Below are 55,101 nucleotides of genomic sequence, written 5' to 3' on the forward strand. Positions count from 1 at the left end.
GGGAAAGCCCAGCACCACCAGCCCCCGGTCCTTGTAGGACTGCCACAACGCCTCGAGCCCTTTGTATTGCGGGGTGAAGCCGCACTGGCTGGCGGTATTGACCACCAGCACAGCCTTGCCGGCGAAATCGGCGAGAGTCTTTTGCTCGCCCTTGATGGTGGTGCACGGGATGCTCAGCAGATTGTCGGTCATGGGGGGCGGCTCCTGAAGAAGTTAGGACGCCGAAGATAGCCAGCAATTAAATTGTGTGCAATTTAATTATCGGGACACACCGACGTGCCGAGAGGCTTTTGTGGCGAGGGAGCTTGCTCCCGCTCGACGGCGCAGCCGTCGTAACCCCCGGCGGACGCGGTCTGTCTGGGCAAACTCCGGCAAATCGGTTTTGGGGCGGCTGCGCCGCCCAGCGGGAGCAAGCTCCCTCGCCACAAAGGACCGCGCAGAATTTTACTCGCGTGGCACGAGATCCAGGCACACCGAGTTGATGCAGTAACGCAGCCCGGTCGGCGGCGGGCCGTCCGGGAAGACATGCCCCAGGTGCGCATCGCATTTGGCGCAGACCACCTCGGTGCGGATCATGCCATGGCTCACATCCCGCACTTCCACCACCGCGCTGCCTTCGATCGGCGCGTAGAAACTCGGCCAGCCACAGCCCGAATCGAATTTGGTCGTCGAATCGAACAGCGGTTCGTTGCAGCAGATGCAGTGGTACACACCGTCGGTCTTGGTCGCGTTGTATTTCCCGGAGAACGGTCGCTCGGTGCCTTTGAGCCGGCAGACGTTGTATTGCTCCGGGTCGAGCATGTCACGCCATTCTTCAAGGGTTTTCTGCAACTTTTCCATCGTCCTACCTCGGCAATTGAAAAAGCCCGATCCGACGCTTTTCCGCGGATCGGGCGGCACGTATGATTGCGCCTCGTCAGGCGCCAGTCTGGCAGTCACGTCATGCGCATTCAAATGGATTGTGGCGCATCTACCGCGTCCGGCCCGGGCACAGACGCAGGATCCCCAGTACGGTAGTTCATATGCCGCCTGGATCGTTCATTTTCGGGAACACATCGCCATGCAGGTCAGCAAATCGAACAAGCTCGCCAACGTCTGCTACGACATTCGCGGCCCGGTGCTCAAGCACGCCAAACGCCTGGAAGAGGAAGGCCACCGTATCCTCAAGCTGAACATCGGCAACCCGGCACCCTTTGGTTTCGAAGCGCCCGATGAAATCCTCCAGGACGTCATCCGCAACCTGCCGACCGCCCAAGGCTACAGCGACTCCAAAGGCCTGTTCAGCGCGCGCAAGGCCGTGATGCAGTACTACCAGCAAAAGCAGGTAGAAGGCATCGGTATCGAAGATATCTACCTGGGCAACGGTGTGTCCGAGCTGATCGTCATGTCCATGCAGGCCTTGCTCAACAACGGCGACGAAGTCCTGGTGCCGGCACCGGACTATCCGCTGTGGACCGCCGCCGTGAGCCTGTCCGGTGGCAACCCGGTGCATTACCTGTGCGACGAACAGGCGAACTGGTTCCCTGACTTGGCGGACATCAAGGCCAAGATCACCCCGAACACCAAGGCCCTGGTGATCATCAACCCGAACAACCCGACCGGCGCCGTCTATTCCCGGGAAGTGCTGCTGGGCATGCTGGAATTGGCCCGCCAGCACAACCTGGTGGTATTTTCCGACGAGATCTACGACAAGATCCTCTACGACGACGCCGTTCACGTCTGCACCGCCTCCCTGGCGCCGGACTTGCTGTGCCTGACCTTCAATGGCTTGTCCAAATCCTACCGGGTGGCGGGCTTCCGCTCCGGCTGGATCGCCATCTCCGGGCCCAAGCATCATGCCCAAAGCTACATCGAAGGCATCGACATGCTGGCCAACATGCGCCTGTGCGCCAACGTGCCGAGCCAGCATGCAATCCAGACCGCACTGGGCGGCTACCAGAGCATCAACGACCTGGTCCTGCCCCAGGGGCGGCTGCTGGAACAACGCAATCGCACCTGGGAACTGCTCAACGACATTCCTGGCGTCAGTTGTGTCAAACCAATGGGCGCCTTGTATGCCTTCCCCCGGATCGACCCGAAAGTCTGCCCTATCCACAACGACGAAAAATTCGTCCTGGACCTGCTGCTCTCGGAAAAACTGCTGGTCGTCCAGGGCACGGCGTTCAACTGGCCATGGCCGGACCATTTCCGTGTCGTGACCTTGCCGCGGGTCGATGACCTGGACCAGGCCATCGGCCGCATCGGCAATTTCCTCAAGTCCTACCGCCAATGATCCAGCCAGCGTGCGAGGCCCCTCACCTCGCACGCTGTCTGATTCAGCAACACATCCGTTCTGTGAGCGCCACCAGGCCTTCTACACTGGGATTCGAGAGCGGATGGTCGACGCAACGCAACGTTCGCGGGGCGCGGATGCCGGATCTCATTTCCAGAGTCACTTTCAGAAAAGTCTTTCAAACATTTAGGACGGCTGTAGGACACAGTTTGAAATAGTAGGCGAGTTGAATAGCCCGCGGCAGCACCTTATATACCCCGCATAACGCTACATCTTTAGCATGAGGAGATTGCTACCACCATGATGCGCATCCTGCTGTTTTTGGCCACTAACCTGGCGGTCGTGCTGATTGCCAGCATCACCCTGAGCCTTTTTGGCTTCAACGGGTTCATGGCGGCCAACGGGGTTGATCTCAACCTCAATCAGCTGCTGATCTTCTGTGCGGTGTTCGGTTTCGCCGGTTCGCTGTTCTCGCTGTTCATCTCCAAGTGGATGGCGAAGATGAGCACCAGCACCCAGATCATCAGCCAGCCGCGCACTCGCCACGAACAATGGCTGCTGCAGACCGTCGAGCAGTTGTCTCGCGAAGCCGGGATCAAAATGCCCGAAGTCGGGATCTTCCCTGCCTACGAGGCGAACGCCTTCGCCACCGGCTGGAACAAGAACGACGCACTGGTCGCCGTCAGCCAGGGCCTGCTCGAACGCTTCTCGCCGGATGAAGTCAAGGCCGTGCTGGCCCACGAGATTGGCCACGTCGCCAACGGCGACATGGTTACGCTGGCGCTGATCCAGGGCGTGGTGAACACCTTCGTGATGTTCTTTGCCCGCATCATCGGCAACTTCGTCGACAAGGTGATCTTCAAGAACGAAGAAGGCCAGGGCATCGCCTACTACGTGGCGACCATTTTCGCCGAACTGGTCTTGGGCATCCTCGCCAGCGCCATCGTCATGTGGTTCTCGCGCAAACGCGAGTTCCGCGCAGACGACGCCGGTGCACGCCTGGCGGGCACCAGCGCGATGATCGGCGCCCTGCAGCGCCTGCGCGCAGAACAAGGCCTGCCGGTGCACATGCCCGACACCTTGAACGCCTTTGGTATCAACGGTGGCATCAAGCAGGGCCTGGCGCGCATGTTCATGAGCCACCCGCCACTGGAAGAGCGAATTGACGCGCTGCGTCGCCGTGGTTGATCGCTAGAGTCGCAAAAGGAAAGCCCGTAGCAATGCGGGCTTTTTTTCGGTTGCCAATTCATCTGCAACCTCGCCTGGCACAAACGCGACACATCAACGCCTGGAAATCAGATACACCCGTTCATCCAACCGCTTCACCCCCGCCTGCAAGAATTTCCAGCTCTCCCCAAGCACATCCTGCTCCTGCAAAATCTCCAGACGCCAAGCGCCACCCAGCAACCGCTGCACTTCTTCATGCCCAACGGAAAACGGCGGCCCAGGCATTTCGTCCTGGTTGTAATCGAGGGTAATCAACAGCCCGACGCAGTCTGGCAATATTTTCAGCAAATGCGCCACGTACCGCTCGCGCATCGGCGCAGGCAATGCGATCAATGCAGCGCGGTCATACAACGTCGCGCAATCGGCCACGTCCAAAGGCGTCAGCGCAAAGAAATCACCGCAGCGGATTTCGATGGCACCGGCACGAAATATCTTGAAGGCGCCCTCCTCGCTCACGTTCGGCTCAAGCTGATGCTCCTGGAAAAAATCAGTGACGGCTTTCTCTGACAGCTCAATTCCGAGCACGGAAAAACCTTGTTGCGCCAACCACATCAGATCCAGCGTCTTGCCGCACAGGGGCACCAACACTCGAGTCTCTTCGGGCAATCCCAATTGGGGCCAGAAACGCTGCAGATAAGGGTTCACCTCCGGCAGATGAAAGCCGATCTGGTTGGTTGACCAACGCTTGTGCCAAAACTCGGGGTCCATGGGGTTCGCTCCATAAATTCGATCAAAACAGGTTAAAACTTATATTAGATTTTGATCATTGACCTGACAGAAGATGACACATCTTAACGCTCAGGAGCCCGTCCATGCTGCCCAGCCTGTTTATTTCCCATGGCTCACCGATGCTCGCCCTGGAGCCCGGCGAAAGCGGCCCGGCGTTGGTTCGCCTGGCCGCGCAACTGCCCAGGCCAAAGGCGATCGTCATTGTCTCGGCTCATTGGGAGAGCGACGAACTGCTGGTCAGCGCCAACCCGCGACCGCGCACCTGGCATGACTTCGGCGGGTTTCCACCGGCACTGTATGAAGTGCAATACCCGGCGCCTGGCGACCCTCGACTGGCGGAACAGGTGGCAGACATGCTCAACGCCGCGCATCTGCCGGCACGCCTCGACTCTAAGCGGCCATCCGACCATGGCGTCTGGGTGCCGCTGTCGTTGATGTATCCCGAGGCCGATATTCCCGTGGTGCAGGTCTCCTTGCCCAGCCATCAAGGCCCGACGCTGCAAACGCAAGTCGGCCGCGCATTGGCGAGCCTGCGGGAACAAGGGGTGCTGGTGATCGGTTCCGGAAGCATTACGCATAACCTGCGGGACCTGGATTGGAACGCCGGCCCTGAAACCGTCGAACCCTGGGCCAAGGCGTTTCGCGATTGGATAGTCGCCAAACTGGCGTCGAACGATGAGGTGGCGCTGCACGACTATCGCCGCCAGGCGCCCAATGCCGTGCGCAGCCATCCCAGCGATGAGCATTTGTTGCCGCTGTATTTTGCCCGAGGGGCTGGGGGGACATTCAGCGTTGCCCATGCGGGGTTCACGATGGGGACGCTGGGGATGGACATCTATCGGTTCGACTGATCGCAAACCGAGTCGCGCCAATCGCGAGCAAGCTCGCTCCCACATTGGGTCTTCGGCGCTCACAAATCCCCTGTGGGAGCGAGCTTGCTCGCGATGGGTCTCCCCGCCGCTCGCACTGAAAAAACACCACACGACAGGCAAAAAAAATCCCCGAACCAGTCGGGGATTTTTCATGCTCGGTCAATCAACCCGCAGGTCGATCAATCCTCGCGGTAGCGACGCAGCTTGAGCTGCTTGCCGGCCACGCGGGTGTCCTTGAGCTTGGTCAGCAACTTCTCCAGACCATCTTCCGGCAATTCCACCAGGCTGAAGCTGTCACGCACCTGGATGCGACCGATAGCTTCGCGGGCCAGGCCGCCTTCGTTGAGGATCGCGCCGAGCAGGTTCTTGGCGGCAATGCCGTCACGAGCGCCCAACGCGGTACGGCAACGGGCACGGCCTTCGGCCAACGGGATCGGTGCACGACGCTCGCGATCACCACGGTCCGGACGATCGCCACTGCGCTCAGGACGGTCGCCACGCGGTGCGTTGTTCGGCACCAGCGGACGTTCCTTCTCGATCGCAGCCAGGTTCAGCGCTTGGCCGTTGGTGGCCTTGCGCAGAAGGGCAGCGGCCAGGGCACGCGGGGTGCAACCGATGTCGGCGGTCAGGCGATCGAGCAGATCACCGTGGGTCGATTCGGCGTCAGCCACCAGCGGCGACAGGCTGTTGGTCAGTTTCTTGATGCGCGCATCGAGAACAGCCTGGGCGTCCGGCAGGCGAACTTCAGCCACCTTCTGGCCAGTCACGCGCTCGATCACTTGCAGCATGCGGCGCTCACGCGGGGTAACCAGCAACAGCGCGCGACCTTCGCGACCGGCGCGGCCAGTACGGCCGATACGGTGCACGTAGGATTCCGGATCGTACGGCATGTCCACGTTGAACACGTGGGTGATGCGCGGAACGTCCAGGCCACGGGCAGCAACGTCGGTCGCCACAACGATGTCCAGGCGGCCATCCTTGAGGGAGTCGATGACGCGCTCACGCTGGTTCTGGGCAATGTCACCGTTCAGCGCAGCGGCTTTGTAGCCTTTGGCTTCCAGGGCGCTGGCCAGGTCCAGGGTCGCTTGCTTGGTACGCACGAACATGATCAGGGCGTCGAAGTCTTCGACTTCCAGCAGGCTCAGGACAGCGGAGGTCTTCTGGTCGGCGTGAACCAGCAGGTGAGCCTGCTCGATCGCGGTGACGGTCTGGGTCTTGCTCTGGATCTTCACGTGCTTCGGATCGCGCAGGTGGCGTTCGGCGATGGCACGGATCGATTGTGGCAAGGTGGCCGAGAACAGGACAGTCTGGCGGGTCTCAGGCATGGCCTTGAAGATGACTTCCAGGTCGTCCATGAAGCCCAGCTTGAGCATTTCGTCCGCTTCGTCGAGAACCAGGTGGTTCACGGTGGCGAGGACTTTTTCGTCGCGACGCAGGTGGTCGCACAGACGGCCCGGGGTGGCGACAACGATCTGTGCGCCATTACGGATTGCTTTCAGTTGTGGGCCCATCGGCGCGCCGCCGTAGACAGCCACAACAGTCACGCCTGGCATTTGCTTGGCGTAGGTTTCGAAAGCGGTTGCAACTTGTAGCGCCAACTCACGAGTTGGGGCCAGGATCAGAGCTTGCGGCTCGCGCTTGGACGGATCAATGCGGTGCAGGATCGGCAGTGCGAACGCGGCGGTCTTACCCGTACCGGTTTGCGCCTGACCAATCATATCGTGACCGGCGAGAATGATCGGGATCGACTGCTGCTGAATGGCCGAAGGCTCTTCATAGCCGGTAGCGACTACTGCAGCGACAATATTGGGATGAAGTTCAAGAGCGGCGAAGCCGCCGATTTCCTGGGTCATGGGTCTGCCTCTAAGTGCATCCGCAAAGACCCATGCTCCAAAGCTGCGCATGCCGTGTTGAGACTCAAGAGTCGCCCTGGCAGCTTTGTCGGCGGGGATTTGCGAAAACGAATGAATGAAAAAGAACGTCGCGGAAGCATCCGTTGTGCGGACATGCAACCGAAGCTGGCTTCGGGGAATTGCGCTACCTTGACGCGGCCCGGCTAAAGGCCGGCGCGCACTATACCGGAATTCGCCCAAAAAGGGAGATTTTTTTATCGACGGAAGGTGTGGCGGAGCTCTGTGCAATAGCCGTTGGGGGCGTCAGCTAAAACGATTCATCTTCGGATGGGATGAACTCTATTGTGGCGAGGGGATTTATCCCCGCTGGGCTGCGAAGCGGCCCCAAAATACCTGAGCTACCGATGCGTGAGCGAGCTTTAGGGGTCGCTTCGCGACCCAGCGGGGATAAATCCCCTCGCCACAGGAATTTCGTTGTGCCCTGGGTTCGTGTCACGTCGCCGGGCGGATGGCCTTGATCAACGACTGCAACGAATAACCCAACCGCGGCGCCAGTCCTTCGGCCCGGGCAACCAGCCCGTCCATATCCAGCTCCTGGTCGAGGTCCGCCGGCACGATCAGGATCACGTTGCCCTCCTTCACCGGCAGCTCCCAATAATGCCGATGATAAAGACCACGCAACAGCGCGGCGCCCAAGGGCTTGCCATCATCGGTCGCCCATTGGTTGATCACCAGCCAGCCGCCGGGGTTGAGGCGCTTCTGGCAGTTTTCCAGGAACCCCCAGGCCAGATGGCCTACGCCGGGACCGACGTCGGTATAGAGGTCGACAAAAATCAGGTCCGCCGGCTCTGCCGTTTCAAGCAATTCCAAGGCATCGCCGACGCGAATGTACAAACGCGGATCGTCATCCAGCCCAAGATATTCGATGGCCAGGCGCGGCACGTCGGGGCGCAGCTCGATCGCCTCGACATCTTCCAACGGCAGGAACTTGAGACAGGCCTGGGTCAGCGTCCCAGCGCCCAACCCCAGGAACAACGCGCTTTCCGGCTGCTCATGACACAACGCACCGATGAGCATGGCGCGGGTGTAGTCATATTCGAGCCAGCTCGGGTCGGCGGTGAACACGCAGCTCTGCTCGATGGCATCGCCGAATTCGAGAAACCGGTAATCGGCCACTTCGAACACGCGGATCATGCCGAACTCGTCGTGCACCTCGGCGAGCAAATGCTCGACGCGCTCCTCTGTCATTTCATCTCCTGATGTTGCCGGGCGGGCATGGGCCTGCGTATACGGGGCAAAGGCGCGATTGTCCGCGAAGCAAGCGGAACAGGTCACGCACTAATTTGCTGATAACATGAGCGCCCGAGCGTAAACCACCTAGAGATCATGATGAGCCAACCCTGGAGCCCTGACAGCTGGCGCGCCCTGCCGATCCAGCAACAACCCCGCTACCCCGACGCCGCGCACCTGTCGCAGGTGGAGCAGACCCTGGCCAGTTATCCGCCATTGGTGTTTGCCGGTGAAGCCCGGGAGTTGCGCCGTCAGTTCGCCGAGGTGACCCAGGGCCGGGCGTTCCTGTTGCAAGGCGGCGACTGTGCCGAGAGCTTTGCCGAGTTCTCGGCCGCCAAGATCCGCGACACCTTCAAGGTGCTCTTGCAGATGGCGATCGTCATGACGTTTGCCGCCGGTTGCCCGGTGGTCAAGGTCGGGCGCATGGCCGGGCAATTCGCCAAGCCACGCTCGGCCAACGATGAAACCATTGACGGGGTAACGTTGCCGGCCTATCGCGGCGACATCGTCAACGGCATCGGTTTCGACGAAAAAAGCCGCGTGCCGGACCCGGAGCGGTTGTTGCAGTCCTATCACCAGTCCACCGCCACCTTGAACCTGCTGCGCGCCTTCGCCCAGGGCGGCTTTGCCGATCTGCACCAGGTGCACAAGTGGAACCTGGATTTCATCGCCAACTCGGCCCTGGCGGAAAAATACAGCCACCTGGCCGACCGCATCGACGAAACCCTGGCGTTCATGCGCGCCTGCGGCATGGACAGCTCGCCGCAACTGCGCGAAACCAGCTTCTTCACCGCCCACGAGGCGCTGCTGCTCAATTACGAAGAAGCCTTCGTGCGTCGCGACAGCCTGACCAATGATTATTACGACTGTTCGGCCCACATGCTGTGGATCGGCGACCGCACCCGTCAGTTGGACGGCGCGCATGTCGAGTTCCTGCGCGGGGTGAACAACCCGATCGGGGTCAAGGTCGGCCCGAGCATGAACCCTGACGACCTGATCCGCCTGATCGACGTGCTCAACCCGGACAACGACCCGGGCCGGCTGAACCTGATCGCCCGGATGGGCGCCAACAAGGTCGGCGATCACCTGCCGCAACTGCTGCGCGCGGTGCAGCGCGAGGGCAAGCAGGTGCTGTGGAGCTCCGATCCGATGCACGGCAACACCATCAAGGCCAGCAGCGGCTACAAGACCCGGGATTTTGCGCAGATCCTGGGCGAAGTGAAGCAGTTCTTCCAGGTCCATGAAGCCGAAGGCACCTATGCCGGCGGTATCCACATCGAGATGACCGGGCAGAACGTCACCGAATGCATCGGTGGCGCGCGACCGATCACCGAAGACGGCCTATCGGATCGCTACCACACCCACTGCGACCCGCGGATGAATGCCGATCAGTCGCTGGAGCTGGCGTTCTTGATTGCCGAGACGTTGAAGCAGGTGAGGCGATGAGCCAGACAGTTTTGTAGTGCCTGGCCTATCGCTTTCGCGAGCAAGCTCGCTCCCACATTGGATCTGCTGTGGACACAAAATCTGTGGTCACGAGGCCCCTGTGGGAGCGAGCTTGCTCGCGATGAGGCCAGCTCAATCAGCCTCGATCTGCGCAAGCGCCACCGCCAGCCGAACCCCACTCGCTTTCCCACAATTGAGCTGAACCCGCTCCAACCCCAACCAGTTGGCCATGCGCCGCAGATTCGTCGCCAACGCCAGCATCCCCTCCTCGTCCAGCCCCGCCTCTTCCTCGTGCACTGCATGCACCGCCAATTGCCCCACCGCCCGCTCAGCCCGCAAGTCCACCCGCGCCGCAATCCGCTCGTTGTGCAGAAACGGCAAGACGTAATAGCCATACACCCGCTTGTGCACCGGCGTGTAGATCTCCAGCCGATAGCGAAAATCGAACAGCCGCTCGGTACGACTGCGCTCCCAGACCAACGAATCGAACGGCGACAGCAGCGCACTGGCGGCGACCTTGCGGGGAATTTTCACGCTGGGTCGGCACCAGGCTGGCTGCTTCCAGTCCTCAACCTGGCAACGTAGCAGTTCGCCCGCCTCCTCCAGTTCGGCAAGCCGTTCACGGCTGTCCGCCGGACTCAAGCGAAAGTAGTCGCGCAGGTCCTTTTCGGTAGCGACACCCAAGGCTTCGGCAGCATGGATGAGTAACGCGCGCTGGGCCTGGGCTTCGTCCGGCAGAGGTTGTCGCAGCACGGAATCCGGCAGGACCCGTTCCGGCAAATCGTAAAGCCGCTCGAAGCCCCGCCGTCCCGCCACCGTCACTTCACCCGCCGCGAACAGCCATTCCAGCGCATGTTTTTCCGCGCTCCAGTCCCACCACGGGCCGGCCTTTTCCTGACGCGTGGACAAACTGCCCGCGCCAATTGCTCCCTGGTCCCAGACCGCTTGCAGGACGCGGTGAATCACGTCTTGCTGCTCCTGGCCGAAACGCGCCAGTTGCTGATAGATACCTTCGCCGCGCGCAGCACGGGCCATGCGCCAGCGCATCAACGGGTACATCGCCACCGGCAGCAGCGAGGCTTCATGCCCCCAATATTCAAATAGCGTGCGACGGCGGCCCTGGCTCCAGGCGGCTTGATCGAGCAAATCGCGATTGTAATGACCGAGGCGGGAAAACAGCGGGAGGTAATGCGAGCGCACCAGTGCGTTGACGGAGTCGATCTGCAGGACGCCGAGGCGTTCGATCAAGCGGTTGAGACGCGAGGGTTGCACCGAAGCTGGCGAAAGCCGCCCATCGAATCCTTGGGCGGCCAACGCCAGGCGCCGGGCCTGTTTGAGGGTAAAGGATACAGTCGCGGGCATGGAGATCTCCTTGTCTGCTCGCAACCTACCTCACCATTGAACGGTTTGTGTAGGGAAGGATGGCTCATTTGTGCATTGGGTCGTCCCAGAATGGCCGAACCACTTCCTGCTCCACGTCGGCCCGACTTACGCCGATGTCCTTGAGCGCCTCGTCGCTCATGCCGGCCAGCAATTCACGCTCGTGGTGCAATTCGTACCATCGACTAACCTTATGCAGCAGAGCGCTGACCGAGAAGCCATGGGAGAGTTTTTCTATCAGTAGATATCCTTTTTGACCTTTCATCGTGATGTCCTCCGTTTGGGATGGCTCAAGTCTCGCGCTAACGCTAAGATCAATCCAACGAATGTTTCTTATGCAATACATCTCGGAGATTGATCCATTGTCGAGTTACCCGAGCATCGATACGGAAGTGCTGCGTACCTTCGTTGCCATCGCCGACCAAGGGGGGTTCACCCGCGCCGGGGAACTGGTCAACCGCACGCAATCCGCCGTCAGCATGCAGATGAAGCGCCTGGAAGAGGACGTGTTGCAGCGGCGGCTGTTCGAGCGCGACGGGCGCCAGGTCAAGCTCACCGCCGAGGGCCAGGTGTTGCTGGGTTATGCCCGGCGGATCCTCAAGCTGCACAGCGAAGTGTTCAATACGCTGCGTGAACCGCACATGGTCGGCACGGTACGCATCGGCACGCCGGATGATTACGTGATGCGGTTCCTGCCCGGGATCCTGCAACGCTTCGCCCAGTTCTATCCCCTGATCGAAATCGAAGTGCACTGCGAATCGTCCAAGCAGTTGCTGCTGCGCCAGGACCTGGACTTGTCCATCGTCACCCGCAAGCCGGGGGATGAGATCGGCCAGTTGCTGCGCAAGGAGCGCTTTGTCTGGGCCGAAGCCGCCTGCTTCAACGTCCATGAACAAACACCGCTGCCGCTGGCGATGTTCAACAGTGATTGTTTCTGTCGGCAATGGGCGTGCAACGCATTGGATGCAATGGGCCGCGATTATCGCGTGGCGTACAACAGCTCGAGCCTGTCGGCGCTGATGGCCGTGGTGGGCGCGGGCCTGGCGATCACCGCGCAATTGGAAAGCCTGCTGACCCCGGACATGCGGGTGCTCGGTGAGGCGGAGAACCTGCCGGAGCTGCCCGAGGCCAGCATCATGTTGATCCGCAACTTGCACAACCCTTCGCCGATCACCGAGTGCCTGGCCGAGCACATTGTCGAAGGCTTCAAGCTTTAAAGATAAGCAACACCGCACACAGCACCAGGAAACCGCAGAACAGCCCGCGCAGCAGTCGCTCCGGCAAGGCGTGGGCGACTTTCACGCCCCAGCTGATGCTCATCAGCCCACCGATGGCCAGCGGCAGGCCGATCCACCAATCCACCTCATGGTGAAACGCATAGGTGGCGAGGGTCACCCCGGTGCTGGGCAAGGCCAGCGACAGCGACAATCCCTGGGCCACGACCTGAGTGGTGCCGAACACACTGGTGAGGATCGGCGTGGCGACAACCGCCCCGCCGACGCCAAACAGACCGCCCATCGTCCCTGACGCCGCCCCCAACACGCCAAGCCATGGCCAGCCGTGGCGCATCTGCGCCGAAGCGGGTGCCGTCGCGGCGAACATTCGGATGAGGTTGTAGGCCGCCAGCACGACCAGGAACACCACGAAACCGATTCGCATGCTTTGCGCGTCAATGCCCACGGCCCAGATGGAGCCGAGCCACGCGAAGCAGAATCCCATGGAGGCCAACGGCAGGACATGACGCATCTCGATGCGATTGCGTTGATGATAACGCCACAGCGCCAACATCACGTTGGGCACCACCATCACCAGCGCCGTGCCTTGGGCGATCTGCTGGTCCAGACCGAACCATACGCCCAACACCGGTATCGCGATCAATCCGCCGCCAATGCCAAACAATCCCCCCAAGGTGCCCAATGCGGCGCCCAACAGCAAATACAGCACGACCTCGACCACAGACGATTCTCCCTTTATAAGGGCGCCTATCCTACGCAGTTGGCGATAACCAGGAAATGCATAGCTGATCAGGTCGTCAGAATTATCTGGTGCATTAAAGGTTCGTCCGCTAGATTCACCTGGACTACTGATTGAAAGGTTTCGCCATGAGCACTCAACACGACAGCCCCGACCCTTGCGACGCCCTGTTATTGGATAACCAGGTCTGCTTCGCCCTCCATTCCACGTCGCTGCTGATGACCAAGGTCTACAAGCCGCTGCTCCAGGCATTGGGCCTGACCTATCCGCAGTACTTGGCGATGATGGTGCTGTGGGAAAAAGACGGTTTAACCGTCGGTGAAATCAGCAACCGGCTGCTAACCGACCCAGGTTCGCTGACGCCACTGCTCAAGCGCCTGGAGGCCGAAGGTTTGCTGAGCCGCACCCGCAGTCGGGAAGACGAACGCGTGGTGATCGTCGAGCTCACTGAGCAGGGCCGCGCCCTGCAGAAAAAAGCCCTCGACATCCCGCAATGCATCCTTGCCGCCAGCGGCCAGACCCTGGAGCAATTGAAGAAGCTGCAACTTGACCTGCAAGAGCTGCGCGGGCATTTGCAAGACAGCCTCTAAATCACCGAAACACCGCTAATCCCTGTGTGCGAGCTTGCTCGCGAAAGCGGTGGATCAGCTTGCAGTGATGTTGGATATGCCGACGTCTTCGCGAGCAAGCTCGCTCCCACAATAGTCCTGCGCTGAATGCAAAGCTCATGGAAACCCAAGATCCCTGTGGGAGCGAGCTTGCTCCGGGCGGCGTTCCGACGAAAGCGGCGGCAAATCCGACATCCTCTGTTCAGATCCACCGCTATCGCGAGCAAGCTCGCTTTCACATTGGATTTCTGATGTAAGCAAGGTCTCGTCATCCAGCAACCTCTGTGGAACGAGCCTGCTCGCGATAGCGGCAGCCCTGTCTACCCTCCCCCTCGAAAAATTTCTACTCTCAAAAATCGCTCTAGCTAAAGGCTTTCAGGCCTTTTCAGTTTGCCGACTCCATCTTGCCCCGAAAATTTATCTTGCGCGCAAATTATTAGTGCATTACATTCTCTTCACACCTACTTAGCGCGCAAACATTTAGCGCGAAACACTCAACCAGAAATGAGGCATCCACCATGAAAACTCTCTACACCGCAATCGCAACCTCCACCGGCGGCCGTGACGGTCGTGCCATCTCCAGCGACAACATTCTCGACGTCAAGCTCGCCACGCCCAAGGAACTCGGCGGTGCAGGCGGTGCGGCGACCAACCCAGAACAACTGTTTGCCGCTGGCTACTCGGCCTGCTTTATCGGCGCGCTGAAATTCGTCGCCAGCCAGACCAAACGCAAAATCCCGGATGACGCCTCGATCACCGCCCATGTCGGCATCGGCCAGATTCCTGGTGGTTTCGGCCTCGACATCGACTTGCACATCACCTTGCCGGGCCTGGATCAAGCCGAAGCCCAGAGCCTCGTTGATGCAGCGCACCAGGTTTGCCCGTACTCCAACGCTACCCGCGGCAACGTTGACGTGCGCCTGCACGTAGCCGTTTAACCCTCTTCCCCGACCGAATTTCAAGGAGATAGACATGAACATCAGCAAAACCCTGACCGGCGCCCTTCTCGCCCTGAGCATCAGCAATGCCTTTGCCGGCGATATTGTCGAACACAACACCCAGGCATTTCTCGACGCACTGAATGCCGGCACCGGCAAGCCGCTGGAGCAGTTGTCACCCAAGGATGCCCGCGCGGTACTGGTCGGCGCCCAGGCAGGTGTGAAATTGACACTGCCCAAGGCCGATGTCAGCGAGAAGACCATCAAGGTCGACGGCCAATCGATCAGCCTGACCATCGTTCGTCCGGCCGGGGTCAAGGGTGAGCTGCCAGTGTTCATGTTCTTCCACGGCGGCGGTTGGGTGCTGGGGGATTTCCCGACCCACGAACGACTGGTTCGGGATCTGGTAGCGGGTTCGGGCGCCGTCGCGGTGTTCGTCAACTACACGCCGTCACCCGAAGCGCATTACCCGGTGGCGATCAACCAGGCTTACGCCGCGACGAAATGGGTGGCCGAGCACGGCAAGGAAATCAATGTCGATGGCAAGCGCTTGGCCGTGGCGGGTAACAGCGTGGGTGGCAACATGGCGGCGGTCGTGGCGCTGATGGCCAAGGACAAGGGTACCCCGGCAATCCGCTTCCAGGCCTTGTTGTGGCCGGTGACCGATGCCAGTTTCGAGACGGCGTCCTACAACCAGTTTGCCGAAGGACATTTCCTCAGCAAGAACATGATGAAGTGGTTCTGGGACAACTACACCACCGATGCCGGGCAACGTAACGAGATCTATGCCTCGCCACTGCGGGCAACCACCGCGCAACTCAAGGGCCTGCCGCCCGCGCTGGTGCAGACTGCCGAGGCCGACGTGCTGCGCGACGAGGGCGAAGCGTACGCTCGCAAGCTGGACGCGGCCGGCGTCCCCGTCACGGCGGTGCGTTACAACGGCATGATCCACGACTATGGTTTGCTCAACGTCGTGAGCCAGGTGCCCGCGGTGCGTTCGGCGATGTTGCAAGCGTCGCAAGAGCTCAAGGAACACCTGAAGTGAAGGTAATCCCTTGCTTTTGTGGCGAGGGAGCTTGCTCCCTCGCCACAAGGGCCGGGTCGAAATATAGATATAAAAAAGCCCGACTCAATGGTCGGGCTTTTTCATACAGAAGACTTCGCTTATTTAGCGCGGCCTTTGTAGGAACCGCCTTCGCGGGTATCGATCTCGATCATGTCGCCGATTTCGATGAAGTCAGCAACCGACAGCTCGGTACCGTTCTTCAGTTTGGCAGGCTTCATCACCTTGCCGGAAGTATCACCGCGAGCGGAGCCTTCGGTGTAGTCGACCTGACGCACGATAGTGGTCGGCAGTTCTACGGAAACCAGGCGCTCTTCAAAGAATACGGCTTCGCAAACGTCGGTCATGCCTTCTTCAACGAATGGCAGAACGCTTTCGATGTCTTCGGCGTTCAGCTCGTACATGGTGTAGTCAGTGGTGTCCATGAACGTGTAGGTGTCGCCGCTGATGAACGACAGGGTCGCTTCTTTGCGGTCCAGGATCACGTCATCCAGTTTGTCGTCCGCACCGTAGACGGTTTCGGTCTTGTAGCCGGTCAGCAGGTTTTTCAGCTTGGTCTTCATGATCGCGCTGTTGCGACCCGACTTGGTGAATTCAGCTTTCTGAACCAGCCAAGGATCGTTGTCGATACGAATCACGGTACCGGGTTTGAGTTCTTTACCAGTTTTCATTGCGAATATCCGAATTTGGATGGGATTTACAAAAATCTAGGCCGCGTATCATATCCAATTTCGGTAAAACTTCACCAGCGCCGTGGCAAGATCGGCTCGTGACGCCTGTTCCAGGCACCACGACCGGGCATGTTCGGCCAACTCCCGATCCTTCTCGCAGGCGGCTTTCCAGTGTTCGGCCATGTCTTGACCGGCATTCCAGGTGCGCCAAAGACCGCTGATCGCTTTTTCCGCTGGCTCGGAAAGTCCTTCGGTGTACAGCTTGAGAAATGCCTCGAGTTTCTCCAGGTGGACATCTTCTTCCTGTTGATAAATGTGCCAGAGCAGCGGCCGACCCGCCCATTGTGCCCGCACGAAGGAGTCCTCGCCGCGTACGGCGTTGAAATCACAGCACCATAACAAGTGGTCGTATTCATCCTGACGGACGAAAGGCAATACCTGCACCCTCAGGGCGCCACGGCGATACGAGGCTCCCGCCCCAAGGCCGTCAATGCCCGCCCAACGCTCGACATCCCCCAGGATGCGTCCTTCCGGAACCAGGACATGCCACGGACGGGTATCCGTCGCCATCGTGTCAAACCAGCTCGCCAACCCGGCATTTTCGTAGGCGAACAACGAAATCAGACGTGCCCCAGGCTCCCGCTCGACGCCCAGCCCCCGCAGGAAAACCTGTTGTGCAGCGCCATCCTGCTGGAATTGTCGACGACGCTCCAACAGCCCCGCTTCGCGCAGCAAGCCACCGGTGCCTTCCTGGAAGCCTGGAAAGAAGAAATACTTCTGCACGTGCTTGTATTTCACCGACGGCAGACCGTGACAACCGATCACCCAGTCCTCGGCGCTCAGGTAATCGAGGTTCATCCACAACGGCGTTACCTGGCGCTCGGCCATCGCATCCATGTAGGCGCTGGGCAACTGGCAGGCAAACGCGGCGATCACCACATCGGCCGCCTCGACAGGCAGCCAATCCTTGGGCCAGTGACGCACTTGAACGCCCTGCTGCCACTGTTCGGACAGCGCGGGGTCTATTTCCGGACACAGCCGTTCAAACGCACGCAGGTCATCGACCCAAAGCCGAACCGCGACCCCATGCTCGGCCACCAATTGCCGCGCCAGGCGCCAAGTGACGCCGATGTCGCCGAAGTTATCCACGACGGTGCAAAAAATATCCCAACGCACGGTCATTCCCGACTCCCTGTGGCAAAGCCTGATTGTCCCGTATTAAACCCATGATGCAGAAGGGCCGACGGCGATTAATCTTCATGCGACAATCAGCGCCTAACCGTGCCCCTGCCAGGAAGCAGTCATGCCTGATTACCCATCGCCGCCGCGCCTTTCAGCCTTGAAATTGACCGTCAGTATCGCCTTGGGCCTGTGGCTGGGATTCGTCGCCATCGTCCTGACAGGTTGGTTGCTGTCCAGGTTCCTCTTCGCTGAACAACTGGCCCCGGTGGCCGCTGCGGTTCATCAACTGGCGCAACCGCCAGCGGTGCAACCGGCGCCCGAGCCGCCCACGCCGATGTTCGAGCAATTCCAGCAGAACCTACAGAAGAACGAGCAGCGCCAGGCGCTGGAACAGGTGCGCAGCAACCCGCGCAACCTGTCGAACCCCAAATGCCAGTTCTGGCTGCAACAGGACCAGAACGCGCCGAGCGAGAAAAGCCGCGCCAACGTCCTGCAATTCTGCGAGTGATCATGAACAAACAGACTGTCCACCAGTTGATCCTCGACAAACTCAAGATTGACCTCGACATTGCCGAACGCGCCGCGCAGACCGCCTACGAAACCGCGACCCACGAAGAAAATATCGCGGAGAACAAATACGACACCCTCGGCCTGGAAGCTTCATACCTTGCCGCCGGACAAGCCCGACGCGTCGAAGAGATCCGCCAGGCGCTCGCTCTCTGCCAGAACCTGACACTGAGGCCTTACGACGAAGAGCGCGGTATCCAGGTCGGCACATTGATCGGGCTGGAAGATGAGGATGGCCGCCAACAGTGGCTATTCCTTGGGCCGGACGCAGCGGGGCTGAAGGTCTCGCTGGTGGGGCAGCCGATCACCGTCATCACCCCTCGCTCGCCGCTGGGCCGGAGCCTGCTGGGCAAGTTCGAAGGGGATGAAGTGGAAATCGTCGTGGCGGGTGCCCGGCAACAGTTCGCAGTCACCGAGGCTATCTAGCTATCGGTCAGTGCACCGGCAATTCGACGCCGTCGAACAGCTCTTCGAGTTCCTGCTTGTTGTGGCACTGGATGGCCTTGGCCATGACTTCGCGCGTCAGGTGCGGTGCGAACTTCTCGATGAAGTCGCACATGAAGCCACGCAGAAAGGTGCCACGACGGAAGCCGATCTTGGTCACGCTGGACTCGAACAACTCGCTGGCGTCCAACACCACCAGATCACTGTCGAGCTTGGTATCGACGGCCATTTTCGCCACGATGCCCACGCCCAGGCCCAGGCGAACGTAGGTCTTGATCACGTCGGCGTCGGCGGCAGTGAACACCACTTTCGGGGTCAAGCCACGATGACTGAAGGCTTCGTCGAGTTTCGAACGACCGGTGAAACCGAACACGTAGGTCACGATCGGGTACTCGGCCAACGCTTCGAGGGTCAGCTTCGGCAATTTGGTCAGCGGGTGGCCCTGGGGCACCACCACGCAGCGGTTCCAGCGATAGCACGGCATCATCACCAGATCGCCGAACAGCTCCAGGGCTTCGGTGGCAATGGCGAAGTCCACGGTGCCGTCGGCGGCCATCTCGGCGATCTGCATCGGCGAGCCCTGGTGCATGTGCAGCGCGACATCCGGGTATTGCTTGATGAAATTGCTGATCACCGGCGGCAGCGCATAACGGGCCTGGGTGTGAGTGGTCGCGATGGACAGCGTGCCTTTTTTCTCGTTGGAAAATTCCTGGGCAATCTGCTTGATGCTCTCGACCTTGCGCAGGATCTCGCCAGCCGTGGTGATGATGCGTTCACCGGCCGGGGTCACGCGGGTCAGGTGCTTGCCGCTGCGGGCGAAGACTTCGACGCCCAGTTCGTCTTCCAACAGGCGGATCTGCTTGCTGATGCCAGGTTGCGACGTGTAGAGGCTTTGTGCGGTAGCGGAAACGTTGAGGTCGTGGTGCGCCACTTCCCAGATGTAGCGCAATTGTTGAAGCTTCATATGTATCCCTCAAAGCAGTTGGATGCGACGGGCATCAGCGACGGCATATAACTATATGAATGGTTGTATTAATAAATCTAGAACTTTTTATAAAAAAGCCATCATTTAGCCTTAGGCCTCTCCCTGCCGCCGGCGCTGGACCAGCGGCACCAGGTAGACCGGCACCCGGGATAACTGCAATACCCGTGCGGCGGTCCTGCCCAAAGGAGTTTCTCCATTCGCCCCCTGGCAGTGACTGCCTACGATCAACAAATCGACGGAGAGTTTCGCAGCCTGCTCGAGAATGACCTGGGACGGGTCACCCTGGAATACCCTCACCGACTTGATCAGTTGCAAGTCCTGCTGCCCCTCCCCCAACTCCTCGCGAAAGCTGTCCAGTACTCGCTGCTCGATATTGGCCATCACCGTATTCAGACCCTGGCGATGAAATTCGTTCAGCGCCTGCTCGTCCAGATAGCTTTGCAACACCGACTCGGCGAACAGCCCCATCGGTTCCACCGCATGCACTACATACAACTCGGCTTCAAACGTCCGTGCCAACGCCAAGGCATGCTGCATCACATAAGGGGCATAAAGCCCCAGGTCTGTGGCGTACAGCATCGAACGAATCATGTGACCTCCTCGAATGCCAGAATGGCGGAGATTGATTCAGCTTAGCAGCGCGCCAACGAGCGTGACGTGTGGCGTAACGCCTCAAAGTACGGGCGGTCAGAGCTTCACTTCGTTGCTGATGCCATGGGGCACATGCCCGGTGGCAACCACCTCGCGGGCAAGCTCGCAATGGCCGGTCTGGTCATCGAAAAACACGTCGGCGGCAAAGGCTTCGAGGAATGCCGACTTGGTCAGGCCGCCCAGGAACAGCGACTCGTCCAGACGAATATCCCATTCTCGCAGCGTACGGATGACCCGTTCATGGGCCGGCGCCGACCGAGCCGTGACCAATGCCGTGCGGATCGGGCAGGCATCCTCCGGGAATTCGCGCTGCAGGGCATTGAGCGCCGCCAGGAACCCCTTGAACGGCCCGCCTCGCAGTGGCTCGCGCGCGGCTTGGCGTTCACTGGCCTGGAAGGCTTCGAGGCCACCGCTCTGATAGATGCGTTCAGACTCATCGGAAAACAGCACCGCATCACCGTCAAACGCGATGCGCAGCTCCTCGCTGGCGGCACGGCTGGCCCCGCCTGACAGGATCGTTGCCGCCGCAAATCCGGCGTCCAATGCGCTGCGCACATCTTCGGCATGGGTGGAGAGGAACAGGTCGCAGCCGAACGCCTTGAGGTATGGATAAGGACTTCGACCGCCAACGAACGCGGCGCGGGAGATCGCCAGGCCGTAATGATGAATCGAGTTGAACACCCGCAGGCCAGTGTCGGCGCTGTTGCGCGACACCAGGATCACCTCGACACGGGCTCGCCCCAGGTGCTCGTTGAGATTGAGCAATTTCTGTACGAGGGCGAAGGCGTCCCCAGGCTCAAGGACCTCGTCTTCATGCTCGATCTGGTATTGCCGATAGGCCTCGACACCACTGGAAAGATAGACCTTGTGGCTTTCCCTCAGGTCGAACAAGGCTCGCGATGAAATCGCCAGCACCAGTTTGTCGTCGATGTTATTCGCCATGCTGTCCCCCTTCATCCATCAACGATTGCGGCGGTCCAGGAACGCCAGCGCCTGATACAAGGCTTCGATCTTCGGCAAATCGCAGCCCGCCGCCTTCGCCGCTGCCAGTGGCCGGCCGTAGATCGCATCCAGCTCCAACGGCCGTTCATGGGAATAATCGTGATACATGCTCGGCCAATAGTCGGGCATCTTTTCGGTCATCGTAAAGAGATAGTCGGCATACCCTGGTGCGATTTGATGCCCGCAGGCTTGCGCACCGCGTACCACCTCCGCCATCAAGGCCTGGACCAGACCGCGACTGTGGTCATTGGCCATCAACGGCGTGGTGCTGGCGCCCAGCAGCACCGAGAGGCCGTTGTACGGTACGTTCCATACCAGCTTCTGCCAGCGAGCCTGTTGCAGGTCGGGCATGGACTGGGAGTCGATACCCGCGGCACGAAACAACCCAGCCCCCTCCTCGACAATCGCCATGCGTTCGTCCTGGCCCTGGCAAGGACCGCTGTGATAACCGATATTCACCGCGCCAAGGGCCTGATGGGCAACGATGCCCGGCCCGACGCGGTGAACGCAGACCAGGCACAGGCCGCCCAATAAATGCAGTGAGTCGGGCAGTAGCGGTCGCAGATCGTCCTCGACATCGAGACCGTTCTGCAGCAACAGGATTTTTGCACCATCGGCGGCAGCCTGGATGATGGCCGGGGCCAGGTCGGCATTGCTGGTGGTCTTGGCGCCCACCAGCAGCCAGTCGCAAGGCGGCATTTCGTTTGCCGAACGGTACGCCTGGACCGGGTTGAGGGCCAGCGTGCCATGGACTGCGCTGTCGACTCGCAGGCCGCCTTCGGCCACGGCGGCAAATTCACTGCGCAACAAGAAATGCACATCAAAGCCGGCACGTGCCAGCATCACGCCGTAGAAGCCGCCAATCGCCCCGGTGCCGATCATTCCTATTCGCGCTTTTACGCCTGCTTGCATTACCGTAGCCCTCTTTGAAAACAATCCGTGCACACTATCAACGGGGGCCAGACGGCATGCAATCCAGATTGTAAGCAGCCGTGAAATTAATCCCCGGCCTGCCTTCGTAATTAAGGTCATCCAAACACCTGTGGCGAGGGAGCTTGCTCCCGCTGGGACGGTCCGACGCCTCGGGCGGAGCGGCCCCAAGACTTTGCGGTCGCTGCGCAACCGAGCGGGAGCAAGCTCCCTCGCCACGGGTCCATCGCTTTTCTCATGAGAACCTCATTACAGCCAGCCTTCGGGCTCGATGGCCAGACAAATAGGGATTAAACCCGCGCCTGCCCATTGTCGAGCCACCTCCTAACGCGCTAAGGTTCGGCTCCCCGACGCGCTTAAATCCGCTGTGCACCGCCGCGCGGGGATCGCTGGCGGCCGGCACCCGTGACCTGACGAGTAACACGATGGCTGATTTACCGATCAACGACCTTAACGTCGCCTCCAACGAAACCCTCATCACGCCTGACCAGCTCAAGCGCGACATTCCCTTGAGCGACGCTGCCCTGCGCACCGTGACCAAGGGTCGGGAAGTCATCCGCAACATCCTCGACGGCACCGACCATCGCCTGTTCGTGGTCATCGGGCCTTGCTCGATCCATGACATCAAGGCTGCCCACGAATATGCCGAGCGCTTGAAGGTGCTTGCGGCGGAAGTCTCCGACACCTTGTACCTGGTGATGCGGGTGTATTTCGAGAAACCTCGGACGACCGTTGGTTGGAAGGGCCTGATCAACGACCCGTACCTGGACGACTCCTTCAAGATCCAGGACGGCCTGCACATCGGCCGCCAGTTGCTGCTGGACCTGGCCGAAATGGGCCTGCCCACCGCCACCGAAGCCCTGGACCCGATCTCCCCGCAATATTTGCAGGACCTGATCAGCTGGTCGGCCATCGGCGCGCGCACCACCGAATCCCAGACGCACCGCGAAATGGCCTCCGGCCTGTCGTCGGCCGTCGGCTTCAAGAATGGCACTGACGGCGGCCTCACCGTCGCCATCAACGCCTTGCAGTCGGTTTCCAGCCCCCACCGTTTCCTGGGCATCAACCAGGAAGGCGGCGTGTCGATCGTGACCACCAAGGGCAACGCCTACGGCCACGTCGTGCTGCGCGGTGGCAACGGCAAGCCGAACTATGACTCGGTCAGCGTCGCGCTGTGCGAACAGGCGCTGAACAAAGCGAAGATCAAGCCGAACATCATGGTCGATTGCAGCCACGCCAACTCCAACAAGGACCCGGCACTGCAACCGCTGGTGATGGAAAACGTCGCCAACCAGATCCTGGAAGGCAACCAGTCGATCATCGGCCTGATGGTGGAAAGTCATCTGAATTGGGGCTGCCAGGCGATTCCGAAAGACCTCGCCGATTTGCAGTACGGCGTCTCCATCACCGATGCCTGCATCGACTGGAGCGCGACCGAGAAGACCTTGCGCGGCATGCATGCCAAGCTCAAGGATGTGCTGCCTAAGCGTCAGCGCGGCTAAAAGATCGCAGCCTCGTTGCACTCGGCAACTCCTACCCTACATAGCTCCTACACTTTGGAGCGGGGATGTAGGAGCTGGCGAAGCCTGCGACCTTTGCTTCCTTCAGACATAAAAAAACGCCGGGCTTTGCAGCCCGGCGTTTTTTTATGGTGAATTCTTGGTCTATCAAAGCTTCGCCGCGTGGCGCTGGTGGCGCTCCATGTAGCGCTCTACATAGGAGCAGGACGGGATCACCGTGTAGCCCATTTCTTCAGCGAACCGCAGCGCCTCTTCGGTCAACTTCGCGGCGATCCCCCTGCCACGCAATGCGTTGGGCACGAAGGTGCGATAGATGTCCAAGGTCTGCTTGCCCAGGTCCATATAGGTCAGATAGGCACGATGACCGTCCACAATGGTCTCGAACTGATGACCAGCCTGGTCATGGTGGATGGAAACCGCCTCGCTCATCACTACTCCTCGCGGGTCTGAATGCCGACCCCTACCTTACCGATGTTTTTCCGGCGAAGGAACCTCTACGCCACCCCGTGCCAATCCGGTCACCGAGGGCAAAAAACCAGCCGCCCAAACCTGAGCACGTCGTGAATAGTAGGCACCAATGACGCAAATGCTCAAGACACGCCTGTCACTGAAGTGGTGAACCTCGACGGGTTTATCGGTTGAGCCTCACTTTCAAGCGCTAGTCGGTCCAGACGCTATAGCTGAACATCGCCAGTTGTTGAGTCTTGAGACGAGCGCCCGCTGTTAAAGTCACCGCCATTAGCAATAAAAGATCCCTGGCGGACTGCACAAAAAATGAACAAAAGTCCAGGAGAATCAATAAACAACGACTTTTAGCGCCTTCGGTTGAGTTGACCGGTCTGCGGAACTTTTTTTCAGCGGCACGCTCCATTCCCACGGTTGAGGCTGTGTATTTTTTAAACAACCAACAGAAAAGTTGCCTGAAAAAGAATCACCGCCTACAATTTTTTTGCTTCTTGCGCTACGTCAGTTTACTTACTACAAGTAATGAGTAGTATGTACGCCGGCTAACTCCTCACTCTGGGGAGACAGTCACTAAATAGAAAGTCCTTGAAGGGGAACACGATGAACAACGTTCTGAAATTCTCTGCTCTGGCCCTGGCCGCAGTTCTGGCTACCGGTTGCAGCAGCGCATCGAAAGAAACCGAAGCACGTCTGACTGCTACCGAAGACGCAGCAGCTCGCGCCCAAGCTCGTGCAGACGAAGCCTACCGTAAAGCTGATGAAGCTCTGGCTGCTGCTCAAAAAGCACAACAGACTGCTGACGAAGCTAACGAGCGTGCTCTGCGCATGCTGGAAAAAGCTAGCCGCAAGTAATAGTCCTTCGGGATTGTTATCGAGCCGACCCACTAGTGGGTCGGCTTTTTTATTGCCCGGTATTCTCCTGGCGATAAAAAACCCGCCGACATCCTGGAATGTGGGCGGGTTGTCGTAGAGTCGCTTATTGGGTCAGATCGACCGGCGCGCTCGATACCATCGGTGCCGAAGTATTCGGAACGGCAACCTCTACCGGCAGGCCGTCTTCGGCAGCCACCACGTCACGCACCACGTCCCAGTTCATGCGCAAGTTGCTGGTGATGTCTTCCCGCTTGAGCATCGCGTTGATGACCGCGGTGTGCTTGTCCACCACGGACGGGTTGCCCTTGTCGTCCAGCGGCGTATGGGCTTCCAGGTAAACCTTGCCGCCGCTTACGCCCAACTTGTACGGGTCGTTGATGATTCGCACCGAAGTCCCCACCGGCACCATGCTCGCCATTTCCAATACGTTGTTGTTGAACATCCGGAAGCAACCGTGGCTGGTACGCATGCCAATACCGAACTTCTTGTTCGAACCATGGATCAGGTAGCCCGGGGTGCCCAGGGTGAACTTGAACGGGCCCAGCGGGTTGTCAGGGCCGGCCGGTACGACGTTCGGCAGCGGATCGCCATCGGCGGCGTGTTCAGCCTTGATCGAAGCTGGAGGCGTCCAGGTCGGGTTCGGTGTCTTGGCGATGATGCTGGTGTGGGCGATAGGCGAGCCCCAGCCTTCACGGCCGATCCCCAGCGGGAAGGTGTAGACCACGTTCCGCCCCTTGGGGAAATAGTAGAGACGGTATTCGGCGAGGTTGATCACGATCCCTTCGCGCGGGCCTGGCGGCAGGATGAAGCGGGTCGGCAGGACGATTTCGGTGCCCGCGCCCGGCAGCCACGGATCGACCCCAGGGTTGGCCGCGACCATCTCGCTGTAGCCCAGGTCATAGGTGGTGCCCAGGTCGGCGAAGGTGTCTTCGTATTTGGCCTTGATGACCTGCACCTGGCCGACGATGTCTTCACCCGGCGGTGGCAGAGGCAGCTCCAGGGCAGCAACGGGACCAGCCATACACAGGGCGGCAAGAGACAGGCAGCGGGCGACGGCAGGCAAGCGCGGCAACATCCGGGAAATCCTTCGCAGATCGAACAGAGGGTGTGGAAGCGGCGATTGTACACTGCCACCCGTTATTTCGGGGAGAGCGGCGCTGAAGCGCCCGATGCGCAGCATGCCGGGGGATTGAACTGAAACCCTGTGGGAGCGAGCTTGCTCGCGATTGGCGGTGAGCCTGCCTGCACTGTATGGGGCTGTGCCTGCCTATCGCGAGCAAGCTCGTTCCCACAAAAAAGCGATACTTTGAGCCAGGAGGATCACAACTCGAACCGCAACTCCGGCCAGATCGGCGAAGTCCCGCGTTTCTGGGACTCCAGGATTGCCCGGCATAGCGAGCACAGGCGATGATCCTGGAAAATCTTGCGATCGACGCTCGACCAGCGCGGCTGGGCCGGCAGCAGGCTGCCACACAGGGTCCGGTCGGCCGAACCGCCAAGCTCCAACTGCCGGGTCACCAAGTGCACCCGTACTTCCTGACAGGCGAACAGATCCAACTGCTCGTCGGGCTCGATCAGTTGGTAGGCAAACAGGGACCAGGCTGGACGCGGCATCGGGGGCTCCAAATCGGGGGCGCCACATTAGCCGAAACACCGCCTGTAGAAAAGCGTCAAAGCAGCGGTTTCAGCGTCGGCCAGACATTTTCCAGCAACTTGCCCTGGGCCGCGACGGACGGGTGCAATCCGTCGCCTTGCATCATCCCGGGCACGCCCCCGATCTCCTTGAGGAAAAACGGCACCAGCGGCACGTTTTTCTCCTCTGCCAACGTGCTGTAGACCCGCGCGAACGCATCGGTATAGCGGCGTCCATAGTTGGGGGGCAGTTGCATCCCCAGCAAAAGCACTTTCGCCCCACAGGCGCGGGAGCTGTCGATCATCGCTGCAAGGTTTTGTTGCAATTGTGTTGGCGGTTGTCCACGCAAGCCATCGTTGCCTCCCAGTTCCAGGATGACGAGCTCCGGCTTATGGGCTGAAAGCAGCGCCGGCAGCCGTGCCAGCCCACCTGCGCTGGTGTCGCCACTGATCGAAGCATTGACCACCTTTTCGTCGAAACCCTCGGTCTTGAGCCGTTGTTCGAGCAACGACACCCAGCCTTGCCGGGTATCCAGGCCGAAAGCCGCGCTGATACTATCGCCAACGATCAGGACTGTACCCGCCGCTGCGTTCTGGGCCATGCACATCAAGGCCAGGCCGGCACTCAAAAACCACACTCGCATCGGATTCTCCATGGGCTCAAGCATTCTCACCGCGACGGACCTTAGCAAAGTGGTTCCCAGCGCGGAAGGTGAACTGACCATCCTGCACGAACTCAGCCTGGAACTGAACAAAGGCGACAGCCTCGCCATTGTCGGCGCATCCGGTTCCGGCAAATCCACGCTCCTGGGCCTGCTCGCCGGCCTCGATCTGCCCAGCGGCGGTGAAGTCACCCTTGCCGGCCAGGCCCTCAGTACATTGGATGAAGATCAACGGGCCCGCGTGCGCGCCGAACACGTCGGCTTCGTCTTCCAGTCGTTCCAGTTGCTCGACAGCCTCAACGCACTGGAAAACGTCATGCTGCCGCTGGAGCTGGACGGCCGCAAGGACGCCCGCGAGCGCGCCACCCAACTGCTGCAACGTGTGGGGCTTGGCCAGCGGCTGACCCATTCGCCACGCCAGCTCTCCGGCGGTGAACAGCAGCGCGTCGCGATTGCCCGTGCGTTTGCCGCCGAACCCGACGTGCTGTTTGCCGACGAACCCACCGGCAACCTCGACAGCCATACTGGTGAACGCATCAGCGATCTCCTGTTCGAGCTGAACAAGGAACGCGGCACGACCCTGGTGCTGGTCACCCACGACGAACGCCTGGCCCATCGCTGCCGGCGCCTGATCCGACTTGAAGCCGGCCAGATGGTCGCGCCCCTGGAGCCTTGATGGCACGCTTGCCCCTGTTGCGCCTGTTCAGTCTTGCCGTCCGCCAGTTGCTGCGCGATGCCCGCGCCGGTGAACTGCGCGTGCTGTTCTTCGCCCTGCTGGTGGCCGTGGCGGCGAGCACCGCCATCGGTTATTTCGGTGCCCGGCTCAATGGCGCGATGATGATGCGCGCCACCGAATTCCTCGGCGCCGACCTTTTGCTCGAAGGCAGTTCCCCTGCCCGCCCGGAACAGATCCGCAGCGGCACCGAGCTGGGCCTGGAACATGCTCGTGTGGTCGAGTTCTCCAGCGTGGTCGCCACCGACAACGGCATCCAGCTGTCCAGCGTCAAGGCAGCCGATGACATCTACCCTTTGCGTGGCGAGTTGAAAAGCGCCCCGGCCCCTTTCGCCCCGGAAGAAACCGGTGGACGACCGGCCCCAGGGGAAGCCTGGGTGGAAGCACGCCTGTTGACGGCACTGGACCTGAAGATTGGCGACAGCATCGATGTCGGCAACAAGACCCTGCGCCTGAGCCGGGTGCTGACCTACGAACCGGATCGCGCCGGTAATTTCTACAGCCTGACGCCTCGGGTCATGATCAATCTCCAGGACCTGGATGCCACGGGCGTGGTGCAACCGGGCAGCCGGGTCAGCTATCGCGACCTGTGGCGCGGTCCGGCGCCGGCATTGCAGACCTATCGCGACCTGGTCAAGCCAGGCCTGGAACCCAACCAGCGCTTGCAAGACGCCCGGGATGGCAATCGACAGATCGGCGGTGCTCTGGGCAAGGCCGAGCGCTACCTGAACATGGCCAGCCTGGTGGCGGTGTTGCTGTCCGGCGTCGCCGTCGCCCTCTCGGCCAACCGCTTCGCCACCCGCCGCTTCGATGCGAGTGCGCTGTTGCGCTGCCTGGGCCTGTCCCGCCGCGAAACCATGGTGCTGTTCAGCCTGCAACTGGCAATGCTGGGCCTGTTGGCGAGCATCAGCGGCGCGCTGCTTGGCTGGATCGCCCAGTTGGGGTTGTTTGCCTTGCTGCATGACCTGCTGCCCACCACCGTGCCGCCAGGCGGGATGCTGCCGGCCATTGCCGGGATCGGCACCGGGCTGGTGGCCCTGGCGGGGTTCGCCTTGCCCCCGCTCGCCGCCCTGGGTCGGGTACCACCGCTGCGCGTGTTGCGACGGGACATGCTGCCGATCCCTTCCAGCAGTTGGGTCGTCTACGGCGCCGCATTGGGCGCGCTTGGGCTGATCATGTGGCGCCTGAGCCTGGACCTGGTGCTGACCTTCGCCTTGCTCGGTGGTGGTGTGATTGCTGCGCTGGTGCTTGGCGGCTTGCTGTTACTGGCGTTGCAAAGCCTGCGCAGGATGCTGGCGCGTGCCTCGCTGCCCTGGCGGCTGGGGCTCGGCCAACTGCTGCGTCATCCCCTGGCGGCTGCCGGCCAGGCGTTGGCGTTCGGCCTGATCCTGCTGTCCATGGCCCTGATTGCGCTGCTGCGCGGCGAGTTGCTGGACACCTGGCAAAACCAGCTGCCGAAAAACGCGCCGAACTATTTTGCCCTGAACATCCTGCCCAACGACAAGCAGGCGTTCACCGACAAACTGGTCGCTCTGTCGGCGCAATCGGCCCCTCTCTATCCTGTGGTACCCGGGCGACTGATCAGCATCAATGGCGAGCCGGCCACGGAGTTCGTCACCAAGGACTCGGCAGGTGACCGGGCACTGCAGCGAGACCTGAGCCTGACCTGGGCTGAGGATTTGCCGGCGGGCAACGTCGTGACTGCCGGGTCCTGGTGGTCGCAGCAGCCGTCGGACGATATCCCGGGAGTTTCGGTCGAAGGCAAGGTCGCCGATAACCTCAAGATCAAGTTGGGCGACCGCCTGGTGTTCAGCGTTGGCGGCGTCAATCGGGAAGCGAAGGTCACCAGCTTGCGGGAGATCAACTGGGACAATTTCCAGCCGAACTTCTTCATGATCTTCCAGCCCGGTACCCTGAAGGATCTGCCGGCCACCTACCTCACCAGTTTTTATCTGGCGCCCGGCCACGATCAACAGATCGTCGACCTGTCCCGGGCCTTTCCGGCGGTCACGATCCTGCAAGTCGAAGCCTTGCTGGAACAGCTGCGCAGTATCCTGGCCCAAGTGACGCTGGCCGTGGAGTATGTCTTGCTGTTCGTACTGGCGGCGGGCATGGCCGTGCTGTTCTCGGGCTTGCAGGCCACCCTCGACGAAAGGATCCGGCAAGGCGCATTGCTACGCGCCCTGGGCGCCGAGCGGCCGCTGCTGACCAAGGCCCGGCGCATCGAGTTCGGCTTGCTGGGTGCGGTCAGCGGCTTGCTGGCAGCCCTGGGTTCGGAACTGGTGAGCCTGGTCCTCTACCGCTATGCCCTCGACTTGCCTTGGCATCCACACCCATGGCTGCTGGTGCTGCCGTTGGTGGGAGCATTGCTGATCGGTGGCGCAGGTGTATTCGGTACCCGTCGAGCGCTCAACGCCAGCCCGCTGACAGTGTTGCGCGAGGGTTGATAGACTTCGGGCCTCGTCATCAAAAGAAGTCGCCATGAGTCGCTATCGCCCTCCCCGCACCGCCGGCACCGCGCTGATCACCCCCGAGGGTGAAGCGCGGATGCGTGCCGAACTTCATGAACTCTGGCACGTGCGCCGCCCCCAGGTGACCCAGTCGGTCAGCGAGGCGGCGGCCCAGGGCGATCGCTCGGAGAACGCCGAGTACACCTACGGCAAGAAGATGCTCCGGGAAATCGACAGTCGCGTGCGTTTCCTCACCAAACGCCTCGAAGCACTCAAAGTCGTCAGTGAAAAGCCCAGTGACCCGAACAAGGTTTACTTCGGTGCCTGGGTCACTGTGGAGGACGAGGATGGCAACGAGTCGCGCTATCGCATCGTCGGGCCCGATGAACTGGATTTAAAACAACATCTGATCAGTATCGATTCGCCGCTCGCCCGGGCATTGATTGGCAAAGCCCTGGATGCCGAAGTCCGAGTCCAGACACCTGCCGGAGAACAACTGATCTATATCACCCGCATCGAATACCTATAACCAACCTGATTACAACTTCTACAGCAACGAAACATTGAAGTACAAGACAGAGACATTCTTGGTTTGACTTCAACTTGCCCATGCAGGAAATTAAATGTGCGCCAGACGCGCACTTTTAATTAATCACCTGATTATTCAAGGATGAATAACATGAACGCAAACTTCAGCGACCGCTGGATGGATAACACACCGGGCATTTATAAACTTCGTATCGATGAATTGATCCTGCCCGGCACGCATGACTCGGGGTCTGACAAGCAAGCTTCGAAAATGATGCTGCCCAACGAAATCACCCAGGACGTGCCTGTCCGCGATCAGATCATGCGGGGATTTCGGGTGCTCGACTTGCGTGTAGAGCTTTTCCCTGGCCAACCCATCGGCCATCCACGTCGTTTTCAGCTGTATCACCTCACCGCTTCTGGCCGCACCGTGGCCGACGATGTGCTTGGCGCGCTCAATGCCTTCTATGCGGACCCCGGACGCCAGAATGAAATAATCATTTTAAACTTCCATCAGTTCAAGAATTTTACCGAGGCGTCGCATGAAGAACTCCACGCCTTGATCGATCAAAAGATTGGGCACCGATTAGTACCGTACCCTCAAAGGTATCTTACACTGGAGCAACTACGACAACAGATGCCTGGAAAGAGCGTGGTCATTTCCTATAACTGGCGCTCCGGAGACGGTTACTGGCCCGGTGTCGAACAACAATGGATCGGGGAGAACTACATAAGCACTTCGACACTGAAAGTCTTCATGGACGAAGCCAGTTCCAAGCCCAAAAGGCCCTACGCTCTGCGTGCCATTCAATGCGCCAAATATACCGGCCTTTACGTCCCGGACGATTTCAGCGACAAAGTGGACCTCTGGTTCGCGTCCAAGGACAGCGAGAGCTATATCCAGCGCTTCCATATCATCAACACTGACTGGTCGACACGAAGCAACATCGTGCTCAACTGCATGCACGCCAACCAATTCAGGGCCCAGGCCAAAGGCTGACGCCCTTAACGGCGTGTAATCAGCCCTTGCCTGGCTACACGGGTCAGTTGCTTGATCATTTCGGGAGCTTCCGCCCCCGTAGGGGACTGGATGACGGCCAAGTCGAAACTGTCATTGGCGAAACGCGCCAATGACTCGCCGTCCTCGACAAACTGGATGAGGAAAGCCGCCGGGCCATGGCTACGCCGCGGCCAGCCGTCGAGATAACGCAACAGCGTCGGCTGGTGAGTACCGCCGAGGAGAATTTTGGGGTTGCGTCGGACAAGGTTCGCCGTGATTGGCGCAAGACGTACAAGGGGGCTGGGTGTGTTCATCGTGTCGTGTCTCTGCCTCAAAAGTCTGCATGGCAGGTGAGAGGCAACACCGAACCAGCGCTTTAGCGGTATTTCGAAGCCGTGTTTCCTGGCTTCTATCGGCAACTGGATGAGTCACCTGGCGCCCCGCAAGTAGCTGTTTAAATCGGCGCATGAGCGGCATCCTAGAGAAGCCAACCGGGCAGTGTCAAGAATCGCCGCCCACAAAAAAGGCCCGTACTGGACGGGCCTCGATGATTCAAGCGAGCGATCAGCCAGCAATGGCCCGATCCACGGACAGCTTGCCTGCGCCTTCGATCAGCACCGCGACACTGCCCGCCAGCAAGGCCAAGGCAAACTCGTAACCGTTGTTGGCCATGAACAGACCATTACCGATGTGCACGGAGAAAATCGCAACCAGCGACAAGATTGCCAGCCCCAATGCCGCCGGGCGCACCAACAGACCGATGATCAAAGCCAGCCCGGCAAAGAACTCAGTGCCGCCCGCCAAGGTTGCCATCAGGTAACCCGGAGCCAGGCCAATGCTTTCCATCCATTGCGCCGTCCCTGCCAGGCCATAACCGCCAAACAGACCAAACAGCTTTTGCGAACCGTGGGCGGCGAAGATGATCCCTACGACGACGCGCAAAACAGTCAGGCCGTAGCCAGCACGGGAGGACAATACTTTGTTGATGAGAGTGCTCATGGGGTGCATTCCTTGGTGTATGTGTGGTTGGACGCCATATTAATCGAATAATCTTATCTGAATAGCGCAAAATATCCGCCATAACAATCAAATTACTCGATCACTTCCGCAAAACCACCTCTCGTTCCTGGGACTCCAGCGACTCTCGCTCCCGGTCAAACGCCAGATAGTATTTATTCACACTATTAACGTAGCTGACGGCGCCCATTCCCACCTGCTCCATGGCGATTCGCTCGACCTGGAAAAACCACTGGTCAGGATTCAGGCCTCGCCGCCGGGCCTCGGCACGCATGCCTTGCACGCGCTCGGGGCCCATGTTGTAGGCAGCGAGGACAAACGCCATCCGCTCGCGCTCGTTGAGCTTGGAGCTGGCGAAGAACTTGCGGCGGATCATGGCCAGGTATTTGGCACCGGCCTGCACATTGGCATCCAGGTCCTGGATGTTATCGACTCCAACCCGCTGGGCCGCAGACGGCGTAATCTGCATCAGGCCCGTCGGGGCGCCACCGCTGCGCGCCTTGGGTTGCAGGGCTGATTCCTTGAACGCCAGGGCCGCCAGGTTCAGCCAGTCCATGCCTTGGGCCTGGGCATGCTTCTGCAGGACCGGGCGCAGTTTTTCCAGGCGCTGGCGATCGGCCCGGGCCAGCGGATAGTGGACCTGATACAAGCGGCGGTAGATGCGCAGGAATGCAGCGTCCTCATTGGCGGGTACTTTATAGGTCGCCAGGAACCGGTCGATGCTCGCTCGTAACATCGCGGCGTCGCGACGAACGAACCAATGTTCGTCACTTGGCTCGCCGATGAGCACCTGGCGGTCAAAGCGCAGCTTAGGAAGGATCTTGCCCCAGCGTTCGGCGATTGGTTGCTCGACGATGGTCAGGTGGAAGATTCCGCCCTGGACCATTTCCAGCACGTCCTCCACTGCCAGCGTGGGATCGACCCATTCGATCTTCACCGCAGGCAACTTCAGCAACGCCAGCTTCTGGTTGATCTGGCTGACCGCGTCGCCCGCCGCGCTGCCGTTGGGCAAGGCCAGGGTCTTGCCAGACAATTGTTCGACGCGGGTATAACGCTTCTCGCCCTTGATGCCCACCAACAGCAGGGGCACATCGGTACGAATCGGATCACTGGCGCTGACCGCATGGCCCGCTTGTGGCTCAAGCAATTCGCCAGGGGCCACCAGGTCGCCCTCCCCACGCTGCAAGGCACCGAGCAACTGGTCCTTGGCTTTGGGAATGATCTTGAGGGTAATTTCCTGGCCATCCCGGGCATGGCCATTGAGGTACTGCTCGAAAGCACGCAACCGATGATATTCGACGCCGATGGGTTGGCCCTGGACTTCGCCGGAACTGTTGCGGCTCTGATTGACCAATACTCTCAACACCCGGCTGCTGCGTATTTGCGCCAGGTCGCGCGTGGTTCCCGGCGCAACGGCCTGCACCGGCCCAGGCAGCCGGGCGTCGGCCGGCATCGGCAACAGCAGCGAACAACACAACAGTAGCAACACCTGGGGACGTGTCATCCACTCTCCGGAACGATACTGGCGAGCCAATCGCCTCGCAAAAGCGAGACCGGGTCGACAGAAACAGAGCACCTTGGGGCGCTGAAAAGTGCGAAAGACTGGCACAGCGATGGCATTTGCACCACCCCGACCTGTCTCGTGGCCTCAACAGACAGCTCCAACTCGTTGTAGTTCTTGGCTTTTCTTGTATTTCTACAGCTCTGATATGCTTTCCGCCCTTTGGGCCGAGGTAGCACCATGCAACTCATCGATATCGGCGTCAACCTGACCAACCCCAGTTTCGCCGACAAACACCAGGCCGTGCTTGAGCGCGCCTATGAAGCCGGGGTCTGCCAATTGGTGTTGACCGGTACCAGCATCGAGGGCAGCGAACAGGCGCTCGAACTGTGCCAGCATCTCGATGAAGACGGGCAACGACTGTTTTCCACCGCCGGTATCCACCCCCACAGCGCCAGCGACTGGACCGCCGACAGTGCCCGGCACCTGAAGGATCTGCTCAAGCAGGACCGCGCCCGCGCGGTGGGTGAATGCGGATTGGACTTCAACCGTGATTTTTCTCCGCGCCCCCAGCAGGAAAAAGTCCTGGAGGAGCACCTTGCCCTCGCCGTCGAGTTGCAATTGCCAGTCTTCCTTCATGAGCGCGACGCCGACCAGCGCCTGCTGGAAATCCTCCGGGATTTCCGTGACCGATTGCCCGCCGCGGTGGTGCATTGCTTTACCGGCGAGAAGAAAGCGCTGTTCAGCTACCTCGACCTGGATCTGCACATCGGTATCACCGGGTGGATCTGCGATGAGCGCCGGGGCACGCATTTGCATCCCTTGGTGCGCGAGATTCCCCGCGGCCGGCTGATGCTCGAAAGCGATGCGCCGTACCTGCTGCCACGCACCCTGCGGCCCAAACCGAAGAACGGTCGCAACGAACCGGCCTACCTGACGGAAGTGTTGCGCGAAGTGGCCTTGCACCGGGGCGAAACCCAGGAAGACCTGGCGGCCCACAGCACGGCCTGCGCCCGGGCGTTTTTTGGGTTGCCCGACATCTCAGATTGAACGCATCCCATGTGGGAGCGGGCTTGCTCGCGAAGGCGGTGGTTCAGCCAGCACAGCAGTAACTGACCCAACGCCTTCGCGAGCAAGCCCGCTCCCACAACGACTCGCCGATATCCGTTGACCCACATCAAAACCCAGCCCTCCGAATAGCAGCACAATACTGGCACCTTGCCAAAACTGTTTCCGCTATCAGAGAAGACCTTCCATGGGTGCCTGGCTTAGCAATATTTCGCTGAAATACAAATTCTGGGCGGTCAACGCCGTCGCCTTCGCCACCACATTGCTCCTGGTGCTCTATGCCATGCACCTTGAACAGCAGGTCCGAGGGGTGAGCCTGGGCCAGGTCTTCGGCGAACGGTTCGGTCAATACGCCATGGCGGTGTTCGTGCTGATGCTGGCGATGCTTGGCGCGTCGCAATTGCTGATCCGCTTTCTGCTCAGTCAGCTCAACACCTTGAAAGACGTGATGCTGCACGTGGAGAAAACCGGTGACCTGTCTGCCCGCGTGCCGTTGGCCTGCAAGGACGAAGTGGGCCAGATGGCCGCTGCGTTCAATGCCATGCAGGCCGGCTATCAACGCGTGGTCGATACCGTTGCCAGCACCGCGCGGCAACTGGACAGTGGCGCGGCGCGACTGGCGTCGAGCATGAACGAAGTACGCCACGGCATGCTCGGCCAGCAGAGCGAAACCGATCAGGCCGCCACGGCGATCAACGAAATGTCGGCCACGGTTTATCACATCGCCCAGCACGCCGGCGCCACCCGCGACCTGTCGAAAACCACCGACACCCTGGCCGGAAATGGTCGCGAAGTGGTCAGCCGCGTGCAGCATTCGATCACCGGACTGTCGACCGGCGTCCAGCAGACCGCCGAAATGATCCAGCGCCTGGCCGAAGACAGCCAGAAGATCAACGGCGTGGTCAGTGTGATCCACAGCATCGCCGAGCAAACCAACCTGCTGGCGCTCAATGCGGCCATCGAAGCGGCCCGTGCCGGCGAGATGGGACGGGGCTTTGCCGTGGTGGCCGACGAGGTGCGCAACCTGGCCAAGCGGGTCCAGACCTCGACGGATGAAATCACTACCATGGTCTCGGCCCTGCAGGCGGGAACCCGCGATGCGGTGGATTTCATGCAGGAAAGTTCGCACAAGGCCGACGACTGCGTGCAACAGGCTTGCGAGGCCGGAGAGGCACTGGCGCAGATCACCGAGGCGGTGGCGCAGATGCGCGAGAGCAACACCCAGATCGCCGTCGCGGCTGAACAGCAGAGCCATGTCGCCGAAGAAATGAACCGGGCGGTGGTGAGTATTCGCGACGTGACCGAAAACACCGTGCGCCAGACCGTGGAGTCGGCGACCACCAGTCATGAACTGGCCACGTTGGCGGGAGAATTGAACAAAGCGATCGGGCAGTTGAAACTCTAAATATTGAATTTCCGGGTGTGCCTTTGTGGCGAGGGGATTCATCCCCGCTGGGCTGCGAAGCAGCCCCCGAATCCGGTGCTTTGTTAGATCAGGTTGATCGCATCCAGGTATTTGGGGGGCGCTCCGCACCCCAACGGGGATGAATCCCCTCGCCACAAAAAGTCTTTTCGCTATCAGCGCCTATCGCGATGATAGCCAACCGCGATTCGCCGCCCTGCCCGGCCCGACCTATCCTTGGGTTATTCGGTTTCACGGACTCAAGGAACAGCATCATGGGCAAACGTCACCCCAACCTTCCAGCCTGGCAATGGCGCGCCTACCCTGAAAATCATCGCCACCCGACCAACCTGGTCTTGCACCTGATCGCGGTGCCGCTGTTCATCGTTGCGTTTTTGCTGATTGTGTCGGGTGTGTTCAGCCTGAGCCTGGGCGATGTCGCCATCGGGGTGATCGGCGTACTCGCCGCGCTGGGCTTGCAACGCCACGGCCATAGCCTGGAAACACAGGCTTCCGAACCATTCAGTGATCGCAAAGACGCCGCGTCGCGCCTGCTGGTGGAGCAATTCCTGACCTTTCCCCGGTTCTTCCTCAGCGGCGGATGGTGGCGCGCCTGGCGCGATCGCCACCACCATTGAAGAACCATCTGATCAGCCGAAAATCGTCACCGTCTGCCGGCTCATGGCGATCAGCCGGCCATCGGCGCTCCAGAATTTCGCTGCGACATGACCGTAGCCGTCCTGGGCATGTTCAATCTCGGCGAGATACTGGCACCAGTCCAACGTCGTCAGTTCCAGCAATGGCTGGACGAATTCGATGGTCCAGGTAAGCGTGCTGCCCGGCGCCATCTGGGTGAGGTGCGGCAGCAGCGCTGGCGGCCAGGCGTCGACCAACGCCAGGATGTGACCTTCGTCCAACGGCTCTTCCTTGACGTCCCCGCGCAAGCGCACCCAGCCTCCCATGCTGCGGGATTTGTTGCCGGTAAACGGCAATCCTCCAACGCTCCAACGCATTGCCAAATGACGCATGAACTCCGGGGTTCCGCCCTTGATGTAAGGCAACTCCTGGCACTGCTCGACATCCTTGAATTCAGGCGCGGGGTCGGCCTGCACCGCCACGACGGAAGATCGCGACGCGCCAAAGCTGCCTTGCACCACCGTCACGACCTGGCCGTTCTGCACGGCACGGCCCAATACCTGGCTGACGGCCTTGCCTTCGCGCAACACATCGACTTGAAAACTGACCGGCACGTCGGGCTCGACCGGACCGACAAACGTGATCGCCAGCGAGCGCACCGGGCGATCCGCCGGGACGCATGCACGCATCGCCTCGTATTGCAGCGCCGCGACCAAGCCACCAAAGCTGGCACGCCCCTGGCCCCATTCAGGCGGGATCACCACGGCGTCTGGCTGATTGCGCACGGCATCGATCAAATCGGAAAAGCGCATGTCGACCTCGGAAGCAGGAAAAAAGATGAAGGGATCTTAACCAGCCCGCACGAGCAGTACAGCGCTCATTCCGGCCAAAGAGACTGACAGAAAAGCCGCGGGCCAAGAATCCACCGCGAATATCCTGTGGGAGCGGGCTTGCTCGCGAACGCGGTAGGTCAACGCATACGCTGTGACTGCACGATCGCAATTCGCGAGCAAGCCCGCTCCCACAAGGAGAACATGCAAGATTCAGGATTTATCGAAGCAACTGGCAATCAACTTATCCAGCACCCGATCGGACTTGGCCTCGGCCTTTTCCATGGTGATTTGCCAGACCGGTACACAGGGTTGCAGGTCGGCTTCCTGCTCGGCCCGCGCCAGCCACTGCCAGCAATCGTGCCAATCGCCCAATGCGCCCTGGGCGGACTTGAGCCGTGGCATGGCCGCCTCCGGCAAGCGATCGAGTTCAGGATAGGCTTCGATGGCGTAGCGCACGCGCTTGATCAACAGGCGCAGGCGATGACGGTCATGAGCCGGATCACGCAAGGCCTCGCCGAGTTTTTTCCATTGTTTGTCGAGGCGTTTTTCGATGCGTTTGCGCAGCCCGTCGAGCAAGCCCTGGCGCTGGGCTGCACGGATGAAGCGTGGGAACGCGTCGAGAATCATCAACAGCTGCGCCAGCTCGGGGCTGCCGGCCACGGCGGGATACGCCTCGGCCATTTGCACCTGGCGCCGCTGCGCCGCCTCGGTCTTGCCGTGCTTCTCGAGATAGGCCGCCAGCACTTCACGGTCGCGCAAAGGCGTGGTCAGGCTACCGACTGCCGACGCGGCCGTTTCCAGCTGCTCGACACCGGGCAGTCCACGCAACGGACGAAGCAGGCTGCGCAACCGACGGACCGTGGTCCGCAGGTCATGCAATGCTTCGCTGTCGGTTTGGGCGTTCAAGCGGGCCTGACAGGCCAGCAGGCGGACTTCCAGGCCCAGTATCCGGGCCACCAGCCGATCGATCATGAGACGTACTCCGTACGCAGCCTCAAGCGATAAGCTTCAAGCGGCAAGTGGAGCGGCGCGTCGCCCTCTTGAAGCTCAAAGCTTAAAGCTTGCAGCTGCCTTTATCATCTTCCTGCGCGGGATTCGCGGATGTAGAAGCGGGCCTTCTCGGCTTTTTTGGTGCAGCCTTCATACGCTTCGAATTGCTGCTGGGTCTTGGCACCGGTCAGCAACGACAGGGCCTTGGAGTAGCTGACGGTACCGGCGAATCCTTCGGCCTTGGCCAGGTCAAGTTCACGCCATGCGCTGTCGAGCTGGCTGCCGCAACTGTCGCGGTAGGCGGTCTTGCCGGCGCAACCGGCCAGGGCCAGAACCATCAAGGATGCCATCAGGGGCAGGCAGATCCGGGCTTTCATCGATAACACCTCAAGTCAGGTAAACAGTCGTGCTGGTATGACGGCTTTGCCAGTAAAAAGTGCCTCGGCTCGACCGGTATATTCAAGTGTGGACGAGAATACGCAAATGCCGTCGTGGCGTGTCAAAAAACGACGTCTGCGCCACAACGATTTGAGCCGGGCCGTCGATCAGTGCATTGTTGACGTCTGTTCGACAAGAGGCCACCTCATGACAAAACGTGTCGCATTGGTATTGGGCTCGGGCGGCGCCCGGGGCTACGCCCATATCGGAGTGATCGAGGAGATCGAACGGCGCGGCTACGACATTGCCTGTATCGCCGGCTGTTCCATGGGCGCCGTCGTCGGTGGAATCTATGCCGCCGGCAAACTCGAGGATTACCGCAACTGGATCGAAAGCCTCGATTACCTGGACGTGTTGCGGTTGGTGGACGTCAGTTTTCGCCTGGGGGCGATTCGTGGTGAGAAGGTGTTCGGACAGATCCGCAAGATTGTCGGTGAACTCAATATCGAAGACCTGCGCATTCCCTATACGGCGGTCGCCACCGACCTGACCAACCAGCAGGAAATCTGGTTCCAGGAAGGTTGCCTGCACCAGGCGATGCGGGCCTCGGCGGCCATTCCCAGCCTCTTCACCCCGGTCATGCAAGGCAACCGCATGCTGGTGGACGGCGGCTTGTTAAACCCATTGCCGATCGTGCCGGTGGTGTCGAGCCATTGCGACCTGATCATCGCGGTCAACCTCAACGCCACCAACCAGAAACAATACAGCCTGCCAGTGATCCAGCGCCCCGCTGCGTTCCGGCGTCGCTTCGACACCTTGGTCAGCTCCCTGGGTTCACGGCTGCCGTTTCGCCGCAAACAGGCCGAGCAGTTGCTGCTGTTGGAACAGGAAGCGCTTAAGGCCGAAGCAGCCGATATCAACCCGTGGATCGAGTCCGCCGAGCCCGAAGGCCAGCAGCCTGCCGCCGCGCCGGAAACCGAAGGCGCACCGAGATCCGCCACCGGCTCGTTCATCATCGACAACGTCGGGCCGGCGTCCTTGCTGGACCTGATCAACCAGAGTTTCGAGGTGATGCAGACGTCGTTGGCCCAGTACAAGATCGCCGGTTATCCGCCAGATGTGCTGATCAACGTGCCGAAGCGAGTGTGCCGGTTCTTCGAGTTCTACAAGGCGCCGGAGCTGATTGCGCTAGGGCGGGAGATTGCCAGGGATACGCTGGATCGGTATGAGCGTGAGCAGAATTGAAAGTGTTTGTAGACTTTTGTGGCGAGGGGATTTATCCCCGCTGGGCTGCGTAGCGGCCCCAAAAAAGTATCAGAAATGGATTTTTCTCCTGACACTCCGAGTGATGAAATTTTAGGGCCGCTTCGCAGCCCAGCGGGGATAAATCCCCTCGCCACAACAGCGCTTGGCTTTAGCTCTCAACGGTGATCAAGCACCCTCCTCCAACAACCGATACCCCACCCCCGCTTCAGTCACGATAAACCGAGGCCGGGTCGGGTCGTCAGCGAGTTTCTGGCGCAGGTGACCGACGACGATGCGCAGGTAGTGGCTGTCTTCGATATGGGTCGGCCCCCAGATGTCCTTGAGCAATTGCTGCTGGGTGATGACCCGCCCCGGATGCCGCGCCAACTGCGCCAGCACCGCGTATTCCTTGCGGGTCAGGGCCACTTCGGCGCCGTCCAGCAGGACCCGGCGATAAGCCAGGTCCACCGTCAGCGGGCCCAACGTCAATGCCGCTGGCGGTGCTTCGCCTGCTGGCGCCTGTCGCAGTAGCGCACGCACCCGGGCGAGGAACTCCTGGATGCCGAATGGCTTGGTCACGTAATCATTGGCGCCATTGTCCAGCGCCTCGACTTTCTGCGCTTCGCTGGCGCGTACCGACAGGACCAGCACGGGCACCGCCGACCATTGGCGAAACTCGCGCAACACTTGCTGGCCGTCCATGTCCGGCAAGCCCAGGTCGAGCACCAGCAGATCCGGCTTGTTCAACGCCGCCTGGGCCAGGCCCTCGGCGCCCGTTTCGGCTTCGAGCACCTTGTAGCCTTGGGAGGCCAGGCTGATGCGCAAGAACTTGCGAATCTGCGGCTCGTCATCGATGACCAAAAGGGTCGCGCTCTGGCTCATGGGTTCCATTCATCACAATCAAGTCGCGAGAGCATAACGCAGCGCCGGTCAGGCTTCATCGTCCATGCCCGGTTGTGCCTGCAAGGGCAAGTGCAAGGTGATGCAGGTGCCGCGCCCGTCGAGGCCGTCGCCGACGCTGATCCGCCCGCCATGGGCACCGATCATGCCCTGGCAAATCGCCAATCCGAGCCCGGTGCCTTGCCCACCGCGATCACCGCGGGCAGCGGTGTAGAACATGTCGAAAATCTTCTCGCGCTCTTGCTCGGGGATGCCTGGCCCTTCATCCGCCACGGCGAACAAAACTTCGTCTACCGTCGCCTCGGCACTGAGCAACAATCGGCCGTGGACCGGGGAGAACCGCGCGGCGTTCTCCAGCACATTGACCAGGGCCTGCTCGATCAGCGCAGCGTGGACATACAACAACGGCAAGCCGGCCGGCACTTCGACGCTGACGGCCAGCGGCGCCAGCACCGCACGCAAGCGGTTCAGGGCACTGCCGACGATGTCGGCCGGCGACACCCAGTCCCGGGCCAACTTCAGGGCGCCGTGACCCAGGCGCGTCATGTCGAGCAGGTTCTGGATATAGCGATCCAGCCGCTCGGCCTCATCGCGGGTGCCTTCGAGCAGTTCGCGACGGTCCTCGATCGGAATCGCTTCGCCCAACGCCAATAGGCTGTCGATGCTGCCGCGCATGGAGGTCAACGGCGTGCGCAGATCATGGGAGACAGAGGCGAGCAAGGCGCTGCGCAATTGTTCGGTTTCGCCGTGCAGGCGTGCCGCCTCCAGGTCCTGGGCCAGTTGTGCCCGGGCCAGCGCCTGGGCCAACGGCTGGCTGAGGGCCGCCAGCCATCGCCGTCGCTGGTCGCTGAGCGGCTTGCCGTCTTTCGTGCAGACGCCGAGCAACCCCAGCGGCTCGCCCTCCGCCGACAAAGGCCACCACCACCAACGCCCGGACGGCAGCGTCGCGGTACCGGCGCCGGCCGGTTGATCGTGTTGCCACGACCAGTCGGCGGCGGCGCGCTCGGCCTCGTTGAACGTCAGCGGTTCGGGGGTCTCGACTTTCCAGCCAGCCGGGCCGTCGCGATTGAGCAAGCACAGTTGCAAGTCGTACTCGCTGTTGAGATGGAGCACGGCGGCGCTGATCACCGCCTGGCGATCGGTCGCGGCGGTCAGTTTGCGTGACAGGTCGAGCAGCTCGCCGGTTTCCTGCTGGGTGTCGCGCAGCGCCTGCAACTGGCGCCGCTGGCGGGCCGCGAGGTTGCCGGTCAAGGCCGCCATCAGCAGGAAGAACACCAGCGTCAGCACGTCCTCTTCGCGTTGAATCGTCAGGGAAAAATTCGGCGGAATGAACAGGAAGTCATAGGCCAGGAACGACAGCGCCGCACAGGCCAGCGCCGGGCCGAGGCTGCTGCGCACCGCCACCAGCAACACCGCCATCAGAAACACCAGGGAAATGTTGGGCAACGCCAGCAGCCCGGATATCCCCCAGGCCAAGGCGCTGGCCACCACCGTCGCCACCAGCACCAGCGCATAGTCGAAACCGGTCTGGACGGAACCTGCACGCTGGCGGGCGGGTGGCGGCGACTCATCGCTGTCCAGCACGTTGATTTCCAGGCCACGGGCGTTGCGCAACAGGCGCGACGCGAGGCCACCGCCAAACAGGTTCCGGCGCAGCCGCGGTCGGGACTGCCCTACCAACAGCAATGTCGCGCGACGTTGCCTGGCGTGTTGGATCAAGGTCTTGGCGACTTCGCCAGCCCGCAGCAACACCACCTCCCCGCCGAGCCTTTCAGCCAATTGCTGGGCGTTTTGCAGGCGTTGGCGCGATGCCTCGTCCCGAGCCGCGCCGTTATCCACGTGCACCACGCTCCACGGCAGATGCCGACGCTGGGCGACCCGACTGGCGTGGCGCACCAGCCGTTCAGCCTGCACGTCGCCGTCCACGCCCACCAACAGCCGTCCCTGTACCGCCGGAGCCGACTGGCCCAGTTGTCGATAGCCCTGGGCCAGATCGTTATCTACCTGCGCGGCGGCGGTCTGCATGGCCAGTTCGCGCAGGGCGGTCAGGTTGGTCTGGGAGAAAAACGCATCGATCGCGGCCCGCGCCTGTTCCGGCACGTAGACCTTGCCGTCGCGCAAGCGCTCCAGCAGCTCGCGCGGTGGCAGGTCGATCAACAACAGCTCATCGGCTTCCTGCAATACCCAATCCGGCAACGTCTCGCGCACCTGCACGCCGGTGATGCCGCGCACCTGATCATTGAGACTTTCCAAGTGCTGGACGTTGACCGTGGTGTAGACGTCGATGCCAGCGGCGAGCAGTTCCTGGATGTCTTGCCAGCGCTTGGCGTGGCGACTGCCGGGCGCGTTGCTGTGGGCCAGTTCGTCCACCAGCACCAGGCTCGGGCGCGCCGACAGGAGCCCGTCGAGGTCCATTTCCTCGAGCATCACGCCGCGATATTCCGAACGTACCAATGGCTGCTGCGCCAGGCCATTCAACAGCGCTTCGGTCTCGGCGCGCCCGTGGGTTTCGACGACCCCGGCGATGACGTCCGTGCCTTGACGCAACCGGGTGTGGGCCGCTTGCAGCATGGCGTAGGTCTTGCCGACGCCCGGAGCGGCGCCCAGGAAGACCTTGAGACGGCCACGGTCGTGGCGTGGCAGATTGGCTAATAGTGCATCGGCGCGGCCGGAGTCGCTCATGCTGGATCTCTTGTTTCAGGAATGGAATTAAGCCTCTGTGGGAGCGAGCTTGCTCGCGATGGCGGTCGTTCAGCCGCCACTGTCATTGACTGACCCACCGCTATCGCGAGCAAGCTCGCTCCCACAGGTTTCTACAGTTTTTCCAGGGCCATATTCAGCGCCAGCACGTTCACCACCGGCGGGCCCACCAAGGGCCGCTCGGTGTTGTCGTCAAGCAACTGCTGCAACGTCGACACCGGCACATTCCTGGCGGCGGCGACACGCGCCAGTTGATAGGCAATCGCCGCCGGAGGCAAGTGCGGATCCAGCCCACTGCCGGAGGTGGTCAGCAGCGCCAGGGGCACCGGGCCCTGATTGGGAACTTGCAGCTTATGGGCGTCATCGATCACGCGGGTGGCCAGCGCCGGGTTGCTGGGCGAAAGATTGCTCGCGCCGCTGGCCACCGTGGCAAAGGCACCTGCCGAGGGGCGCGGATGGAACCAGCCATCGCCGGTGAAATCCTGGGCGATCAACCGGGAGCCACGGACCTTGCCGTCGGCATCATGAATCAGGCTGCCGTTGGCCTGGTCCGGGCAGGCGACTTGCGCCACGCCGGTGACGAGCAATGGATAGGCGACGCCGGTGAGCAGCGTCATCAGGAGTAACAGGCTCAAGGCCGGGCGAATCAAAGTGAACATTTCAAATCCTCAGTTGAAACACAGCTTGGTGAGTGAACACACATTTGTGGCGAGGGGATTCATCCCCGCTGGGTTGCGCAGCAGCCCCAAAAGAACCGCCACATTCATGTCTGACTACCGCAATCACAATCTTGGGTCTGCTTCGCAGACCAGCGGGGATAAATCCCCTCGCCACAAAAAAACTCACACCCAAGGCTCAAACCAAGTGCAACCCCGTCAATAACAAATCAATCGCCTTGATCCCCACGAACGGCACCGCGATCCCGCCGAGGCCGTAGATCAGCAGGTTGCGCCGCAGCAAGGCCGCCGCGCTCGCTGCCTGCACCCGCACGCCGCGCAGGGCCAGGGGAATCAGCACGACGATGATCAGGGCGTTGAAGACGATGGCCGAGAGGATCGCGCTTTGCGGGCTCTGCAGGTGCATGACGTTCAGCACGCCAAGCTGCGGATAGATCGAGGCGAACAGCGCCGGCAGGATCGCGAAATACTTGGCAATGTCATTGGCGATGGAGAACGTGGTCAGCGCGCCACGAGTGACCAGCAATTCCTTGCCGATCTGCACCACGTCCAGCAACTTGGTGGGATCGCTGTCGAGGTCGACCATGTTGGCCGCCTCGCGCGCGGCCTGGGTGCCGTCGTTCATCGCCATGCCCACATCGGCCTGGGCCAGGGCCGGAGCGTCGTTGGCGCCGTCGCCGCACATGGCGACCAGCCGGCCATCGTTCTGCTCATGGCGGATACGCGCCAGTTTTTTCTCCGGCGTGGCCTCGGCCAGCACATCATCCACGCCCGCTTCGGCAGCAATCGCGGCGGCAGTCAGCGGGTTATCGCCCGTGACCATCACCGTGCGGATCCCCAGCTTGCGCAGCTCGGCAAAGCGCTCGCGGATACCGGGCTTGACCACGTCCTTGAGGTGGATGGCACCGAGCAGTTTGCCGTCCACGCAGACCAGCAACGGCGTGCCGCCGCTCTGGGCGATTTTGTCGACTTCCCGCGCCAGTGCGGTGGGCAGCCCGTCACGGGGCAGGCCGATGAAACTCAACAGGGAATCCACCGCGCCCTTGCGATAAACGCGTCCTTGATAATCCACGCCGGACAAACGGGTTTCGGCGCTGAAGGGCACGGCGGTCAGCGCGTCCAGAGCGGGTTCGGCCTGCGGATGCAACCCGCGCAGGTATTCGACGATGGACTTGCCCTCGGCCGTGTCGTCAGCCAGGGAGGCGAACAAGGCGCCTTCGGCCAACGCCTTGGCGCTTACGCCTGGGGCCGCATAGACCGCGGCACAGCGGCGATTGCCAAAGGTGATGGTGCCGGTCTTGTCCAGCATCAGCACGTGCACATCCCCTGCCGCCTCTACCGCGCGGCCGGACTTGGCGATCACGTTCAAGCGCACCAGGCGGTCCATCCCGGCGATGCCGATGGCCGACAGCAATCCGCCGATGGTGGTGGGGATCAACGTCACCAACAGCGCCACCAGGAACACCAGCGGCAGGCTGCCATTGGCAAAGTGGGCGAACGGCTGCAGCGTCACCACCACCAGCAGGAAGATCAGCGTCAGGCCGATCAGCAGGATATCCAGCGCCACTTCGTTCGGGGTCTTCTGGCGTTTGGCGCCTTCAACCAGGGCGATCATGCGGTCCAGGGTGGACTCGCCGGGATTGCTGGTGATGCGCACCAGCAACCAGTCGGAGACCAGCCGCGTGTTGCCGGTGACCGCCGAGCGATCGCCGCCAGACTCACGGATGACCGGTGCCGATTCCCCGGTAATCGCGGCCTCATTGACCGCCGCGATGCCTTCGATCACTTCGCCGTCACCGGGGATCATCTCCCCTGCCGCGACCCGTACGACATCGCCTTTGCGCAAGCGGGTGGCGGGTACGACTTCAAAGCCGTCCGCGGTCTGGCGACGAGCGCTCAAGCCTTCGCTGCCGGCCTTGAGGCTGTCGGCACGGGCCTTGCCTCGCCCCTCGGCCAAGGCCTCGGCGAAGTTGGCGAACAACACGGTGAACCACAGCCACAGGGCGATTTGCGCGGCCACGAAAGTCGGCACCGCGCTGTCGGGAACCAGGCACAGCACGGTGGTGAGGATCGCGGTGAGCTCCACCACCAGCATCACCGGCGCACGGTGCAACTGGCGCGGGTCAAGCTTGACGAACGCTTGCACCAGCGCTGGCCGCCACAGGGCTGACAGATTGGTTTTGGCTTGCTCCGGCGCCTTGGCGACGACGGTCTTGCTCATTGGCATGTTCATCATCAAATCCTCAGAAACCCAGGCTCAGGTGTTCGGCAATCGGGCCCAGGGCCAGCGTCGGCAGGAAGGTCAAGCCGCCGACCAACAGGATGGTCACGGTCAACAACGTCACGAACAGCGGGCCATGGGTGGGAAAGCTGTTCTGGCCGATGGGCGCGGTTTTCTTCAGGGCCAGGCTGCCAGCCAACGCCAGCACCGGCAGGATGTAGCCGAAACGACCGATCAACATGCCCAGGCCCAGCATCAGGTTGTGAAACGGCGTGTTGGCGCCGAAGCCGGCGAACGCCGAACCGTTGTTCGCCCCCGCCGAGGTGTAGGCGTAAAGCAATTGGCTGAAACCGTGGGCGCCAGGGTTGCTCACCGCCGCCGCAGGGCCGGGCAGGCTCGCGGCGATGGCGCCGAGCACCAGCACGCTCACCGGCATCACCAGCAGCGTCACCACCAGCAACTGCACTTCCCGGGCGCCGAGCTTCTTGCCCAGGTATTCCGGCGTGCGACCGATCATCAACCCCGCGAGAAACACCGCGATCAACACGTTCAGCAGCATCCCGTAGAGCCCGGCGCCGACGCCGCCGAAGATCACTTCGCCGACCATCATGTTCATCAGCGCCACCATCCCGCTCAGCGGATTGAGGCTGTCGTGCATGGCGTTGACCGAGCCGTTGGACGCCGCCGTGGTCGTCACCGACCAGAGCACCGTGGCGGTGGTGCCGAAGCGTGCCTCCTTGCCTTCCAGTGGCGCAGTTTGTTCGACGGCTGCGTCGTCGAGGGCTGGATTGGGTTGATATTCAGCCCACAACGACGTCGCCCCGCCGATCAGGAACAAGGCCAGCATGCAGGCGATAATCGCCCGGCTCTGGCGCAGATCCTTGACGTAATGACCGAAGGTGAACACCAGCGCCGCCGGGATCAGGATGATCGACGCGACTTCGAAGAGATTGGTCCAAGCGGTCGGGTTCTCGAACGGGTGCGCCGAATTGACGCCGAAGAAACCGCCGCCGTTGGTGCCCAGTTGCTTGATCGCAATCTGGCTGGCCGCCGGACCGAGAGGAATCACCTGGTCGACGCCCTGCATCGTCACCCCATGCACATAATGCGCTAAGGTCTGCGGCACGCCCTGCCAGACCAGAAACAACGCCAGCAACAGGCACAGCGGCAACAACCCATAGAGCGTGGCACGGGTCATGTCGACCCAGAAATTGCCCAGGGTCGTGGCGGACTTGCGCCCGATCCCACGGCACAGCGCAACCAGCACGGCCAGGCCCGTGGCGGCGCTGACGAAGTTCTGCACCGTCAGGCCGATCATCTGGCTCAAGTAGCTGACGGACGCCTCACCGCTGTAGGACTGCCAGTTGGTGTTGGTCATGAAACTGACCGTCGTGTTGAACGCCTGGGTCCATTCCATGCCGGGCAGGTTTTCAGTGTTGAGCGGCAAATGCCCCTGTAACAGGAGCACGGCGAACAACAAGGCGAAACCCGCCAGGTTGAAGGCGAGCAAGGCCAGGGTGTACTTCTGCCAACTCTGCTCGGTGGTCGAATCGACACCGGCCACCTTGTAACAACACCTTTCCACCGGACCCAGCACGGGTGAGAGCCAGGTGCGCTGGCCTTCCATCACCCGATAGTAGAACCGCCCCAGGAAAGGCGCGGGGATCAGCACCAGCGCGAAAAAGCCGAGGATCAGCCCGTAGTCATAACCGTGCATAGCCGCTCCTAACCCCGGTCCGCGCGCAACAGCGCAACCAACAGATAAATGAACAGCGCCACTGCCAGCAGCAGCGACACCCCGTCCAGAACACTCATGGGATTTCTCCGTGGTACGGCGTCGTGCCGTGTGTGGAGGGATTGTCGGCAGGGAGGGTGTAAAGGTGCGAGATCAAGGGTGGGGTGGGGGAATAAAGAATCTGTAAAAATTGGTGATTGAGTGAGAGGGATGCGGGAATGCCCTACTGCAGCGTAAGTATGTGCCTGGCTCGACAAACCCCCAGTCGGATCGACACTGCTATTGCACTACCCGACTCCTGCCGACAAGCTATGCCGTATTTTTGGAGAAGGCTGAGCTCACATGCGTATCCTCATCACCGGCGGCGCCGGTTTCATAGGCTCTGCCCTAATTCGCGAGCTGATTGAGAATTCTGAGCATTCTGTCCTAAACCTGGACAAGCTGACTTACGCTGGCAATCTCGAATCGCTCGTCAGCATTGCTAACAACGCTCGTTATGAATTCGTTCAAGTGGATATCGTTGATCAGGCAACTGTCAGCGCTGTGCTGGCCCGTTTCCGACCGCATGCGGTCATGCATCTCGCAGCAGAATCCCATGTTGATCGGTCCATTGACGGACCATCGGATTTCATTCAGACCAACATCGTCGGCACGTACAGTTTGCTGGAGGCAACCCGTGCTTATTGGCAATCCCTTCCCGAATCGGAAAAAACGGCCTTTCGCTTTCATCACATTTCTACCGACGAGGTATATGGCGACCTGCACGGCGCGGATGATTTGTTTACGGAGACTACCGCCTATGCGCCCAGCTCGCCCTACTCGGCCAGTAAAGCAGCCTCCGATCATCTGGTTCGTGCCTGGCATCGCACATACGGCCTGCCCGTCCTGTTAACCAATTGTTCAAATAACTACGGGCCGTTCCACTTCCCTGAAAAGCTCATTCCGCTTGTCCTCCTCAACGCCTTGGCTGGCAAGCCTCTGCCGGTATACGGCAACGGCATGCAGGTCCGTGACTGGCTGTTCGTTGAAGATCATGCCCGAGCGCTGATCAAGGTAGTCACAACGGGCAAGGTCGGCGAGACCTACAACGTTGGCGGCCACAACGAGCAAAAGAACATCGATGTTGTCCGCGGAATCTGCCAATTGCTGGAAGAGCTCGCGCCGCAAAAGCCTGAAGGCATCGCGCACTATGCTGACCTGATAACCTTCGTGCAGGACCGTCCGGGCCATGACCTGCGATACGCAATCGACGCCGGGAAAATCGAGCGTGAATTGGGCTGGGTACCGCAAGAAACCTTTGAGTCGGGGCTGCGTAAAACCGTCAGATGGTATTTGCACAACTTAGAATGGTGCCGTCGCGTTCAAGACGGCAGTTATCAAGGCGAACGCCTTGGTTTCATCAATGAAAAGGAGCTGCTCGCATAATGAAAGGCATCGTATTGGCGGGTGGCTCGGGCACGCGGCTGCATCCCATCACACTGGGCGTGTCGAAACAGCTGTTGCCGGTTTATGACAAACCGATGATTTACTACCCAATATCCGTATTGATGTTGGCTGGCATCAACGAAATATTGATTATTTCTACACCGCAGGATTTACCGCAATACCGCAACCTTCTGCAGGATGGTAGCCAGTTCGGGGTGAAGCTCAGTTATGCGATCCAACCGTCACCGGATGGTCTGGCCCAAGCCTTTCTGATTGGTGAAGAGTTTATCGGCACTGATCCGGTGTGCCTGATTCTTGGGGACAACATCTTCCATGGGGCATATTTCGGTGGACTGCTACAACGAGCAGCCGGACGCCCATCAGGCGCGACTGTGTTCGGATATTGGGTGAAAGATCCCGAGCGCTTCGGGGTGATCGATTTCGATAGCAAGGGTTGCGCCTTATCAATTGAAGAAAAGCCACAAAAGCCAAAATCCAACTATGCGGTCACCGGTTTGTACTTCTACGATAATGACGTGATTGAAATCGCCAGGACCATCAAGCCCTCGGCGCGTGGCGAGCTAGAGATCACAGACATCAACAATGCCTATCTTCGGCGCGGTGATTTGCAGGTGGAGCGCTTCGGTCGCGGCTTTGCCTGGCTCGACACCGGCACTCATGACAGCCTGCTTGATGCTTCACAGTACGTACAGACCATCGAGCACCGTCAGGGTCTTAAAGTCGCCTGTCTTGAAGAAATTGCCTACGACAACGGTTGGATTAGCCGAGAACGCTTGCTTGAGCGCGCACGCTTTTTTGGAAAGATTGAATACGGTCAATACCTAGCCAAGGTTGCAGGAGAAGAATAATACGACGCCAGCCAACAGCGATGGGAGACCGTACTGCCTGAACACCGAATGAGTAAAGTCGGGCCTTCCTTTGAAAGGCCACTTCTCTGTGGCTGCCAGCAGCGCTAAATGCGTGCGCAAGAAAACTGCAACCGATGAGCTAAGGCGCTGAATTGGGGCGCATACACGCCCAACCAACGATGAAATATCCCTATACGACACGATTTCACCCATAACGACCGTTCAAACCATACTGGCACGTCCACTGCACTGCCCTCCTCCAGCGCTTTTGCTACTTATCGAGGGGGAGCCACCAATGAACACACAACTAAAACCCACCCTGGGCACCCTGCACTTATGGGGCATCGCCGTCGGCCTGGTGATATCCGGCGAATATTTCGGCTGGAGTTACGGCTGGGGCGTCGCCGGCACGCTGGGCTTTCTGGTGACATCGTTCATGGTCGCGGCCATGTACACCTGCTTCATCTTCAGCTTCACCGAACTGACCACCGCCATTCCCCACGCCGGCGGGCCGTTCGCCTATAGCCGTCGGGCCTTTGGCGAAAAAGGCGGCTTGATCGCCGGACTCGCGACATTGATCGAATTCGTCTTCGCCCCGCCCGCTATCGCGCTGGCCATCGGCGCCTACCTGAACGTGCAATTCCCGGCGCTCGACCCGAAACACGCTGCCGTCGGCGCCTACATCGTCTTCATGGGCCTGAACATCCTCGGCGTGAAACTGGCCGCAACCTTCGAACTGATCGTCTGCGTACTGGCCGTCGCCGAGTTGCTGGTGTTCATGGGCGTGGTCGCGCCGGCGTTCAGCTTCAGCAACTTCGCCCTCAACGGCTGGGCCGGCTCCGACGTGTTCGGCGCACCCGCCATTGCCGGGATGTTTGCAGCGATCCCCTTCGCGATCTGGTTCTTCCTCGCTATCGAAGGCGCCGCCATGGCCGCCGAAGAAGCCAAGGACCCGAAACGCACGATTCCGAAAGCCTACATCAGCGGCATCCTGACCCTGGTGGTATTGGCCATGGGCGTGATGTTCTTTGCCGGCGGCGTGGGTGACTGGAGCACCTTGTCCAACATCAACGACCCGCTGCCCCAAGCCATGAAAGCCGTGGTCGGCGAAAGCTCCGGCTGGCTGCACATGCTCGTCTGGATCGGCCTGTTCGGCCTGGTGGCAAGCTTCCACGGCATCATCCTCGGCTACTCGCGCCAATTCTTCGCCCTCGCTCGCGCCGGCTACCTGCCCGCCTCCCTCGCCAAGCTGTCACGCTTCCAGACCCCGCACCGGGCCATCATCGCCGGCGGACTGATCGGCATCGCCGCCATCTACAGCGACGGCCTGATCAACCTCGGCGGCATGACTCTCACCGCCGCGATGATCACCATGGCGGTGTTCGGCGCCATCGTCATGTACATCATGAGCATGCTCAGCCTGTTCAAACTGCGCAAAACCGAGCCCAACCTGGAACGCACCTTCCGCGCGCCGGGCTATCCGATCGTGCCGGGCATCGCCCTGGTCCTGGCCGTGGTGTGCCTGGTGGCGATGGCTTGGTTCAATGCCCTGATCGGCTTGATCTTCCTCGGATTCATGGCGGTGGGTTTCGTGTACTTCGTGTTGACCGCGCAGTTACGCGCAGACGCTCCGGCCGATGCGATGTTGACCGGGCTATAAGGTGAGCCAGGCATAACCGGCGTAGTATGGAACCACTGCGAACCGTCTTCGCTCATAAGTGGTATGGGCAATGACCAGCGAAATACTCGTCTGGCCATTGCCCCTCAAGGAGAGCCCTATGCCCTGGTATGCCTGGTTAATCCTGATCGTCGCCATCGGCTCGATCGTGGGTGGTTTGATGATGCTGCGCGACACCGCCAACAAGGTTGAGCTGACGGACGAACAGCGCAAGCGTGTTGCCGAGCGCAATGCGGAAATGGATGCGAAAGAGGCGAAGGATCGCTGATCTGCTTGCTGCGCATCACTCTGTGGCGAGGGGATTTATCCCCGCTGGGGGGAGCGTAGCGGCCCCAAAACGTTTGGACTCGCAGCTTTAGAGTCAGGATCACTTCTGTAGGTAGAGGGCTGCTACGCAGCCCAGCGGGGATAAATCCCCTCGCCACAGAGGGCAATGCCTTGCCGCGCCAGCAGTGTTATTTCTCCCAATCCGCCTTCGCAATATGCAACCCATGCAGCCCTTTATATCCCGCCCGCTCCGGCTGACTCCAGCCTTGCAGCAACGAATCCTCCAACCGATAAATCTCCACCCCCAACGGACGACAGACGCTTAAAGGATCCTGCGCTTCCGGCCCCCACATCGCCAGCGACAGATCCCCGCCAGGGCAAGTCGACAGCGCACACAACAAATCAATCTCGGCAAAAAACTCCAGGTAGTCGCCCTTCTGCGCCGGACACGCCTTCATGAAATACATGTCGTCATGATTCAGCCCGGTGCATTGGAAGATATTCAACACGTCATGCACATCGAACTCCGTCAGGCCGTGGGGCAACACCGCACGGGTCAGGTTCGAGTGACAGTGATGATGGAAATCCTCACCGGTCAGCATCTTGTTCACATACGGGTCACAGCGCGTCCCCAACAAATCGTGCAAGCGCCCGCCATGTTCGTCGATGCCGTAAGCCGCCAAGCTGTCATCGGTGATCGTTACCAATGGCCGCAGGAATGGCAGGTTCGACCACAACCGATCGTAGGTGCTTACATGAGCGCCTTGAAGCTGACGAGTACGAGCCGCCCATAAGCGCTCCCGCGGATCGTTGGCATTCCAGACGTTGAAGTCCCCCACTTGCGGGCCGACCGGCGTGGTCACGCGGAACACATGGCCGGCCGGCACCTGCCAGGCGCGCCCGGTGCGGATGGGTACTTCGAACTGCTCGATCAGCGTGCGCTTGTCTTGCTGAGTGCGGATGCGGTCGTAGAAGGGTTTGTCCACTTGCAGGGCGGAGCCTTTGCTGACCTGGTAGGCGGCTGGGTAGTCTTTGTACATGGCGCGAGTCCTTTGATCAGTGAGGGTTGGCGGGAGTCAGCAGGTGCAGGAGCAACTGCTCGGAATCGTCGAGGTAAAGGCTCAACTCGTCGTGGGCAGCGCGCTTGTTACCTTCGGCCAGCAAATCGTGGATCTGCCGGTCACGGGCAAGCCACGGCGCCTGGAAACGTGCCTCATCGGGGGCGGAACAAAACACCAAACGCAGCTGCGCCACCACATTAGTGAAGAACTCATCGAGCAAGGGACTGCGCATCAGCCCCACGATGTGTTGATGGAAGGCCAGACCGTGGGTGCCCACCGCTCGCCAATCTTCGCGCTCGCGAGCCAGCTCGGCGGCCTCCAAGGCTTCGAGCATGCGGTCGGACTGGTATTCGCTCAGCGGATTGCTAGTGAGAATGGCCTGGAGTTCCAAGGTGCGACGGACCTTGAACACGTCGCGGACGTCGTCGACACCCAATCTGCGGACCATGACCCCTTTGTTACGCACGTAACGGGTCAAGCCCTCCTGACCGAGACGGTGTAACGCTTCGCGAATGGTGTTGCGAGAGGCGTTGTAGGCTGAGACCAGGTTG

At 60.7% G+C, this 55,101-nt stretch carries 56 protein-coding genes (2 of these 56 running past the window's edge); 24 read left to right on the plus strand and 32 right to left on the minus strand.

The genetic code is table 11. From position 1 onward, the window contains the following. Positions 1–192, minus strand: the beginning of a protein-coding gene (locus tag Q7C33_RS11425; protein WP_030141888.1) for a glutathione peroxidase. It extends 294 nt beyond the left edge of the window; 192 of the gene's 486 nt are visible here — the first part of the coding sequence; its start codon is at positions 190–192; the stop codon falls past the left edge of the window. 252 nt (positions 193–444) lie between these two features. After that, positions 445–840, minus strand: a complete 396-nt coding sequence (msrB, locus tag Q7C33_RS11430) for a peptide-methionine (R)-S-oxide reductase MsrB (RefSeq protein ID WP_030141887.1) — start codon at positions 838–840, stop codon at positions 445–447. Positions 841–1,060: 220 nt separating this feature from the next. On the opposite strand from msrB, the gene Q7C33_RS11435 reads away from it, so the two are divergent. Together Q7C33_RS11435 and htpX are read left to right on the plus strand one after the other, a co-directional pair. Continuing rightward, positions 1,061–2,272 (plus strand): pyridoxal phosphate-dependent aminotransferase, encoded by a 1,212-nt coding sequence (locus tag Q7C33_RS11435; RefSeq protein ID WP_018603142.1) that lies wholly within the window; start codon positions 1,061–1,063, stop codon positions 2,270–2,272. A 300-nt stretch (positions 2,273–2,572) separates the two neighbouring features. Further along, positions 2,573–3,460 (plus strand): protease HtpX, encoded by an 888-nt coding sequence (htpX, locus tag Q7C33_RS11440; RefSeq protein WP_003199411.1) that lies wholly within the window; start codon positions 2,573–2,575, stop codon positions 3,458–3,460. Positions 3,461–3,553: 93 nt separating this feature from the next. Here htpX and Q7C33_RS11445 read toward each other — a convergent pair whose 3' ends face one another. After that, on the minus strand, positions 3,554–4,207 hold the full coding sequence (locus tag Q7C33_RS11445) for a thiopurine S-methyltransferase (protein WP_198797278.1): 654 nt from the start codon (positions 4,205–4,207) through the stop codon (positions 3,554–3,556). A 104-nt stretch (positions 4,208–4,311) separates the two neighbouring features. On the opposite strand from Q7C33_RS11445, the gene Q7C33_RS11450 reads away from it, so the two are divergent. Then, positions 4,312–5,079: a DODA-type extradiol aromatic ring-opening family dioxygenase gene (locus Q7C33_RS11450; RefSeq protein ID WP_030141885.1), complete on the plus strand. Its 768-nt coding sequence runs from the start codon at positions 4,312–4,314 to the stop codon at positions 5,077–5,079. Between the two features lie 200 nt (positions 5,080–5,279). On the opposite strand, the gene Q7C33_RS11455 is transcribed toward Q7C33_RS11450, so the two are convergent. Together Q7C33_RS11455 and Q7C33_RS11460 are read right to left on the minus strand one after the other, a co-directional pair. Continuing rightward, entirely contained in the window at positions 5,280–6,953 is a 1,674-nt protein-coding gene (locus Q7C33_RS11455) for a DEAD/DEAH box helicase (protein WP_030141884.1), read from the minus strand. A gap of 492 nt (positions 6,954–7,445) precedes the next feature. Further along, on the minus strand, positions 7,446–8,201 hold the full coding sequence (locus Q7C33_RS11460) for a spermidine synthase (protein WP_030141883.1): 756 nt from the start codon (positions 8,199–8,201) through the stop codon (positions 7,446–7,448). A 141-nt stretch (positions 8,202–8,342) separates the two neighbouring features. Here Q7C33_RS11460 and Q7C33_RS11465 point away from each other — a divergent pair, with 141 nt between their 5' ends. Next, positions 8,343–9,689, plus strand: a complete 1,347-nt coding sequence (locus Q7C33_RS11465; protein WP_030141882.1) for a class II 3-deoxy-7-phosphoheptulonate synthase — start codon at positions 8,343–8,345, stop codon at positions 9,687–9,689. A gap of 132 nt (positions 9,690–9,821) precedes the next feature. On the opposite strand, the gene Q7C33_RS11470 is transcribed toward Q7C33_RS11465, so the two are convergent. Further along, positions 9,822–11,051 carry a winged helix-turn-helix domain-containing protein gene (locus Q7C33_RS11470; protein ID WP_334598056.1) on the minus strand — a complete coding sequence of 410 codons (1,230 nt, stop codon included), beginning with the start codon at positions 11,049–11,051 and terminating at the stop codon, positions 9,822–9,824. A gap of 64 nt (positions 11,052–11,115) precedes the next feature. After that, positions 11,116–11,334, minus strand: a complete 219-nt coding sequence (locus tag Q7C33_RS11475; RefSeq protein WP_030141880.1) for a DUF1127 domain-containing protein — start codon at positions 11,332–11,334, stop codon at positions 11,116–11,118. 97 nt (positions 11,335–11,431) lie between these two features. Between Q7C33_RS11475 and Q7C33_RS11480 the strand changes: the two genes are divergently transcribed. Continuing rightward, the gene (locus tag Q7C33_RS11480; protein ID WP_030141879.1) at positions 11,432–12,286 is read left to right on the plus strand and encodes a LysR substrate-binding domain-containing protein; all 855 of its coding nucleotides are present in this window, start codon (positions 11,432–11,434) and stop codon (positions 12,284–12,286) included. On the opposite strand, the gene Q7C33_RS11485 is transcribed toward Q7C33_RS11480, so the two are convergent. Next, entirely contained in the window at positions 12,276–13,025 is a 750-nt protein-coding gene (locus tag Q7C33_RS11485) for a sulfite exporter TauE/SafE family protein (RefSeq protein ID WP_030141878.1), read from the minus strand. The two genes, Q7C33_RS11480 and Q7C33_RS11485, sit on opposite strands and share 11 nt — an antisense overlap. Before the next feature lie 146 nt (positions 13,026–13,171). Between Q7C33_RS11485 and Q7C33_RS11490 the strand changes: the two genes are divergently transcribed. The 3 genes from Q7C33_RS11490 (at position 13,172) to Q7C33_RS11500 (ending at position 15,634) form a co-directional block, all read left to right on the plus strand. Further along, positions 13,172–13,633 (plus strand): MarR family winged helix-turn-helix transcriptional regulator, encoded by a 462-nt coding sequence (locus tag Q7C33_RS11490; protein WP_181288889.1) that lies wholly within the window; start codon positions 13,172–13,174, stop codon positions 13,631–13,633. Between the two features lie 536 nt (positions 13,634–14,169). Next, positions 14,170–14,589, plus strand: coding sequence for an organic hydroperoxide resistance protein (locus Q7C33_RS11495; protein ID WP_030141876.1), 420 nt, complete (start codon positions 14,170–14,172; stop codon positions 14,587–14,589). Between the two features lie 34 nt (positions 14,590–14,623). Then, complete coding sequence (locus Q7C33_RS11500) at positions 14,624–15,634, plus strand: alpha/beta hydrolase (protein ID WP_030141875.1); 1,011 nt, start codon at positions 14,624–14,626, stop codon at positions 15,632–15,634. Positions 15,635–15,753: 119 nt separating this feature from the next. Here the strand turns inward: Q7C33_RS11500 and Q7C33_RS11505 are convergent, their stop codons facing one another. Together Q7C33_RS11505 and earP are read right to left on the minus strand one after the other, a co-directional pair. Next, complete coding sequence (locus Q7C33_RS11505) at positions 15,754–16,323, minus strand: elongation factor P (RefSeq protein WP_003226785.1); 570 nt, start codon at positions 16,321–16,323, stop codon at positions 15,754–15,756. Positions 16,324–16,371: 48 nt separating this feature from the next. Further along, a complete protein-coding gene (gene earP / locus Q7C33_RS11510) occupies positions 16,372–17,505 on the minus strand; it encodes an elongation factor P maturation arginine rhamnosyltransferase EarP (protein ID WP_407683407.1) in 1,134 nt (377 codons plus the stop codon). Positions 17,506–17,626: 121 nt separating this feature from the next. Between earP and Q7C33_RS11515 the strand changes: the two genes are divergently transcribed. Both Q7C33_RS11515 and Q7C33_RS11520 read left to right on the plus strand, forming a co-directional pair. Then, a complete protein-coding gene (locus Q7C33_RS11515) occupies positions 17,627–18,013 on the plus strand; it encodes a hypothetical protein (RefSeq protein ID WP_198797283.1) in 387 nt (128 codons plus the stop codon). 2 nt (positions 18,014–18,015) lie between these two features. After that, positions 18,016–18,498 (plus strand): GreA/GreB family elongation factor, encoded by a 483-nt coding sequence (locus Q7C33_RS11520; protein ID WP_030141872.1) that lies wholly within the window; start codon positions 18,016–18,018, stop codon positions 18,496–18,498. 7 nt (positions 18,499–18,505) lie between these two features. On the opposite strand, the gene cysB is transcribed toward Q7C33_RS11520, so the two are convergent. The 4 genes from cysB to Q7C33_RS11540 form a co-directional block, all read right to left on the minus strand. Beyond that, the gene (gene cysB, locus Q7C33_RS11525) at positions 18,506–19,480 is read right to left on the minus strand and encodes an HTH-type transcriptional regulator CysB (RefSeq protein ID WP_003199376.1); all 975 of its coding nucleotides are present in this window, start codon (positions 19,478–19,480) and stop codon (positions 18,506–18,508) included. Between the two features lie 111 nt (positions 19,481–19,591). After that, positions 19,592–20,092: a universal stress protein gene (locus tag Q7C33_RS11530; protein ID WP_030141871.1), complete on the minus strand. Its 501-nt coding sequence runs from the start codon at positions 20,090–20,092 to the stop codon at positions 19,592–19,594. Between the two features lie 96 nt (positions 20,093–20,188). Beyond that, positions 20,189–21,094 carry a 5'-nucleotidase gene (locus Q7C33_RS11535; protein WP_030141870.1) on the minus strand — a complete coding sequence of 302 codons (906 nt, stop codon included), beginning with the start codon at positions 21,092–21,094 and terminating at the stop codon, positions 20,189–20,191. Between the two features lie 18 nt (positions 21,095–21,112). Then, positions 21,113–22,066 (minus strand): putative 2-dehydropantoate 2-reductase, encoded by a 954-nt coding sequence (locus Q7C33_RS11540; protein WP_407683408.1) that lies wholly within the window; start codon positions 22,064–22,066, stop codon positions 21,113–21,115. A 443-nt stretch (positions 22,067–22,509) separates the two neighbouring features. On the opposite strand from Q7C33_RS11540, the gene Q7C33_RS11545 reads away from it, so the two are divergent. After that, the gene (locus tag Q7C33_RS11545; RefSeq protein WP_030141868.1) at positions 22,510–23,586 is read left to right on the plus strand and encodes a 3-deoxy-7-phosphoheptulonate synthase; all 1,077 of its coding nucleotides are present in this window, start codon (positions 22,510–22,512) and stop codon (positions 23,584–23,586) included. A 165-nt stretch (positions 23,587–23,751) separates the two neighbouring features. Here the strand turns inward: Q7C33_RS11545 and Q7C33_RS11550 are convergent, their stop codons facing one another. Then, positions 23,752–24,033, minus strand: a complete 282-nt coding sequence (locus Q7C33_RS11550; RefSeq protein WP_030141867.1) for a GNAT family N-acetyltransferase — start codon at positions 24,031–24,033, stop codon at positions 23,752–23,754. A gap of 636 nt (positions 24,034–24,669) precedes the next feature. Between Q7C33_RS11550 and oprI the strand changes: the two genes are divergently transcribed. Next, positions 24,670–24,921 carry an outer membrane lipoprotei OprI gene (oprI, locus tag Q7C33_RS11555; RefSeq protein WP_011335311.1) on the plus strand — a complete coding sequence of 84 codons (252 nt, stop codon included), beginning with the start codon at positions 24,670–24,672 and terminating at the stop codon, positions 24,919–24,921. A gap of 124 nt (positions 24,922–25,045) precedes the next feature. Here oprI and Q7C33_RS11560 read toward each other — a convergent pair whose 3' ends face one another. The 3 genes from Q7C33_RS11560 to Q7C33_RS11570 form a co-directional block, all read right to left on the minus strand. Continuing rightward, the gene (locus tag Q7C33_RS11560; protein WP_030141866.1) at positions 25,046–26,017 is read right to left on the minus strand and encodes a L,D-transpeptidase family protein; all 972 of its coding nucleotides are present in this window, start codon (positions 26,015–26,017) and stop codon (positions 25,046–25,048) included. A 245-nt stretch (positions 26,018–26,262) separates the two neighbouring features. Continuing rightward, positions 26,263–26,556: a hypothetical protein gene (locus Q7C33_RS11565; protein WP_003199347.1), complete on the minus strand. Its 294-nt coding sequence runs from the start codon at positions 26,554–26,556 to the stop codon at positions 26,263–26,265. A gap of 56 nt (positions 26,557–26,612) precedes the next feature. Continuing rightward, the gene (locus tag Q7C33_RS11570) at positions 26,613–27,218 is read right to left on the minus strand and encodes an arylesterase (protein ID WP_407683409.1); all 606 of its coding nucleotides are present in this window, start codon (positions 27,216–27,218) and stop codon (positions 26,613–26,615) included. A 10-nt stretch (positions 27,219–27,228) separates the two neighbouring features. Here Q7C33_RS11570 and Q7C33_RS11575 point away from each other — a divergent pair, with 10 nt between their 5' ends. From Q7C33_RS11575 to Q7C33_RS11590, 4 genes are all read left to right on the plus strand, one after another. Further along, positions 27,229–27,912: an ABC transporter ATP-binding protein gene (locus tag Q7C33_RS11575; protein WP_030141863.1), complete on the plus strand. Its 684-nt coding sequence runs from the start codon at positions 27,229–27,231 to the stop codon at positions 27,910–27,912. Further along, on the plus strand, positions 27,912–30,416 hold the full coding sequence (locus tag Q7C33_RS11580; RefSeq protein ID WP_030141862.1) for an ABC transporter permease: 2,505 nt from the start codon (positions 27,912–27,914) through the stop codon (positions 30,414–30,416). Before Q7C33_RS11575 ends, Q7C33_RS11580 begins: the two co-directional genes overlap by 1 nt. Before the next feature lie 34 nt (positions 30,417–30,450). Continuing rightward, on the plus strand, positions 30,451–30,948 hold the full coding sequence (gene greB, locus Q7C33_RS11585) for a transcription elongation factor GreB (protein ID WP_030141861.1): 498 nt from the start codon (positions 30,451–30,453) through the stop codon (positions 30,946–30,948). 150 nt (positions 30,949–31,098) lie between these two features. Further along, entirely contained in the window at positions 31,099–31,947 is an 849-nt protein-coding gene (locus Q7C33_RS11590; RefSeq protein ID WP_407683410.1) for a hypothetical protein, read from the plus strand. A gap of 5 nt (positions 31,948–31,952) precedes the next feature. Here Q7C33_RS11590 and Q7C33_RS11595 read toward each other — a convergent pair whose 3' ends face one another. The 3 genes from Q7C33_RS11595 to Q7C33_RS11605 all read right to left on the minus strand — a co-directional run bounded on the left by Q7C33_RS11595 (position 31,953) and on the right by Q7C33_RS11605 (position 34,468). After that, complete coding sequence (locus Q7C33_RS11595) at positions 31,953–32,261, minus strand: hypothetical protein (protein ID WP_030141859.1); 309 nt, start codon at positions 32,259–32,261, stop codon at positions 31,953–31,955. A 250-nt stretch (positions 32,262–32,511) separates the two neighbouring features. Then, positions 32,512–32,946, minus strand: coding sequence for a DoxX family protein (locus tag Q7C33_RS11600; protein WP_030141858.1), 435 nt, complete (start codon positions 32,944–32,946; stop codon positions 32,512–32,514). 100 nt (positions 32,947–33,046) lie between these two features. Further along, positions 33,047–34,468: a transglycosylase SLT domain-containing protein gene (locus Q7C33_RS11605; RefSeq protein ID WP_198797288.1), complete on the minus strand. Its 1,422-nt coding sequence runs from the start codon at positions 34,466–34,468 to the stop codon at positions 33,047–33,049. Between the two features lie 237 nt (positions 34,469–34,705). Here Q7C33_RS11605 and Q7C33_RS11610 point away from each other — a divergent pair, with 237 nt between their 5' ends. The 3 genes from Q7C33_RS11610 (at position 34,706) to Q7C33_RS11620 (ending at position 37,573) form a co-directional block, all read left to right on the plus strand. Beyond that, on the plus strand, positions 34,706–35,515 hold the full coding sequence (locus tag Q7C33_RS11610) for a TatD family hydrolase (protein WP_198797289.1): 810 nt from the start codon (positions 34,706–34,708) through the stop codon (positions 35,513–35,515). 205 nt (positions 35,516–35,720) lie between these two features. Beyond that, on the plus strand, positions 35,721–36,938 hold the full coding sequence (locus Q7C33_RS11615; protein WP_217860024.1) for a methyl-accepting chemotaxis protein: 1,218 nt from the start codon (positions 35,721–35,723) through the stop codon (positions 36,936–36,938). A 272-nt stretch (positions 36,939–37,210) separates the two neighbouring features. Continuing rightward, positions 37,211–37,573, plus strand: a complete 363-nt coding sequence (locus Q7C33_RS11620; RefSeq protein WP_030141854.1) for an Mpo1-like protein — start codon at positions 37,211–37,213, stop codon at positions 37,571–37,573. 12 nt (positions 37,574–37,585) lie between these two features. On the opposite strand, the gene Q7C33_RS11625 is transcribed toward Q7C33_RS11620, so the two are convergent. From Q7C33_RS11625 to Q7C33_RS11635, 3 genes are all read right to left on the minus strand, one after another. Beyond that, on the minus strand, positions 37,586–38,383 hold the full coding sequence (locus Q7C33_RS11625) for an acyl-CoA thioesterase (protein WP_407683411.1): 798 nt from the start codon (positions 38,381–38,383) through the stop codon (positions 37,586–37,588). A gap of 231 nt (positions 38,384–38,614) precedes the next feature. Next, complete coding sequence (locus Q7C33_RS11630) at positions 38,615–39,376, minus strand: CHAD domain-containing protein (RefSeq protein ID WP_030141852.1); 762 nt, start codon at positions 39,374–39,376, stop codon at positions 38,615–38,617. A gap of 104 nt (positions 39,377–39,480) precedes the next feature. Then, entirely contained in the window at positions 39,481–39,771 is a 291-nt protein-coding gene (locus tag Q7C33_RS11635; RefSeq protein WP_030141851.1) for a hypothetical protein, read from the minus strand. A 208-nt stretch (positions 39,772–39,979) separates the two neighbouring features. On the opposite strand from Q7C33_RS11635, the gene Q7C33_RS11640 reads away from it, so the two are divergent. Continuing rightward, positions 39,980–41,017, plus strand: a complete 1,038-nt coding sequence (locus Q7C33_RS11640; RefSeq protein ID WP_198797858.1) for a patatin-like phospholipase family protein — start codon at positions 39,980–39,982, stop codon at positions 41,015–41,017. Between the two features lie 186 nt (positions 41,018–41,203). Here Q7C33_RS11640 and Q7C33_RS11645 read toward each other — a convergent pair whose 3' ends face one another. The 6 genes from Q7C33_RS11645 to kdpF form a co-directional block, all read right to left on the minus strand. Further along, positions 41,204–41,899, minus strand: a complete 696-nt coding sequence (locus Q7C33_RS11645) for a response regulator (protein ID WP_217860027.1) — start codon at positions 41,897–41,899, stop codon at positions 41,204–41,206. A gap of 48 nt (positions 41,900–41,947) precedes the next feature. Beyond that, complete coding sequence (locus tag Q7C33_RS11650) at positions 41,948–44,599, minus strand: DUF4118 domain-containing protein (RefSeq protein ID WP_407683412.1); 2,652 nt, start codon at positions 44,597–44,599, stop codon at positions 41,948–41,950. A 131-nt stretch (positions 44,600–44,730) separates the two neighbouring features. Beyond that, positions 44,731–45,276 carry a potassium-transporting ATPase subunit KdpC gene (gene kdpC / locus Q7C33_RS11655; RefSeq protein ID WP_407683413.1) on the minus strand — a complete coding sequence of 182 codons (546 nt, stop codon included), beginning with the start codon at positions 45,274–45,276 and terminating at the stop codon, positions 44,731–44,733. Between the two features lie 196 nt (positions 45,277–45,472). After that, positions 45,473–47,527 (minus strand): potassium-transporting ATPase subunit KdpB, encoded by a 2,055-nt coding sequence (kdpB, locus tag Q7C33_RS11660; protein WP_407683414.1) that lies wholly within the window; start codon positions 47,525–47,527, stop codon positions 45,473–45,475. Positions 47,528–47,537: 10 nt separating this feature from the next. After that, positions 47,538–49,232 carry a potassium-transporting ATPase subunit KdpA gene (kdpA, locus tag Q7C33_RS11665; RefSeq protein WP_407683415.1) on the minus strand — a complete coding sequence of 565 codons (1,695 nt, stop codon included), beginning with the start codon at positions 49,230–49,232 and terminating at the stop codon, positions 47,538–47,540. Positions 49,233–49,240: 8 nt separating this feature from the next. Next, positions 49,241–49,330: a K(+)-transporting ATPase subunit F gene (kdpF, locus tag Q7C33_RS11670; protein WP_032863112.1), complete on the minus strand. Its 90-nt coding sequence runs from the start codon at positions 49,328–49,330 to the stop codon at positions 49,241–49,243. 262 nt (positions 49,331–49,592) lie between these two features. On the opposite strand from kdpF, the gene rfbB reads away from it, so the two are divergent. From rfbB to Q7C33_RS11690, 4 genes are all read left to right on the plus strand, one after another. Then, complete coding sequence (rfbB, locus tag Q7C33_RS11675) at positions 49,593–50,675, plus strand: dTDP-glucose 4,6-dehydratase (protein ID WP_407683416.1); 1,083 nt, start codon at positions 49,593–49,595, stop codon at positions 50,673–50,675. Further along, a complete protein-coding gene (gene rfbA, locus Q7C33_RS11680; RefSeq protein WP_407683467.1) occupies positions 50,672–51,544 on the plus strand; it encodes a glucose-1-phosphate thymidylyltransferase RfbA in 873 nt (290 codons plus the stop codon). The genes rfbB and rfbA overlap by 4 nt, the downstream gene beginning before the upstream one ends. 295 nt (positions 51,545–51,839) lie before the next feature. After that, positions 51,840–53,204, plus strand: coding sequence for an ethanolamine permease (gene eat, locus Q7C33_RS11685; protein WP_198797576.1), 1,365 nt, complete (start codon positions 51,840–51,842; stop codon positions 53,202–53,204). Positions 53,205–53,322: 118 nt separating this feature from the next. Further along, a complete protein-coding gene (locus Q7C33_RS11690; RefSeq protein ID WP_003183831.1) occupies positions 53,323–53,490 on the plus strand; it encodes a DUF2897 family protein in 168 nt (55 codons plus the stop codon). 187 nt (positions 53,491–53,677) lie between these two features. On the opposite strand, the gene Q7C33_RS11695 is transcribed toward Q7C33_RS11690, so the two are convergent. Both Q7C33_RS11695 and Q7C33_RS11700 read right to left on the minus strand, forming a co-directional pair. Further along, positions 53,678–54,529 (minus strand): urea carboxylase-associated family protein, encoded by an 852-nt coding sequence (locus tag Q7C33_RS11695; RefSeq protein WP_407683417.1) that lies wholly within the window; start codon positions 54,527–54,529, stop codon positions 53,678–53,680. A 16-nt stretch (positions 54,530–54,545) separates the two neighbouring features. Beyond that, a protein-coding gene (locus tag Q7C33_RS11700; protein ID WP_323155211.1) for a GntR family transcriptional regulator crosses the window boundary here: on the minus strand, positions 54,546–55,101 show its 3' portion. The gene runs 98 nt beyond the window's last position; the window shows 556 of its 654 coding nt (coding positions 99–654); its start codon lies beyond the right edge, outside the window; its stop codon occupies positions 54,546–54,548.

The organism is Pseudomonas sp. BP11-1-1, assembly GCF_052112105.1.
In the GTDB taxonomy this organism is placed as follows: Bacteria; Pseudomonadota; Gammaproteobacteria; order Pseudomonadales; family Pseudomonadaceae; genus Aquipseudomonas; species Aquipseudomonas alvandae.

Excerpts from the sequence above, each read along its gene's own strand:
- Q7C33_RS11610 (WP_198797289.1), top strand. The coding sequence starts at position 34,706 with ATGCAACTCATCGATATCGGCGTCAACCTGACCAACCCCAGTTTCGCC.
- Q7C33_RS11515 (WP_198797283.1), top strand. The coding sequence starts at position 17,627 with ATGCCTGATTACCCATCGCCGCCGCGCCTTTCAGCCTTGAAATTGACC.
- earP (WP_407683407.1), bottom strand. The coding sequence starts at position 17,505 with ATGACCGTGCGTTGGGATATTTTTTGCACCGTCGTGGATAACTTCGGC.
- Q7C33_RS11580 (WP_030141862.1), top strand. The coding sequence starts at position 27,912 with ATGGCACGCTTGCCCCTGTTGCGCCTGTTCAGTCTTGCCGTCCGCCAG.
- kdpB (WP_407683414.1), bottom strand. The coding sequence starts at position 47,527 with ATGAACATGCCAATGAGCAAGACCGTCGTCGCCAAGGCGCCGGAGCAA.
- msrB (WP_030141887.1), bottom strand. The coding sequence starts at position 840 with ATGGAAAAGTTGCAGAAAACCCTTGAAGAATGGCGTGACATGCTCGAC.
- Q7C33_RS11620 (WP_030141854.1), top strand. The coding sequence starts at position 37,211 with ATGGGCAAACGTCACCCCAACCTTCCAGCCTGGCAATGGCGCGCCTAC.
- Q7C33_RS11615 (WP_217860024.1), top strand. The coding sequence starts at position 35,721 with ATGGGTGCCTGGCTTAGCAATATTTCGCTGAAATACAAATTCTGGGCG.
- Q7C33_RS11600 (WP_030141858.1), bottom strand. The coding sequence starts at position 32,946 with ATGAGCACTCTCATCAACAAAGTATTGTCCTCCCGTGCTGGCTACGGC.
- Q7C33_RS11575 (WP_030141863.1), top strand. The coding sequence starts at position 27,229 with ATGGGCTCAAGCATTCTCACCGCGACGGACCTTAGCAAAGTGGTTCCC.
- Q7C33_RS11560 (WP_030141866.1), bottom strand. The coding sequence starts at position 26,017 with ATGTTGCCGCGCTTGCCTGCCGTCGCCCGCTGCCTGTCTCTTGCCGCC.
- Q7C33_RS11650 (WP_407683412.1), bottom strand. The coding sequence starts at position 44,599 with ATGAGCGACTCCGGCCGCGCCGATGCACTATTAGCCAATCTGCCACGC.
- Q7C33_RS11630 (WP_030141852.1), bottom strand. The coding sequence starts at position 39,376 with ATGATCGATCGGCTGGTGGCCCGGATACTGGGCCTGGAAGTCCGCCTG.
- Q7C33_RS11505 (WP_003226785.1), bottom strand. The coding sequence starts at position 16,323 with ATGAAAACTGGTAAAGAACTCAAACCCGGTACCGTGATTCGTATCGAC.
- Q7C33_RS11455 (WP_030141884.1), bottom strand. The coding sequence starts at position 6,953 with ATGACCCAGGAAATCGGCGGCTTCGCCGCTCTTGAACTTCATCCCAAT.
- Q7C33_RS11495 (WP_030141876.1), top strand. The coding sequence starts at position 14,170 with ATGAAAACTCTCTACACCGCAATCGCAACCTCCACCGGCGGCCGTGAC.
- Q7C33_RS11490 (WP_181288889.1), top strand. The coding sequence starts at position 13,172 with ATGAGCACTCAACACGACAGCCCCGACCCTTGCGACGCCCTGTTATTG.
- Q7C33_RS11590 (WP_407683410.1), top strand. The coding sequence starts at position 31,099 with ATGAACGCAAACTTCAGCGACCGCTGGATGGATAACACACCGGGCATT.
- Q7C33_RS11545 (WP_030141868.1), top strand. The coding sequence starts at position 22,510 with ATGGCTGATTTACCGATCAACGACCTTAACGTCGCCTCCAACGAAACC.
- Q7C33_RS11470 (WP_334598056.1), bottom strand. The coding sequence starts at position 11,051 with ATGCCCGCGACTGTATCCTTTACCCTCAAACAGGCCCGGCGCCTGGCG.
- Q7C33_RS11550 (WP_030141867.1), bottom strand. The coding sequence starts at position 24,033 with ATGAGCGAGGCGGTTTCCATCCACCATGACCAGGCTGGTCATCAGTTC.
- Q7C33_RS11540 (WP_407683408.1), bottom strand. The coding sequence starts at position 22,066 with ATGCAAGCAGGCGTAAAAGCGCGAATAGGAATGATCGGCACCGGGGCG.
- rfbB (WP_407683416.1), top strand. The coding sequence starts at position 49,593 with ATGCGTATCCTCATCACCGGCGGCGCCGGTTTCATAGGCTCTGCCCTA.
- eat (WP_198797576.1), top strand. The coding sequence starts at position 51,840 with ATGAACACACAACTAAAACCCACCCTGGGCACCCTGCACTTATGGGGC.
- Q7C33_RS11520 (WP_030141872.1), top strand. The coding sequence starts at position 18,016 with ATGAACAAACAGACTGTCCACCAGTTGATCCTCGACAAACTCAAGATT.
- Q7C33_RS11450 (WP_030141885.1), top strand. The coding sequence starts at position 4,312 with ATGCTGCCCAGCCTGTTTATTTCCCATGGCTCACCGATGCTCGCCCTG.
- Q7C33_RS11435 (WP_018603142.1), top strand. The coding sequence starts at position 1,061 with ATGCAGGTCAGCAAATCGAACAAGCTCGCCAACGTCTGCTACGACATT.
- Q7C33_RS11645 (WP_217860027.1), bottom strand. The coding sequence starts at position 41,899 with ATGAGCCAGAGCGCGACCCTTTTGGTCATCGATGACGAGCCGCAGATT.
- htpX (WP_003199411.1), top strand. The coding sequence starts at position 2,573 with ATGATGCGCATCCTGCTGTTTTTGGCCACTAACCTGGCGGTCGTGCTG.
- kdpC (WP_407683413.1), bottom strand. The coding sequence starts at position 45,276 with ATGTTCACTTTGATTCGCCCGGCCTTGAGCCTGTTACTCCTGATGACG.
- Q7C33_RS11500 (WP_030141875.1), top strand. The coding sequence starts at position 14,624 with ATGAACATCAGCAAAACCCTGACCGGCGCCCTTCTCGCCCTGAGCATC.
- Q7C33_RS11605 (WP_198797288.1), bottom strand. The coding sequence starts at position 34,468 with ATGACACGTCCCCAGGTGTTGCTACTGTTGTGTTGTTCGCTGCTGTTG.
- Q7C33_RS11565 (WP_003199347.1), bottom strand. The coding sequence starts at position 26,556 with ATGCCGCGTCCAGCCTGGTCCCTGTTTGCCTACCAACTGATCGAGCCC.
- Q7C33_RS11445 (WP_198797278.1), bottom strand. The coding sequence starts at position 4,207 with ATGGACCCCGAGTTTTGGCACAAGCGTTGGTCAACCAACCAGATCGGC.
- Q7C33_RS11635 (WP_030141851.1), bottom strand. The coding sequence starts at position 39,771 with ATGAAAGCCCGGATCTGCCTGCCCCTGATGGCATCCTTGATGGTTCTG.
- cysB (WP_003199376.1), bottom strand. The coding sequence starts at position 19,480 with ATGAAGCTTCAACAATTGCGCTACATCTGGGAAGTGGCGCACCACGAC.
- Q7C33_RS11625 (WP_407683411.1), bottom strand. The coding sequence starts at position 38,383 with ATGCGCTTTTCCGATTTGATCGATGCCGTGCGCAATCAGCCAGACGCC.
- Q7C33_RS11465 (WP_030141882.1), top strand. The coding sequence starts at position 8,343 with ATGAGCCAACCCTGGAGCCCTGACAGCTGGCGCGCCCTGCCGATCCAG.
- Q7C33_RS11570 (WP_407683409.1), bottom strand. The coding sequence starts at position 27,218 with ATGCGAGTGTGGTTTTTGAGTGCCGGCCTGGCCTTGATGTGCATGGCC.
- Q7C33_RS11535 (WP_030141870.1), bottom strand. The coding sequence starts at position 21,094 with ATGGCGAATAACATCGACGACAAACTGGTGCTGGCGATTTCATCGCGA.
- greB (WP_030141861.1), top strand. The coding sequence starts at position 30,451 with ATGAGTCGCTATCGCCCTCCCCGCACCGCCGGCACCGCGCTGATCACC.
- Q7C33_RS11475 (WP_030141880.1), bottom strand. The coding sequence starts at position 11,334 with ATGAAAGGTCAAAAAGGATATCTACTGATAGAAAAACTCTCCCATGGC.
- kdpF (WP_032863112.1), bottom strand. The coding sequence starts at position 49,330 with ATGAGTGTTCTGGACGGGGTGTCGCTGCTGCTGGCAGTGGCGCTGTTC.
- Q7C33_RS11695 (WP_407683417.1), bottom strand. The coding sequence starts at position 54,529 with ATGTACAAAGACTACCCAGCCGCCTACCAGGTCAGCAAAGGCTCCGCC.
- Q7C33_RS11595 (WP_030141859.1), bottom strand. The coding sequence starts at position 32,261 with ATGAACACACCCAGCCCCCTTGTACGTCTTGCGCCAATCACGGCGAAC.
- Q7C33_RS11460 (WP_030141883.1), bottom strand. The coding sequence starts at position 8,201 with ATGACAGAGGAGCGCGTCGAGCATTTGCTCGCCGAGGTGCACGACGAG.
- Q7C33_RS11640 (WP_198797858.1), top strand. The coding sequence starts at position 39,980 with ATGACAAAACGTGTCGCATTGGTATTGGGCTCGGGCGGCGCCCGGGGC.
- kdpA (WP_407683415.1), bottom strand. The coding sequence starts at position 49,232 with ATGCACGGTTATGACTACGGGCTGATCCTCGGCTTTTTCGCGCTGGTG.
- Q7C33_RS11530 (WP_030141871.1), bottom strand. The coding sequence starts at position 20,092 with ATGATTCGTTCGATGCTGTACGCCACAGACCTGGGGCTTTATGCCCCT.
- Q7C33_RS11690 (WP_003183831.1), top strand. The coding sequence starts at position 53,323 with ATGCCCTGGTATGCCTGGTTAATCCTGATCGTCGCCATCGGCTCGATC.
- oprI (WP_011335311.1), top strand. The coding sequence starts at position 24,670 with ATGAACAACGTTCTGAAATTCTCTGCTCTGGCCCTGGCCGCAGTTCTG.